Genomic DNA, 43,351 nt, shown 5'->3' with positions numbered 1-43,351 from the left:
CCCGCTCCTGGGCCGGCCCGTTGGGCGCGGTGAGCCCGTTGGACGCCCCGTCGGAGTTGACCGCGCTGGCGCGCAGCAGCGCCAGCACCGGGTGGCCGTGGCGGCGCGCGTCGCTGAGGCGTTCCAGCAGCAGCACGGCCACGCCCTCGGACCAGCCGGTGCCGTCGGCGGCGTCGGCGAACGCCTTGCACCGCCCGTCCGGCGCGAGGCCGCGCTGGCGGCTGAACTCGACGAACGCCTGCGGGGTGCCCATCACGGCGACGCCGCCGGCCACCGCGAGGGAGCAGTCCCCGGCGCGCAGCGCCTGCGCGGCCAGGTGCAGCGCCACCAGCGACGACGAGCAGGCGGTGTCCACGGTGACCGCGGGCCCCTCCAGGCCCAGCGCGTACGCGACCCGACCGGACACCACGCTGCCGGCGGTGCCGACGCCGAGATAGCCCTCGGTGCCGGGCGGCGGCTGCCCCACCTGGGCCGCGTAGTCGTGGTGCATCACGCCGGTGAACACACCGGTGGCGCTGCCGCGCAAGGCGGTCGGGTCGATCCCGGCGCGCTCGAACAGCTCCCAGGACGTCTCCAGCAGCAGCCGTTGCTGCGGGTCCATCGCCAGCGCCTCGCGCGGGCTGATCGCGAACAGGGTGGCGTCGAAGTCCCCGGCGCCGGCCAGGAACCCGCCGACCCGCACGTACGAGGTGCCGGGCCGGTCGGGGTCGTCGGAGAAGAGGTGGGTCAGGTCCCAGCCCCGGTCGGTGGGGAACCCGGTCAGTCCCTCCCGCCCGGACTCCAGCAGCTCCCACAGCTCCTCGGGGCCGGTGACGCCGCCGGGCAGCCGGCAGGCCATGGCGACGATCGCCACCGGGTCGTCGGTGACGACCGGCCCCGACCGGTTCCCGGCGTCCCGGGCGGCGGTGCCGCGCAGCAGCGTGGCCAGGTGCCGGGCGAGCGCGGCGGGCGTGGGGTGGTCGAACGCGGCGGTCGCGGACAGGCGCACCCCGGTGGCCCGGTTCAGCCGGTCCCGCAGCGCGACCGCGCGGACCGAGGTGAACCCGAGGTCGGTGAACGCCCGGTCCGGCCGGACCGCGCCCGGCCCGGGCAGCCCGGCGACCTCGGCGGTGCTAGCGCGGACCAGGTCGGCCAGGGGCGCGAGCCGGCGGCGCTCGCCGAACGCGGCGCAGCGGACCGAGAGCACCCGGGCGCCGCTGTGTGCCGCGTACCGCCCGGCGCCGACGTCGTAGCCGGCGGCGAGACGTTCGACCTCGGCCGCGAACCGGGACTTGCCGATGCCCGCCTCGGCGGTCATCAGCAGCACCCGGGGCTCGCCCCGGTCGATCACCTCGGCGAGTCGGCCCGCGACCCGGCCGATCTCGGTCTCCCGGCCCACGAACGGCGCCTCGTCACCGAGGCCGGAACGGGTGCCCGGCGCGTCCAGCAGGCCCAGCAGCTCGTACGCCTCGACCGGCTCGCGCTTGCCCTTGAGCCGCAGCGGGCGCAGCGCCCGCCAGGAGGCGACGTGCCGGGTGGCGGCGGAGGTCCGCGCCCCGGCGTAGACCGCGCCGACCGCGGCGGCGTCGGCGAGCCGGGCCGCGGTGTTCACGGTGTCGCCGATGACCGTGTATTCGATCGCCGCCTGGATCCCGGCGATCACGTCCCCGGTGTTGAGACCGACCCGCAGGCCCAGCGGCGCGCCGCCGCCCCGCTCGTCGTCGAGCACCCGGCGGACGGCCCGCTGCATGGACAGCGCCGCCCGCACGGCCCGCTCGGCGTCGTCCTCGTGCGCCACCGGCGCACCGAAGACCGCCATGATCCCGTCGCCGGTGAGCTTGTCGACGTGCCCGCCGAACGTCTTGACCGCGCCGGCCAGCGCGGCCAGCACCCGGTCGGTGACCGCGCCGACCCGCTCCGGGTCCAGGTCCTCCGACCAGGAGGTGAAGTCGGAGAGGTCGCCGAAGAGCACGGTGACCACCCGGCGCTCGGCGGCCGGCAGCGTGGCGGCGGCCGGCAACGCGGCCCCGCAGTTGTGGCAGAACCGCGCGCCGGGCACGGCGACGGTCCCGCACACCGGGCAGGTCACGGCTGTTCCACCCCGAGGTACTCCAGCTGGGCCCGGACCGACCACTCGGCGGCCCACCAGAGCGACCTGTCGACGTCGGCGTAGACCACCTCGACCACCTCGAACGCGGTGGTGGCGCCCGCGTCCACCGCGGCGCGCACCTGGTCGAGCCGGGCCCGCCGGTGGGCCAGGTAGAACTCGGCCGCCGCGCCGCAGTCGGCAAGCGCCGGGCCGTGGCCCGGCAGCGCCCGGACCCCGCGGTACGTGGAGAGCAGTTCCAGGCTGGACAGGTAGTCACCGAGGTGCCCGTCCGGGTGGGCCACCACGGTGGTGCCGCGGCCGAGGATGGTGTCGCCGGTCAGCACGACCCGCTCGTCGCCGTGCGCGACCAGGAGGCAGATCGAGTCGGCGGTGTGCCCGGGCGTGCTCAGCAGCCGGACGTCGAGGCCGGTGTCGAACGCGCTGTCGACGGTCAGCGGCGGGCCGCCGGCGGTGTGCGCCGGGGCGCCCCCTCGGTGTGGTCCGCGTGCCCGTGCGTGATCAGCACCAGCCCGACCGGCCCGTGCGCGGCGATCGCGGCCAGGTGCGCCTCGTCCGCCGGCCCCGGGTCGACCACCACGGCCGGCGCGTCCGGGCCGGCCCGCAGCACCCAGGTGTTCGTCCCGTCGAGCGTCATCGGCCCCGGGTTCGGCGCCCGCAGCAGCGAGACCCACCCGGGCAGCTCATCCGCGAGCGCCCCTGCGGCCCCGCTCACACGCCCACCCATGGCAGCGATCGTACGACTCCGCCCGCCACTCCCCGCGATCTTGCAGGTCCGGCCCCGGGTTTGTCCCCGTCTGGGGCTTGTGCCGGGGGCGGAACTGCAAGATCACGGGGACGGTGCGTTACGCGACCTCGACGATGACCTCAACCTCGACCGGGGCGTCGAGGGGGAGTTCGGCCACGCCGACCGCGCTGCGGGCGTGGCGGCCGGCCTCGCCGAAGACCGCGCCGAACAGGTCGGAGGCACCGTTGATCACGCCGGGCTGACCGGTGAAGCCGGAGGCGCTGGCCACGAAGCCGGTCAGCTTCACCACCTTGACCACGTTCTCCAGGCCGACAAGCGCGTCGATCGCGGCGAGCGCGTTCAGCGCGCACCGCTGCGCCAGGTCCTTCGCCTGCTCGGCGGAGACGCCGTTGCCGACCTTGCCGGTGGCGAGCAGCTTGCCGTCGGCCATCGGGAGCTGACCGGAGACGTAGACGTGCTGCCCGGACTGCACGGCCGGCACGTAGCTGGCCACCGGCGGCACCACCTCGGGCAGGTCGAGACCGAGCTCGGCGAGCTTCGCGTGGGGTCCGTTGCTCATGGTGCTCAGCCCTTCGGGCGCTTCAGGTACGCCACGAGCTGCTCCGGGTTCGGGCCGGGCACCACGGAGACCAGCTCCCAGCCGTCCTCGCCCCAGTTGTCGAGGATCTGCTTGGTCGCGTGGACCAGCAGCGGGACCGTGGCGTATTCCCACTTCTGCATCGGAGGAAGGCTCCCTTGCCTGACTTGGACTTCGGTCAGGCACAGCCTACGGTCCGCCGCCCTCAGCGGGACGCGGGACGCTGCTCCGGCGCGGGCGGCTCGCCGCAGGGGCCCTCGTGCTCGTAGCGCTGCGGGCAGCGGCTGCGGTCGGGCAGCAGCAGGTCGCAGAAGACGCGGTGCCTGTTGTTCTGGTCGTCTGCGGTGGAGACGGTGGTCTCCCCGGCGTCCAGCTCGACCAGGAAGCCCAGCGAGGTGGCCACCGTCCCGGCCAGCGCGGTGGCCGCCGCCAGGTCGGGCACCCGCACCGGCAGGTGGATGACGTAGCCGGGCTCCTCCTCGTCACGCCCCCGTCCGGCCGGCCGGACCAGCGTGCGGACCACCTCGACCGGGGGCCGGTACGACCGCTCGTTGAACGGCGTACCCGCGCCGGGACCCTCGGCGTCGCCGGGCCGCCCGGCCCGGTCGCCGGGGAACTGGGCTCGGGGAATGTTCTCCGCGTCGCGCATCCGCTGCCTCCGGGCGTCGTACCTGTTCACCACCACCGCCGTCCGGCTCAGAACGTCCCCGGTCCGGCCCCCCGCGTCGCGACGAACGTAGGACCTCCAGCCAGTCCCGGCAACGGGACGCGCACGACTGATCACGTCAAGTCACATATGCGACACAAGGCTGGTCCGGAACGCGACGGCGAGATCGGGCCCGGCACGCGCGTACGCGGGGCTGGCAAGCGGCCCGGCGACCGCTACCCTTCCGGACTGGGCGCGCGCCGTCGCGCGCCCGCACCTCGACCCCGTGCCCGTCGCCTGGGGCGGCGACGGGCGCGCCGCAACCCGGGGGAGACACATGACCCAACCGCCCGTCGGTGGCGCCACCGGCACGCCCGGCGACCCCATTCCGCAGCCGGGGTCCGCCGGCGTCACGCCACCGTCGTCCGGCCTTCCCGCGCCCGGAGCGACACCGCAGCCGGGGTCCGCTCCCCCGCCCGGCCATCCGGCGTACCCGGCGGGGCCGCCGCCACGCAAGCGTCCGACCCTGCTGATCGCCTCCCTCGTGCTGGCCGCGGCGGTGCTGCTCTGCGGCGGCGGCGGGACGGCCGCGTTCCTCGCCCTGCGCGACGGCGAGAACGGCCGGGGCGCCAAGGAGCCGCAGGTGGCGGTGGAGGGCTTCCTCAAGGCGGTCTACCAGGAGCGGGACGCCGAGAAGGCGGCCACGTTCGTCTGCTCCGCGGCGCGGGACGACCGGAAGATCGCGGCCAAGGTCGCCGAGGTGCAGAAGTACGCCGGGCAGTACCAGAACCCCCGGTTCCGCTGGACCAACCCGGTGGTCGACAACCAGACCGGTGACCGGGCCACGGTCTCCACCCGGGTCACCATGACCACGGCCGACGAGAAGGTGGCCGACCAGGAACTGCGCTTCACCGTGGTGCAGAAGACGGGTTGGTGGGTCTGCGAGGTCGCCTGATCCGCCGGGCTGGTTAGGCTCGACGGATGGCAGCGAGTGAGCAGCCGGCCGAGACCGCCGGCAGATGGCCGGCCCGCCTGCACGTGGTGACCGGCAAGGGCGGCACGGGGAAGACCAGCGTGGCCGCCGCGCTGGCCCTCGGGCTGGCCGCCGAGGGCCGGCGGACCCTCCTGGTCGAGGTGGAGGGGCGGCAGGGCATCGCCCAGCTCTTCGGCACCGAACCGCTGCCGTACGAGGAGCGGCACCTCACCGACGCGCCGGGCGGCGGTGAGGTGCGGGCCCTGGCCGTCGACGCCGAGGCGGCACTGCTCGAATACCTGGACATGTTCTACAAGCTGGGCGCCGCCGGCCGGGCGCTGCGCAAGCTCGGCGCGATCGACTTCGCCACCACGATCGCGCCGGGCCTGCGCGACGTGCTGCTCACCGGCAAGGTCAAGGAGGCGACCACCCGCACCAGCGGGTCCCGCCGGGCGTACGACGCGGTGGTGCTGGACGCCCCGCCGACCGGACGGATCGGGCGTTTCCTCAACGTCACGGCGGAGACCGCCCGGCTGGCCAAGGTCGGCCCGATCAAGACCCAGAGCGAGGGCGTGTCCGCGCTGCTGCGCTCGCCGATGACCGCCGTGCACGTGGTGACGCTGCTGGAGGAGATGCCGGTCCAGGAGACGCTCGACGCCGTCGCCGAGCTGACCCAGCTCGGCTTCCCGGTCGGCCGGGTGATCGTCAACGGCGTCCGCCCGCCGGTACCCGTCGGCCGCGCGGTGACCGCGGCGGAGCTGAAGCGGGGGTTGTCCGCCGCCGGCCTGCCGACCGACGCCCGGACCGTGGCCGGCCTCGCCGCCGAGGCGCGCGACCAGCGGGTACGCCGTGAGCTGGAGGACTCGCTCCGCGGTGACCTGGTGGAGCCGGGGCTGCCCCTGACCGAGCTGCCGCTGCTGCCCGACGGGGTCGACCGGGCCGGGCTGGAGACGCTGGCCGAGGTCCTCGTCCGGGCGGATTGACTCACACCTGCGGCCGGCACGGAGCAGAGACACCCTCGGGACCGATACGCTCGATTGGTGCCTTCCGAAGACGCGGCGCCTCCGCTGGACGTCGACCAGATCCTCGCCGACCCCGGCGTGCGGATCGTGGTCTGCTGCGGGGCGGGCGGCGTGGGCAAGACGACCACCGCGGCGGCGCTGGCGCTGCGCGCGGCCGAGCACCACGGCCGCCGGACGGTGGTGCTCACCATCGACCCGGCCCGCCGGCTGGCCCAGTCGCTCGGCCTGACCGAGCTGGACAACACGCCCCGGCAGGTCAAGGGCATCGACGTCGAATCAAGCGGCGGCGAGTTGCACGCCATGATGCTCGACATGAAGCGCACGTTCGACGACGTGGTGCTCCAGCACACCGACCCGGCCAAGGCCGCGGAGATCTTCGCGAACCCCTTCTACCAGGCCATGAGCTCCACCTTCGCCGGCACGCAGGAATACATGGCGATGGAGAAGCTGGGTCAGCTGCACGCCCGGGGCGAGTGGGACCTGATCGTGGTGGACACGCCGCCGTCCCGCTCCGCGCTCGACTTCCTCGACGCGCCGGCCCGGCTGTCCCGGTTCCTCGACGGCCGGATGCTGCGGCTGCTGCTGGCTCCGGCGCGCAGCGGCGGGCGGAGCATGTTCAGCCTGGTGACCGCGAGCTTCGGGATGTTCTCGAAGGTGGTGCAGAAGGTGCTCGGCGCGCAGCTGCTCACCGACCTGTCCGGCTTCGTCGCCGCGCTCGACTCGATGTTCGGCGGGTTCCGGCAGCGGGCCGAGCAGACGTACCGGATCCTGCAGGCCCGGGAGACGGCGTTCCTGCTGGTCGCGGCGCCGGAGCCGGACGCGGTCCGGGAGGCGGCCTACTTCGCGGGCCGGTTGCGTTCCGAGAGCATGCCGCTGGCGGGCCTGGTGCTCAACCGGGTGCACGAGCCGGCGGTGCCGGACCTGACCGCGGCGGAGAGCCTGGCCGCGGCGGAGCGGCTGGCGGCCGAGGGCGGGCACGAGGGCACCGTCGAGGTGCTGCGCGCGCACGCGGCGCTGGCCCAGCAGGCGGTACGCGAGCAGCAGGTGGCGGCCCGCTTCACCGAGGCGTTCCCGGCGGTGCCGGCGGTGTCGGTGACGGCGCAGCCCGCCGACGTGCACGACGTCGACGGGCTGCGGACGATCGGTGAGGCGATCAGCCGGCGGTGATCCCGCCGACCCGCGCGGCGGTCAGGTGGCGGTGGTGACCAGGACCTTGTCCTTGCCGGCCTTCTCCTTGGCGTTCTTCTTCATGGCCGCCTCGAACATCTTGCGCCAGCTGGTCACCTGCGGGTGTCGCCGCAGCAGCGCGCGCCGCTCGCGTTCGGTCATGCCGCCCCAGACACCGAACTCGATCCGGTTGTCGAGCGCGTCGGCCAGGCACTCGTACCGAACTGGGCAGCTCCGGCAGATCCTCTTCGCCACGTTCTGTTCGGCGCCCTGTACGAACAACGCGTCCGGGTCCCCGTTCTGACACGCCGCCAGTGACGGCCAGTCAGTGATCATGCCCATCTGTACACGTCCCCCCTTGCAGTACCTACCGACTTCGCGCGAGCAGCCAGCTCTTCGGACCCCCCGGTCGTCCGGCCGGCCTCCCCAGGGCGGCGCGGACGACGTGTGGCTGCGATCGCCGCCACCATCATGCTGGGTAGTCGTACGATTACGCAACGTTGTCGGCTAAATCCATCATTCCGGACGCTCCCGGCTTCCCGGGCCTTCGCCCGCCGTCTACCCGGCTCGGGTACGGGAAAACGCTGCGCCGCATCCGAAGTCCGGAGGACACTTCTGCGATCTCACGCAACCCCGCACCAGGGCTCGTGCGTTTAGCACAACGAGGCCGGCGCGTGCAGGAAATGGGGAAAGTTCCCCGCGCGCCCGCCGATCCCTGCTCGCGTACCCTGTCGAGGTGACCTGGATGCGGAAACGTGACCACAACGTGTTTACCAACGCCGCATCGCTACTGATCTGTGGCCTGCTGGCCGGCGTGGTGGTCGCCGCGGCGGCCTTCCCCGCAGTGGCGATGTCCGGACTTGCCGCCAAGGCGGGTGCCGAGACATTCGGCGCGCTGCCCAAGGAACTGACGGTGGCCCGGGCCCCGCAGATCACCTACCTGCTGGCCTCGGACGCCAAGACGCCGCTGGCCACCATGTACGACGAGAACCGCAAGGACGTCAAGCTCAAGGACATCTCGCCGTACATGCAGAAGGCCATCGTCGCGGCCGAGGACCACGACTTCTACAAGCACAACGGCGTGGACCTCAACGGCGTGGCCCGGGCGTTCGTCAACAACCAGTCCGCCGGCTCGTCCCGGCAGGGCGCCTCGACGCTCACCATGCAGTACGTCCGGCTGGCCATCTCCTACTCGGCCACCCACCCGGCCGACGTGGTCGCCGCCACCGAGGACACCAGCACCCGCAAGCTGCGCGAGATGAGCCTGGCGCTCCAGGTCGACAAGGAGCTCTCCAAGGACGAGATCCTGGAGCGCTACCTGAACATCGCCGCGTTCGGCAACGGCGCCTACGGCATCTACGCCGCCAGCCAGGTCTACTTCGGCAAGCCGCCGAGCAAGCTCGACATCCAGGAGTCGGCCATGCTCGCCGGCCTGGTGAAGGCGCCCACCGACTTCAACCCCACCACCAAGGCCGGCTACCCGGACGCGGTCGGCCGGCGTGACTACGTCATCGACAACATGGTGCAGATCGGCGCGATCACCCAGGCCGAGGCGGACGCCGCCAAGAAGGTCAAGCTCGAGGTCAGGGGCAAGCGCACGCCGAACGGCTGCGTCCAGACCACCACCCGCTCCTGGGGCTTCTTCTGCGACTACTTCTACCGCTGGTGGCTCCAGCAGGAGACGTTCGGCGGCACCTCGTACGACCGCGAGCGGCGGCTGAAGAGCGGCGGCTACAGCATCGTCACCAGCCTCGACGTGCAGGCCCAGAAGGCCGCCGACACGGCGGTGCGCAACCACCTGAGCGAGAACAGCAAGGCGGCCCGGATGGTGGCCGTGGTCGAGCCCGGCACCGGCCGGGTGCGGGCCGTGGCGGTGAACCGGAACTTCAAGCTCGACGATCCGACCAACCCGCAGAACAAGCTCTCCAGCGACCCGCGCAAGGCGAAGAAGAAAATCCGGGGCAACTACCCCAATACCGTGAACCCGCTGGTCACCGGCGGCCCCGGCATCGCCGGCTACCAGGCCGGCTCGACCTTCAAGATCTTCACGTTGGTGGCCGCGCTGGAGAAGGGCTACCCGCTCAGCTACACCATCAACGCGCCGGAGGAGTTCAAGTCCGACTACCCGGTCGAGTTCAACTCGCCGGCCGCCTGCAAGGGCACCAGCAAGTACTGCCCGAGAAACGCCAACAAGTCGATGGCCGGCCCGCACACCATGTGGAGCGGCTTCGGCTTCTCGGTGAACACGTTCTTCATCGACCTCCAGCAGCGGGTCGGCGCGGAGAACGCGGTCAAGGCGGCGCAGAAGATGGGCATCTCGTTCCGCTCGTCCAGCGACGCGCAGCTCGCCGCCAACGCGCACCAGTGGGGCGCGTTCAGCCTCGGCGTCTCGCAGACCACCCCGCTGGAGCTGGCCAACGCCTACGCCACGCTGGCCGCCGACGGTAAGTACTGCGAGCCGATCCCGGTGCAGGAGATCCGCGGGCCGGACGGCGAGAAGCTCGACATCGCCAAGCCGCGCTGCGAGCAGCGGATCAGCACCGAGGTGGCCCGCGCCGCCGTGGACGCCGCCCGCTGCCCGGTCGGCGACCGCTCCGAGACCTCCAAGTGCGGCACCGCCACCGCCGGCAACGTCCGCGGCATCGTGAAGGCGCCGGTGGCCGGCAAGTCCGGCACCACCGACGGCGAGAAGACCTCCTCGCTGGTCGCCATGACCAAGCAGTACGCGGTGGCCGGCATCATGGCCGACCCGGACTGGGCCCAGACCACCCAGCAGATGGGTCACGACGTCAAGAACGGCATCAACCCGGCGGTCTACGAGACCCTGCGGGACGCCATGAAGGGCAAGGAGCGCAAGAACTTCACCCCGCCGAGCGGCAAGATCGTCCTGGGCGACCAGCGCTCGATCCCGGGCGTGAAGTGCGAGTCCGTCGAGACCGCCAAGTCCCGACTGAAGGGTGCCGGCTTCGAGCCGGTGGTCTCCAGCAACAAGGTGCCGTCGGAGTGCCCGGCCGGCACCGCGGCCGGCACCAGCCCGGACGGGCGGACCATCAAGGGCGGCGTGGTCATGATCGAGGTCAGCTCCGGCCAGGGCACGCCCACGCCCGGCAACAGCGCCGGTCCGGGCGGGCCACCGGCTCCCCCGGGCAACGGCAACGGCCGGCCGGGACGCCCACGCGGCTGACCGGCGAGCGACGAAGACGGGCGGGCACCCCAGCGGGTGCCCGCCCGTTTCCGTCGGTCGGAGGCGGTCGGAGGCGGTCAGAGGCCGAGCTGGCGGCGCACCTCGGCGGCGACCCGGCCTCCCTCGGCCCGGCCGGCCACCGCGCCCTGGGCCGCCTTCATGGCCGGGCCCATCTGTGCCTTGCCGGTGAAGCCGCCCGCGGCGAGCGCCCCCGAGACCAGCTCGGCCAGCTCGTCGTCGGAGAGCTGCTTCGGCAGGTAGCGCTCCAGCACCTCACCCTCGGCGGTCTCCTTGCCGGCCTGCTCGGCGCGCCCGGCGTCGGCGAAGGCGGTGGCCGCCTCGCGCCGCTTCTTCGCTTCCTTGGTCAGCACCGCGAGCACCTCGTCGTCGCTGAGCTCGCGCTTTTCCCGGCCGGCGACCTCTGCGGTGCCGACGGCCGCGAGAGCCATCCGCAGCGTGGAGGTGGTCAGCTCGTCGCGCGCCTTCAGGGCGGCGCGCATGTCGGCGGTGAGACGGTCCTTCAGCGTGCTCATGGACGGTGAAACTACCCTGAACGCCATGCGAAAGCGCACACTATTCCGGCTAGCGGCCGGGACCGCCGCCGTCGGCGCGGCCACCCTGGCGTACGCGTCGCTCGTCGAGCGCAACCTGTTCACCCTCCGCCGGTACGACGTACCGGTGCTTCCGACCGACGCCGAACCACTTCGCGTGCTCCACCTGTCGGACCTGCACATGATGCCCGGCCAGCGCCGCAAGCAGGACTGGGTGGCCTCGCTTGTCGCGCTCGACCCGGACCTGGTGGTGGTCACCGGCGACAACATGGCCGACCCGGAGGCGGTACCCGGCGTGCTGCGCGCCCTGCAACCGCTGCTCGACCTGCCCGGCGCCTTCGTCTTCGGCTCCAACGACTACACCGGGCCGGTCCTGAAGAACCCGTTCACCTACTTCCTCCCCGACCGGGAGTACACCGAGGGCGTGCCGCTGCCGTACGAGGAGCTTCGTGACATCCTCACCACCGCCGGCTGGGCCGACCTGAACAACGCCCGCACCACGCTCAAGGCCGGCGGCCGGGAGATCGAACTGGTCGGCGTGGACGATCCGCACATCGAGCGGGACGACTACGACGCCGTGGCCGGTCCGGTCGGGGACTCCGCCGCACTGTCGATCGCCCTGGCGCACTCGCCGGAACCGGCGGTGCTGGACCGGATGGCCGCCGACGGCTTCGGGCTGCTGCTCGCCGGGCACACCCACGGCGGGCAGGTCTGCGTGCCCGGATACGGCGCGCTGGTGACCAACTGCGGGCTGCCCCGGTCGATGGCGCGCGGGCTGCACCGCTGGCCCGGCTCGGACTCCTGGCTGCACGTCTCCGCCGGCCTGGGCACCCACCCCACCGCCCCGATCCGCTTCGCCTGCCCGCCCGAGGCGAGCATCCTGACCCTGATCTCCCGCTGACGCATCGCTCGGCAGATCTTGGTACGCGCCCGCCCGTGGGAGGGCGACCGCGTACCAAGATCGGACGCCGGCGGCGGGGCGGGGGTACCGAGTTTGACCACGGAGGCGGGTGGGCTACTATTTGTCGGCACGCCTCGGGGTGTGGCGCAGCTTGGTAGCGCGCTTCGTTCGGGACGAAGAGGTCGTCGGTTCGAATCCGGCCACCCCGACCAGGTGAGAGGGCACATCCGATCCATGGATGTGCCCTCTCGTGCATCCTCCGCTCCTTACTTCCGGAAGATCCGCAGCTCGTCTCCCCAGCCTTCGACGACGGGGCGCAGCACCGGCGCGGAACGCTCGGCGTCGAAGGTCGCGCAGAGGCTCTCGACCCGGGCGAAGGTGGTCCGGATGGCGGCCGGATCGCCGTCCAGGGTGGCCTCCAGCAGGGAAAGGAGTTCGCCCGCCTCCCACCCGGGCACCGGGTGTTCGCGCAGTTCCCAAGGTAGGTACTTGTGGTAGGGGCGCACCCGTCCGGCCAGCGTGAAGACGACGTCCAGCAGCCAGGGCACCGACTCGGCGGCGTCGAGGCGGCGTTCCAGTCCGCGCCCGTCCCGGTCGCTCTTGAGGGCTCGGTAGGCGTAGTTCAGCCACCCGTCCAGGCGGTCGTACCCGACCAGGATCGCCTCTGCCTCGTCGGGCGTCACCGTGGCCGTCCGCCGGAGCGCGGCGGGCAACCGGCCCTCGGTGCGGTCGAGGAGGATCGGGACCCAGGCGAACGACCAGCGGAACCACCAGCCGCCGCTCCCGAACGGGGGCACCTGCTCCAACTGGGACAGCGGGACCGGAATCTCGTCGACGTCAGGGGACCGGGTCGTCCTGCGGCCACCCATGCCCTCGTCGGTGAGCACGACGTAGACGTCCAGGTCCGAGCGCTCGGTGGCGACACCCCGGCCCACCGAACCGGAGAGGACCAGACCCAGCAGGTCGTCGCCGTGATCGGCGTCGTTCCGGGCCGCCAGCTCGGTCAGCAGGCTACGGCGTCGGGGGGAGAGACCTGACGGGATGGTCAAGCCGTGGGGAGACCGGGTCACGCCCCGCACCCTTCCTCCACCGGGCCGCCCGCGGCAAGCGCGTTCCACGTCTCCGGAACACGCTGGGTGACGGCCGTCGTCGTCTCAGTAGGATGCCCGCATGGCCCGGCCGGTGATCTTCGATCTCTTCCACACCCTGGTCCACGGCGCCGACGCCGAACGTGACCGGGTGGTCGGCGAGATGGCGCTCGTCGTCGGGGTACCGCCGGACGCGCTGGTCGCCGCGTACCACGCGACCTGGCGGGACCGGCTGGTCCGCTGGGACGTCGAGGAGACGATCCGGATCCTCGCCGGCCGGCTCGGCGGCACGCCGACCGACGAGCAGGTGAGCCGCGCCGCCGACCACCGCCGGGCGCTGGCGCGCCGGGTGCTCGGCCGGGTGTCGCCCGCCGCCCTGGGTGTGCTCGACGCGCTGCGCGGCACCGGGCACCCGCTGGCCCTGATCAGCAACGCGACCGCCGAGACCGCCGAGGCGTGGGTCGAGACCCCGCTGGCCCGCCGCTTCGACGTCGCGGTCTTCTCCAGCGACGTCGGGCTGGCCAAGCCCGACCCGGCGATCTACCGCCACGCGGCCGAGCGGCTGGGCGTCGCTCCGGGCGACTGCGTCTACGTCGGTGACGGCGCGGACGGTGAGCTGGCCGGGGCCGCCGCCGTCGGGATGACCGTGCTGCGGACCACGGAGCACCAGGACACCGACCCGGGCTGGGACGGGCCCTCGTTCGCGCGCCTCACCGACCTGCCCGCCCTGCTCACCGGATCACCCGCAGGTCGAACACGACCAGTTCCGCCTCCGTCGTACGCAGGGTGAGCACCTCGGGTTCCCAGTCGAACAACTGTTGGAGCTGAGGGCCCGCCTCGCCGTCGTGGCCCTCGGGAAGGGCGTTCACCGTCGCCGCCGCCCGCCCGGTGGCCCGGTCCCAGACGACGGTGGCGACGCCGGCCGGCAGGCTCAGGCCGCCGACCACCACCCGGCCGCCGGCGGTCGCCTGCAACGTTCCCCGATACGGCAGCCGCACCAGGCCGGTCCCGTCCAGTTCCTGCAGGCCCAGCGAGCCGTCGGCGCCCCGCCCGCTGCACCAGGCCGGATTGCACTGCACGTACCGGAGATCGGGGTTCGCGCGCCAGTCCAGCCGCTCCCCGGTCGCCAGGTTGCGCAGCACACCCGCGTCGCGGGCCGTCAGCCCGGTGCCGATCCGCTGGTCGGTGATCCAGGGGCCCACGAACGCCAGGCTGAACCCGTCGCTGTCGGGTATCTGGGTCACGCGCCCCCCGGCCAGCGGCACCGATCGCACGTCGACCAGTAGGCCGCCGGGCCGCTCCGCGGTGCCCGGCACCTCGTACTCCCAGACGACCCGGTCCCCGGCCACGGTGAAACGCGGCGCCTGCACGGTGGTCAGCAGCCGCGCGGCCCCGCCGTCGAGCGGGGCCACCCACAGCTCCCGGCCCCAACGGTCCCTCCGGGTGCCTTCGAGCAGCCAGATCACCTGTCCGCCGACCCTGCGGGCCATCAGGACGCTCGGCCGCACCAGTCCGTCGGTCACCGCCGGGCCGCCGATCTCGGTCAGCGTGCCGCGCCGGGAGTCGAAGATCGAGGGGGTGGCCACGCCGACGAAGCCGTCGCGGGCCACCAGGTAGCGGTCGTCGCCGAGCAGTGCGGCGACCCCGTAGCGGTGGCCGTCCGGCAGGGTCGCCGGCAGCGTGTGCACCGCACCCGGCCACACCCGCCCGGGGTCGGGCAGCCGGGCGAAGTCGGGGATCCGGTCGGGCGAGAACGAGAGCCCGGGAGCGGGGCGGGGCTCGGGGCCGGACGGGTGGCGCACCGCCACGCCGGCCGCCCCGGTCAACACCAGAACCGCCGCCGCGACCGTGGCCACCCGCCGCCGCCGGTGGTGCCGGCGACGGACCTGGACCGCCCCGACCGGGTCGTACGCCGGCACCGGGGCGAACTCCGCCGCCCGCTCCAGGGTCGTGGTCAGCCGCTGCTCGAGTTCGTCGGTCATCCTCGCCTCCCCACCGTGGGCTGCTGGTGCAGGGCCGCGTTGGCGCGCAGCTTGTCGAGGGCACGGGCGGCCTGGCTGCGGACGGTGCCGCGGGAGACGCCCAGCAGCTCCGCGATCTCGTCGTCCGAACGATGCTCGTAGTACCGCAGCACCAGGACCGCCCGTTGCCGCGGCGGCAGCGCCGCCACGGCCGGCCACAGCTCTTCCGCCGCGCCGACCCGCTCGATCGCCGGGTCGTCCACCGGGCGATCGGGCACGTCCGACACCAGCCGCTCCCGACGGGTACGCCGCCACCGGCTGATGTGCAGCCGCGCCATCGTGGTCCGGACGTACGCCTCGGGGTTGTCCCGACGCTGCACCCGCGGCCACGCCGCCCCGAGCCGGGCGAGCGCCTCCTGTGCCAGGTCGGCCGCGTCGTGCGGGTTCGCGGTGAGCACGTACCCGTAGCGGACGAGCGCCGCCCAGCGTGCCCGGACGAACTCCTCGAACGCGGGTTCGACACCAGCCATCGGCCACCTCCTGCAACCGGGACGTCCGAGCGGTGTGGACCGTTGCATCGTCGGGGTGGGCAACCCGGGCGGCGGTCGTGACGTCGGGCGGGACCGGGCCAAAAACGGTGCGAAGGCGTCCGGCCACGGGCGGTTGATCGATTCACCTGGCATGGTTGACGGATGCCAGCGATGATCCGATCCCGCCTGACCGATTGGACCACTGTCGTACCCCTGGTCGCCGTGCTCCTGCTCGTGGTCACGTGGGGCCGGGAACTGCCCGCTGTGCTCATCTTCGTGGTGGCCGCTCTGCTCGCCGCCGCCGTGCTGGCGGCCGTGCACCACGCGGAGGTGGTGGCCCACAAGGTCGGTGAGCCGTACGGCTCACTGGTGCTGGCGGTCGCGGTCACCGTGATCGAGGTCGGTCTGATCGTCACCCTGATGATCAGCGGTGGGGACAAGACGCAGGCGCTGGCCCGGGACACCGTCTTCGCCGCCGTGATGATCACCTGCAACGGCATCCTCGGCCTGGCCCTGCTGCTCGGCGCGCTGCGCCGCCAGGTGGCGGTGTTCAACCCGGAGGGCACCGGCGGGGCCCTCGCGACGGTGGCCACCCTCGCCACGCTCAGCCTGGTGGTGCCGACGTTCACCACGAGCCGCCCCGGCCCGGAGTTCTCCCCGGCGCAGCTCGCCTTCGCGGCGGTCGCCTCGCTGGCCCTCTACCTGCTCTTCGTGATGGTGCAGACCGGCCGGCACCGCGACTACTTCCTCCCGGTCACCCAGGAGGGCAGCATCATGGCCGAGGACCGCGACGGCGACGGGCACGCCGAGCCGCCGTCCACGCGTACCGCCCTGGCCAGCCTGGCGCTGCTGGTCGTGGCGCTGGTCGCGGTGGTCGGCGACGCGAAGACCATCTCCCCGGCGATCGAGTCCGCCGTCCAGGCGGCCAACCTGCCGCAGGCGTTCGTCGGTGTGGTCATCGCCCTGCTGGTGCTGGCGCCGGAGACGCTTGCCGCCGCCCGGGCGGCCCGGCGGGACCGGGTGCAGATCAGCCTCAACCTCGCCCTCGGCTCGGCCATGGCCAGCATCGGCCTGACCATCCCGGCCATCGCGATCGCGTCGATCTGGCTGGACGGCCCGCTGCTGCTGGGCCTGGGCGGCACGCAGATGACGCTGCTCGCGCTGACCGCGGTGGCCGGCGTGCTGACCGTGGTGCCCGGCCGTGCCACCGTGCTCCAGGGCGGGGTGCACCTGGTGCTGCTCGCCGCCTTCGTGTTCCTGGCCGCCAGCCCGTGACCGGGCCGGCCGGTCAGTCGTGCAACTCGGTGCGGGCCACCTCGGCGAACGCCGCGCTCAAGTAGTCGGCGAACGGGCGCCCGGTGACCGCCAGCAGGTCGGCCACGAGCAGCGGGGCGTGCCGGGCGACCGCCGCCGGGTCGGGCGGGTTCTCGTCGTCGCCGGGGTCGTAGACGCCGAGCGCGCCGGCCAGCAGCACCAGCAGGACGTGCGGGTCGACCTCGGGCCACCACGTGGCGGCCGACCGGGCGCAGCGCTCCAGGATCTGGCGTACGTCGTCGCCGTCCAGCCCGTCCGGGTGCCCCTCCTCCAGCAGCAGGCGCACCGCGCCGCCGAGCACCAGCCCGGCCCGGTCGGCCGCGGCGAGCCGTTCGACGGCCGGACGGTACGCGGCCGCGTCCCGATCCCGGGCGGCGTCGACCGCGTCCGTGGCGGCCACGGCGATCTCGCGGGCCGGGGCGGGCAGATGACGCCAGCTCGTACTCATCGCGCCAGCATGGCAGACCGGAACGGGCCCCGGAGCGTCGCTCCGGGGCCCGTTCGGTGGTGCGGCGCCGTCAGGCGGCGGGAACCTCCGCGGTGGTCCGGATCCGGTCCAGCGCCGGCGCGGACACCGGCGACTTCTCGGTCAGGTACGCGGTGAAGGCGTCCAGGTCGATCTGGCCGGTCACCGCGTTGGTGCCACCGGTCAGGACGCTGAAGCCGTCGCCGCCACCGGCGAGGAAGTTGTTCACCGTGACGCGGTAGGTCGCGGTGTCGGTCACCGGGGTGCCGTTGATGGTGAGGCTGCCCCGGACCACCCGGGTGCCGGCGCACGGGGTGCCGGCCGGGGCGGTGGTGCCGTTGACGTCGACGACGTAGTTCACGGTCGAGGACGCGTAGAGCACCCGGGCCACGGTGAACTGCTGCTCCAGCATGCAGTAGAGCTGGGCGCCGGTCAGGTCCAGCGTCACCAGGTTGTTGGCGAACGGCTGGACGGTGAACGCCTCGGCGTAGGTGACCGGGCCGGCGTCGAGGTCGGCGCGGACACCACCGGGGTTCATGAACGCGGCGACCGCGTTCTGCTCGGTGTCGGTGGCGGCGAGCTGGGCGTCCGCGATCAGGTTGCCCAGCGGCGACTCACCGGTCTGGTACGTCGGCTTGCCGTTCGCGTCGACCCCGGTCTGGTACAGGTTCTCCTGGGTCTTGGTGATCGCCGTGGTGGTCTCGCCGACCACCCGGTCGGCCACCGGGCCGAGGGCGGTCTTGTACCTGTTGATCAGCTCGGTCGAGGCCGGGTCCTTGGCGACGTCCCGGGTGACCACGACGTTGTTGGCCGACGCGCTGACGACGTCCCGGGTACGCGGGTCGATCTTCAGGTTGATGTCGGTGACCAGGCGGCCGAACGAGCTGGCGCTGGTGACCAGCTTGCCGTTGATGTTGCAGTTGTACGCGGCGTGCGTGTGCCCGCTGACGATCACGTCGATGGACGGGTCCATCCGGTTGGCGATGTCGACGATCGGGCCGCTGAACCCGGTGCAGTCGTTGATGCCACCGCCGTTCTGCACCCCGCCCTCGTGCAGCAGCACGACGATGCTCTTGACGCCCAGCAGCCGCAGGATCCTGGCGTACTTGTTGGCGGTGTCGGCCTCGTCGGTGAAGCGCAGGCCGGCGACGCCCTGCTGGCTGACGATGTTCGGGGTGCCCTCCAGGGTCATCCCGATGAAGCCGATCGGCACACCCTTGACGATCTTGATGCCGAACGGCTGCATCAGCGGCAGGCCGGTCTTGGTCTTGAAGGCGTTCGCCGAGAGGTACTTGAACTCGGCGCCCTCGAACGGGGTGCCGTCGGCACAGCCGTCCACCGGGTGGCAGCCACCACGCTGCATCCGCAGCAGCTCGGCGGCGCCCTCGTCGAACTCGTGGTTACCGACGCTGGCGAACTCGAGCCCGGCGAGGTTCATCTCCTCGATGGTGGGCTCGTCGTGGAACGCGGCGGAGAGCAGCGGCGAGGCGCCGATCAGGTCGCCGGCGGCGACCGTGACCGTGCCCTTGCCCTGCTGCTGGGCGGCCGCCCGCATGGCCTTCAGGTGGCTGGCCAGGTATTCCGCGCCACCGGCGGGCTTGCCGTCGATGAGGCCGCTGGACCCGCTCGGCGGCTCCAGGTTGCCGTGGAAGTCGTTGATCGCGAGCAGCTGGACGTCGACCGGCTTCGAGTGGGCCTCGGCCTGGTCGGGGGTGACGGCGACCGCGGAGAATGCGGTCACGGCGAGTGCGGCCAGGCCGACGGCGGCCCGGCGGCGCATCCCGGGGACGGACATGGAACTCCTCGTGAGATACCGGCGCGTGGTGTCCGGACGATGGTTCGCCCGGCGACCCTGATCCGTGCCGTGACAGGGGGTCGATCGCGGAAGGCGGCCCTCGGGGGAACGCCGCCCCGCCGGGGGTAGCTTCTCATCCACCGGCCCGCAGGTCGACCGGGGCGGTATCGGGAATCCTCGACCCGCCGGGCGACCCGTACCGGTCTGCCCGACGAGTCCGACATGACGGTCAGGTGAATTCCCGCACGGGACACGCTGTCGTTCCGCGGTGGCACGCAGGGCGCCGACCCCCAGGGACCAGGGAGCCGGCGCCGTCGCTCATGTCACGCGGAAACCGTTGCGCTGGCAACCTTCCTTACCGGAAAAACTCCCGGCGGACCATCCGTCGCCGACCGAACGGTCGTTCACGCCCGACGGTCCGGCATCCGTAGCCAACTGTCCGAACTCGACTCACCGTCGGAGGGACGTTCCGCCCGGACGGTCACCCGCACCGCCACGTCATCGGCTGCTCCCCGCGGCGGCTCGCCGGATCCGGGTCGTCGAAGCTGGCCGTTCCGTGGATCGCACCCGTGTCGTCGACCATGACCGGCTGCGGGCCGTACTCGGGGTTCGCGCCCGGAGGCAGCGGCACCGCCCGGACCGTGCCGTCGCGCTCGACCAGCTTCCAGCCCGTGCCCGGCTCGCCGACCAGCAGCCGCCCGTCGGGGCCGACCACGACGGTGAAGTGGTTCCGGGTGTCGAGGCCACGGTAGACGACGAGCTGACCGGTGCGCAGGTTCAACACCGCCGGCGGCGACTTCTCGGTGGCACCGGGAATGATGCCGCCCAGCCAGTCGCCCCGCATCGACATACGGTCTCCCCACGAGGTCCCGGGAGCCCAGCCCGATGGCAGCGGCAACACGACGCGGGTGCCGTCGGCCCGCAGGAGAAGAAGTTCGCGGGACGCCGTCTGACCGGCCGGATCGGCGGGCCCGACGGTCACGACGGTGCCGTCGTCCCCCCAACCGATCACTCGGCCGGCCACTCCGTCGTTGAGCATCCGCGGAGTCCCGTCCGTGCCGGCGGGCCAGACCACCACCGCACTCGTCCGACTCGCCAGGATCTGGGCGAGCCCGAGGACGTCACCTCTCCGGTTGACCGCCCGGACGGTGGCCTCGTCGTATCCCGCAGGCACCGCCAGTTCCCGCACGCGTCCCTCGCGGTAGACCCACGGAACCGATCGCATCCTCCCGCTCCGACCGGCCTCCGGACTCGATGTCGTGCCGACGACCACGCCGTCGGGGTTGACGGCGACGACGTCGGCGAAGCCGCCTCCCTCGCTCGGGATGTCGGCCAGGACGGGCTGCCGACGATCCCAGAGCACCAGGCGGGAGGCAGAACGGCCCGCTGTCCCGCCGGCCACCGCGGTGCCGGCGACGAACCGGCCGGTCGGGTCGGCCGCCTGCACCCGCCCGAGCCGCACCCCGGCCGGAGCGGGCAGTTCCTGGTAGACGCAGGGCGCGGTGGCACCGGTCCGCCGCGTGGTGAGCGGCACGACGGTCGGAGTCGGCAGGATCTCGGGCGGCCGGTCGGTGACCCGGTCCATGCCCCGGCCGTGCCCGTCCCGGCCCAGCACCGCCGCTGACCCGAGCCCGACCGCGAGCACCGTCGCCGCCGCGAGCGTCACGGTCAGCCGGCGACGCCGCCGCTCGGCCCGACGGCCGGCGACCAGCACCGCGTCCAGGTCGACGCGGCTGGGCGGGACGTCCGTCCGGGGCAGCGTGCGGCGGACGACAGTGGCCGCCCGCTCCTCGTCCCAGGCCATGTCATCCTCCCGCTCGGTTGTCGGTGCAGGTCTCCAGGTCGAGCCGGTGGCGCAGCTTCGCCAGCCCGCGCGAGGTGTGGCTCTTCACGTTGCCGGTCGAGCAGTTGAGCAGGTCGGCCACCTCGGCGACCGGGAGGTCGCAGAGGAACCGCAGGGTCAGCACGGTCCGCTGGGCCGGCGGCAGGCCGGCGAGCAGGTCCCGGACGGTGTCCCGCTCCTCGACGTCGGGGCTCCGGGCGGCCGTCCGGTCCGGCGCCTGTGGCAGCAGCCGGATCCGGAACCAGCCGCGCCGGCGGTCGTCCAGGTAGGTGCGCAGCAGCATCCGCCGGACGTACGCGTCGGTGTCCTCCGCCGCGGCCGCGCGCCGCCAGTGCCGGTAGAGCTTGGTCAGCGTGGTCTGCACGATGTCGTCCGCCAGGTGGGCGTCACCACAGATCAGGTACGCGGTGCGGTGCAGCACGGGCAGCCGCGCCCGCACGTACGCCACGTACTCGGTTTCGTCCTCGGCCCGCATGCCGCTCCTTCCCGGGGACCCTACGGCTGGATGACGGGCTGGCCGGCGTCGCCGGTTGCACCGGGACAAATCGCCGCCGCGTTTCAGCCGGTGCCGACGAGCCCGCGCAGCGCCGGTCGGGTCCACCGCCCGGCGACCCCTGGCCGACCGGCCAGGTAGTCGACGGTCCGCGCGGCGTCCCAGCCGTGCGCCTCCCGCAGCCCGCGCGCCAGCATGCCGAGATAGACCGGCGCCGGCCGGCTCCACGGCACGTCCACCGCCCGGTGCGGCGCGGTGAACGTGAGCATCGGCAGGCCGTCGCGCTCGCCGACCCGCAGCAGCGTCTCGTAGCGGCCCGGCCCGAGCGTGGCCCGTCCGGTCGCGACCGCCGCCCGGATGCCGGCCAGGTCGGCGCCCGGCGGCCGGTACATCTCCTGCGCCGCGATGTCGGCGAACTGCTCGACGGTCACCAGATAGGCCCGCGCCGCCGCCCGACCCGGCAGCCCCGGGTCGTAGAACGCCATGCCGCCGGTCCAGGCCCGGGACTCGCCGGCGAAGTAGACGCCGCCGGGGATCAGCGCCGCGACCGTCCGCTCCGGTGGTCGGCAGTCCCGGCAGCCCGGGTACGTGCGCAGCCCGCCCGGCGGGCGCCCGCCCCGCAGGTACCAGTCGAGCCGCGCGGCGTGCAGGTTGGAGCCGTACGCGACGTACCAGAGCAGCGGCACCTGCGTCAGTACCAGCAGGTCCGCCCCGCGGCGTGGCTCACCTGGACGGTGTGCGTGACGCAGCCGCCGTCGGCCACCCGGTGCAGCAGGAACGCGGTCGGCTCGGCGACCAGGCCGATCTCCTCCTCGTCGGTCATGGTCAGGCTCGCCTGCACCCAGGTGCTCGGCGCGGTGGTCAGCACCGTACCGGCGAACGCGCTGGTCACCGGGCGGTGCAGGTGGCCCGCGGCGACGCGTACGACGTGGGGGTGCCGCGCGACCACGGCGGCGAGCGCGTCCCCGTCGGCGAGCCGGATCGCGTCGGCGGCCGGGACGCCCACCGCGATCGGCGGATGGTGCAGGCACACGACGGCGGGCGCCTCCGGGCGGCCGGCGAGCACCCCGTCGAGCCAGTCGAGCTGCTCGTCGCCGAGCCGCCCGCCGGAACTGCCCGCGGTGAGCGAGTCGAGCACCACGAGCGTCGCGTCCGGGTGGTCGACGTGGTAGTGCGCGGAGAACCCGCCGGCCAGGTAGGGGGTGCCGCCGAACGTGTCGAGCAACGACTCGCGGTCGTCGTGGTTGCCGGTGGCCAGGTGCACGGGCAACGGGAAGCGCCCGACGATCTCGCGGAGGGCGAGGTATTCGTCCGGCCGGCCGTTGTCGGTCAGGTCGCCGGTGATCACCACACAGTCCGGCCGGGGGCGCAGGGCGAGCACCGACCCGAGCGCCCGGTGCAGCCCGGAGGCCGGCTCGGCGGCGAGCGGGCCGGTGGTCACGTGCGGGTCGCTGAGCTGGGCGATGAGCATCGGCGCCTCCTCGGGGGCCCGGGGTCTCCACGCTATCGCCGCCGGGCCGCGCCGCGCAGGCCCGCAGATACCCACAGGCCGCGTCCACAGCCTGTGGATAGCACATGTGTACGAAGGTCGACAGCCTCCGCGCTGAGTACATTTGATCGCACCCGACCCCCTCCGAGCAGGAACGACGTGGATCACGAGCGAGTTCTCCGGGACGTCACGGCGCGCCTCCCCACGGCGTCGACCGTGCCGGAGGCGTGCCAGTGGACCGTCGCCGCGCTCGCCCGGCACACACCGGCGACCGCGACGATCCTGCTCCGGGTCCACGACCGGCTGCGGTGCGTCGCGGCGACCGGCGCCTGGCAGGTCTTCTCGCACGTCCCGGCCACCACCGACGGGACGCCGACCCGCCACCGGCCCGAGCCGTCCGTGGTGCGACGGGTCTACGCCTCCGGGCGGACCGCCGCCGTGCCCGACGTGTCCGCCGACCCGGACTACCTGCCCGTCCGGCCGGACGTCACCGCGGAACTCTGCGTGCCGGTACGCGACCCGGACGGTCACCCGATCGGCGTGCTCGACCTCCAGTGGAGCGAGCCGGTCGGGCTGACGCCGTGGCGGGAGACCGCCGAACGCCTGGCCGACCGGCTCGGCGCCCGGATCGCGGCGCTCGGCGGCCCGCCGGCCGAGAGCCGCAGCGAGAAGCTGCTCCGGCACGCGGCCACGTTCACCGCCGCGCCGACGGACTGGGACCTGACGACCGCCGCGATCGCCGCCGCCCGGGACGTGTCCGCGCTGACCGTGGCCGTGCTGGTGCTCACCGGCCGGCGCGGGCCCCGGCTGAACGCGCCCACCGACACCCCCGGCGAGCTGGAGGCGCGGATCCGGGCCGAGCTGGCGGAGGCCGGTCCGGTCGCGCTGGACCGGATGATCGACCGCGCCCACCGGTACGGTTCGGCGTACACGCTGGGCGAGGCGGGGCATCCGCCGACCGAGGAGTACCTGCCGCTGACCCGGGCCGGCGCGCGCACGCTGGTGGCGGTGCCGGTCGGCACGCCGACCGCCGGCGGGGTGCTGCTGGTCGCCGACGAGCGACTGCTACGCCCCGACCCGACCACCGTCAACCTGATCGAGTTGCTGGCCGGGCAGGCGTGGACCTGCCGGGACCGGCTGCGCACGCTGGCCCGGCTGCGCGAGCAGGCCGACTCCGACCCGCTGACCGGGCTCCGGCACACCGGGTCGTTCGGGCAGCGGATCGCCCGCGCCACGCCGGGGCGTACCGCCCTGCTGGCGATCGACGTGGACGGGTTCAAGGACGTCAACGACACGTACGGCCACCAGGCCGGCGACCGGCTGCTGGTGGGGCTGGCCCGGGCACTGGAGGGCGCGCTGCGGCAGGGCGACGAGCTGTACCGGACCGGGGGCGACGAGTTCGTCGCGGTGATCGAGGTGAGCCGCCCGGAGGAGGCGGTGCGGATCGCCGAGCGGCTGACCGAGGCGGCCCGGCGCACCGGCCGGACGATCAGCGTCGGCGTCGCGCTGCCCCGCCCCGGCGAGACACCCGAGCGCACCCTGCACCGCGCCGACCAGGCTCTCTACGCGGTGAAGCGCCACGGCCGAGACGGCATCCACCTCTCCGCCGCCTGACCGCGCCCGCGCTCCCCCCCATCGCCGATCTTGCACTTGCGGCCCCCGTTTCGCGGCTTACGTCCTCGATGTCCGGGCACAAAGTTCAAGATCGCGAAAGGCAAGGGGAGGGCAGGGGGTCAGGGGGTCAGGGCCTTGGCGAGGAGTTCGGCGATCTGGGCCGTGTTGAGGGCGGCGCCCTTGCGGAGGTTGTCGCCTGTGACGAAGAGGTCCAGGGCTCTGGGGTCGTCCACGGCGCGGCGGATGCGGCCCACCCAGGACGGATCGGTGCCGACCGCGTCGATGGGCATCGGAAACTCCCCGGCGGCCGGGTCGTCGACCAGGATCACGCCCGGCGCGTTGCGCAGCACCTCGCGGGCGCCCTCGGCGTCCACCTCGGTGGCGAAGACCGCGTGCACCGCGACCGAGTGACCGGTCACCACCGGCACCCGGACGCAGGTGGCGGAGACCTTCAGGTCGGGCAGGCCGAGGATCTTGCGCGACTCGTTGCGCAGCTTCAGCTCCTCGGAGGACCAGCCGCCGTCGGCCAGCGAGCCGGTCCACGGCACCACGTTCAGCGCCAGCGGCGCCGGGAACGGGCCCAGCTCGTCACCGACGGCCTGGCGCACGTCGCCGGCGCGGGAGCCGAGCACCCGGTCCCCGGCGATCTTGCCGAGCTGGAGGTGCAGCGCGTCCACCCCGGCCTGCCCCGCCCCGGAGACCGCCTGGTACGAGGCGAGCACCAGCTCACGCAGGCCGTACTCGCGGTGCAACGGGGCGATCGCCACGATCATCGCCAGGGTCGTGCAGTTGGCGTTGGCGATGATCCCCTTCGGCCGGTTGCGCACCTGCTCGGGGTTGATCTCGGGAACCACCAGCGGCACGTCCCGGTCCATCCGGAACGCGCCTGAGTTGTCCACCACCACGGCGCCGCGGGTCACCGCGACCGGCGCCCATTCGGCCGCGACGTCGTCCGGCACGTCGAACATCGCCACGTCGACACCGTCGAACGCGTCGGCGGTGAGGGCCTGGACGGTCAGCTCCTCGCCCCGGCACCGGATCCGGCGGCCGGCCGACCGCTCGGAGGCCAGCAACCGGATCTCACCCCACACGTTGCGGCGGGAGGAGAGGATCTGGCACATCACCGTGCCGACGGCACCTGTCGCCCCGACCACGGCGAGGGTGGGCAGCGACGCCATCCGCGCTACCTCCCGGTGCCGGCGTAGACGACGGCTTCGGTGTCACCACCCAGCTCGAAGGCGTCGTGGATGGCCCGGACCGCCTTGTCGAGGTCGGTGTCCCGGCAGACCACGGAGACCCGGATCTCCGAGGTGGAGATCATTTCGATGTTCACCCCGGCGGCGCCGAGCGCGGCGAAGAACCCGGCGGCGACACCCGGGTGCGAGCGCATGCCGGCGCCGATCAGCGAGACCTTGCCCACGTGGTCGTCGTAGAGCAGGCCCTTGAACTTGACCGACTCCTGGATCTTGCTGAGCGCGGTCATCGCGGTCGGGCCGTCCGCCTTGGGCAGCGTGAACGAGATGTCGGTGCGGCCGGTGCCCTCGGTGGACACGTTCTGCACGATCATGTCGATGTTGATCTCGGCGCCGGCCACGGTGTCGAAGATCGAGGCGGCGGCGCCCGGCTCGTCGGGCACGCCGACGATCGTGATCTTCGCTTCGCTGCGGTCGTGGGCGACCCCGGTGATCAGTGCCTGTTCCACAGGAAGGTCCTCCATCGATCCGGTGACCATCGTGCCGGTGTTGGTCGAGTATGACGAACGGACGTGGATCGGCAAGCCCGCGCGCCGGGCGTACTCGACGCTGCGCAGGTGCAGCACCTTCGCGCCGCAGGCGGCCAGCTCCAGCATCTCCTCGTAGGTGATCTGCTTGATGTGCCGGGCGTTCGGCACGATCCGCGGGTCGGCGGAGAAGATGCCGTCCACGTCGGTGTAGATCTCGCAGACGTCGGCGTGCAGCGCGGCGGCGAGCGCCACGGCGGTGGTGTCGGAGCCGCCCCGACCGAGCGTGGTGACGTCCTTGGTGTCCTGCGAGACGCCCTGGAAGCCGGCGACGATGACCACCGCGCCCTCGTCCAGCGCGCCCTTGAGCCGCCCCGGGGTGACGTCGATGATCCGGGCCCGGCCGTGCACCGAGGTGGTGATCACTCCGGCCTGGGAACCGGTGAACGAGCGGGCCTCGTACCCCAGGTTGTGGATGGCCATGGCGAGCAGCGCCATGGAGATCCGCTCCCCGGCGGTGAGCAGCATGTCCAGCTCGCGGCCCGGCGGCAGCGGGCTCACCTGGTTGGCCAGGTCGAGCAGCTCGTCGGTGGTGTCGCCCATGGCGGAGACCACCACGACCACGTCGTCGCCCGCCTTGCGGGCCGCCACGATGCGCTCGGCCACCCGCTTGATCCGCTCGGCGTTGGCGACGGAGGACCCGCCGTACTTCTGCACCACGAGTGCCACGACGGTGCGCTCCCTCCCAGCGACGACCCTGAGCGTGCCGACGCCGCCGGGCGTTTCCGTCCGGCGGCGTGTGTCAGACCTCCTCAGGGTATCGGTCGGGCCGCGACGCCGGGTCGGGTGATCCCACCATCCGGCCCCGGCGTGGGGCGGCTCACCGGCCCCGCGGACCACGGACACGCCAAGCGGTACAGCCGTACGGTGGGCTGACCCGGGCCACCACCAGCCAGCAGAATGACCAGGTGCACGCTCATCGACGCGCGGTCCCCGGACGTATCGGCGTACTCGCGCTCCTCCTGCCGACGCTGCTGGCCGGCTGCGGCGCCGACCCGCCGGCGGCGGCCCCGACGGGCGGGCCCGACCCGGTCCCGGTGCAGGTCGACGCCGCCCGCGACGAGCTGGCCGGGGTGGCCGCCGCCGCGCAGGACCGGCACTACACCGCCACGTACGCCTTCACGCCGACCGGGGGCACTCCCCGCACCGTCGCGGTGACCAGCGCCGACGACGGCAGCTGGCGGGTCGACGTGCCGCGCTGGGCACACGACGGCACGGTGGACGTCTCGCTGGCCGCCACCTCGGACGGGCTGTTCCAGTGCGCCCTGCCCTCCGCCGGCCGGGCGGAGCCGGCCTCCTGCGTACGCCTCGGCGACGCCGACGACGCGGTGCCCCGCCGGCTGGACCCCCGGGTGCAGCACCCGTTCACCGACTGGCTGGAGGTGCTCACCGACAGGCGCGCCCCCCTGTCGGTCTCCCCCGCCGACGCGCCGACCGGCGTCACCGGGAGGTGCTATGCCGTCGACTCGACCTCGGCCTCGATGAACGCACCGTTGGACGTCGGCATCTACTGCTACCGGGAGGACGGCACCCCGGTGGCGGTCCGCGCCGCCTTCGGCATGCTCACGCTGACCGGCGAGCCCGCTCCGGCCCCGGCGACGGTGGAGTTGGCCGGCGCGGTGGGCGACGGCGAACCGGTGGGTAGGGACGTGCCGGCACCGACAACGTCGTAGAGCTTTGTCCGTTACGGGTGCCCTTGACCACATCTGACCACCCCCGGCGGCCCGATGACACACCCCTCGGGAAGTCTGGGCCCATGGCCGACCTGACCCCGCTGCTCGCCTTCCGGTGGAGCCCTCGCGCGTTCGACCCGGAGGCGCGACTCGACGCCGACGAGGAGGCCACCCTGTTGGAGGCCGCCCGGTGGGCCCCCTCCGCGGGCAACGCCCAGCCGTGGCGGTTCGCCCTCGGGCACCGGCAGGACGAGACCTGGAAGCGCATCCTGGTCGGCCTGCCCGACGGCGACCAGAGCTGGGCCCGGCACGCCGCCGCCCTGCTGCTCGCCGCGCACGCCGGCCACGACCCCGAGCGGAGCGCGTACGACCTGGGCCAGGCGGTCGCCCACCTCACCGTCCAGGCCACCGCGCTCGGCCTGCACGTACGCCAGCTCACCCGGCTCGACCGGCCCCGCCTCGCCGCCGAGCTGGACCTGCCCGACGACGTCCACCCGCTGGCGGTGGTCGCCGTCGGACGCCTGGGCGACCCGGCCACGCTCCCGCCCGACCTGTACGCCCGGGAGACCGCGTTGCGCCGCCGCCGCCCCCTGCCCGCCCTGCTGCTGCGCTGAGCCTCCGAGGGTCGACCGTCGTGACGCCGGCGGCCGGCGACGCCGAGTCAGGCGCCGCGGGCGGCTCGCAGCAGAGCCGCCCCGACGTCGGTGTGGCGATAGAGCACGTGGCGCCCGGCCCGGCAGCGGGCGACCAGCCCGGCCGCGTGCAGCGCGGTGAGGTGCTGGGAGACGTTTCCCGCCGACATCCCGGTGAGCCGGGCCAGGTCGGTCGTGGTCACCGCCGAGTCGAGCAGGTGCAGCAGCGCGGCCCGGCCGCTGCCCAGCACCCTGGCCAGCGGGTCGCCGGCCGGCGGTGTGGCCACCTCCCAGAGCGTCCCGACCGCCCGGACCGGATACGCCCCGGCCGGCAACGAGTCTTCCAGCAGGTTCCACAGCACCCGCCGGCCGCCGAACACCGTCGGGTTCAGCGCCAACCCGCGACCGCGCAGGTCGAAGTCCCGCTCGAACGGATCGTCGCTGACCAACCGGTCGCCGAGCCAACGCAGGCTCGGGTGGAGCTGCTCGAAGAACCGGCCGGCGCCGCTCTCGGCGAGCTGGGCCGCGCGGTACGTCACGTCGGCGTCGAGCAGCGCGCGCATCCGCGGCCAGTCCGGGGCGATCGCCTCGTCGTACCAGACCCGCACCGCGTCGACGAGCTGCGGCAGCAGCCCACGGGGGTCGGCGAGCAGCGCCTGCCCGAACGGACTCAGCGGCCGGCGCGGGGTGGTCGCCACCAGGTCCTGGACCACCACGGCCGGCGGCGTCGCCGCGATCTGGTCGAGCTGCTCGGCCATCTCCGCGTTCGGGCGGGCCGCCGGGGTGAGGAAGTCGGGCAACGGGCAACCCCGCCAGGTCAGCTCCATCAGCGGTCGGACCCGGGTGGCGACCTCGGGACGGCGCAGGGACACCCGCGCGCGGTCGATCCAGGGCAGGTGCACCGGATAGCGGACCGGGTCGGCCAGCGCCCACATGCTCATGACCGTCTCGTTGACCGGCGACACGGCGAGCCGTACGCCCGCCACGTCCGCCAGGCTGAAACGCAACTCGGACACATGCACTCCCGGGGCAGGATTCGGCCCAGCCTAAAAGGCTCGACCGGTCTTGTGGGGGCACGGTTCACTTCCCGGCCATGGGGGCCAGAGACACCATCCGTACCGCCGTCCGAAACGTCGTACCGCCGGCCGGGCTGACCCGCGCGCTGGCCGCGCAGGCCATGGTCGGAGCCGTCGGCAGCGGCCTGTTCCACGCCGGCAGCGCCGTCTTCTTCACCCGGGCGCTCGGGCTCAGCGCCGCCCAGGTCGGGCTGGGCCTGTCCGTCGCGGCGGGCGTGTCGCTGCTCGGCACGGTGCCGCTGGGCGGGCTCACCGACCGGTACGGGCCGCAGCGGGTCTGGCTGGCCGGGCTGGTGCTGAACGCCGCGCTCTTCGCGACGTACCCGTTCGTGGGCGGCTTCGCGAGCTTCCTCGCCGTGGTGGTGGCGCTGGCGGCGGTGGACGCGTCGACCGGGGTGGCCCGTCAGGTCTACTCGATCAACGCGCTCCCGCCGGCCGAACGGGTCACCGCGATGGCGTACCAGCGGTCGTCGTTGAACGCCGGCTTCGGGCTGGGCGCGGTGATCAGCGGCCTGGTGCTGACGGTGGACACGATCGGGGCGTACCGAGGGATGGTCTGGTTCGTCGCGATGGTCTTCCTGGTCACGGCCCTGTTCGTACGACGGCTGCCCCGACTGCCGCAGGTGACCCGGCCGGTGGAGCCGATGGGTCGGCTCGCCGTACTGCGGGACCGGCCGTTCATGGCGGTGTCCCTGCTGTCCGGGCTGCTCACCGCGCACGGGGTGCTCTACCTGACGGTCCTGCCGCTCTGGATCCTGGCCCACACCGACGCCCCGAAGACCGTGATCGCCGCTCTGCTGCTGCTCAACACGGTCCTGGTCGTGCTGCTCCAGGTACGCGTCAGTCGAGGCGCCGACACCGCCGCGGGCGCGGCGCGGGCCTCCCGCCGCGGAGCCCTGCTGATCGCCCTGGCCTGCCTGGTCCTGCCGATCTCCGGGGTCACCCGTGGCCCGCTCACCGTGGTGGTGCTGGTGGCCGCCGCGACGCTGCTGATCCTGGCCGAGCTGATCGAGTCGGCGGGCACCTGGGGGCTCACCGCCACGCTTCCGCCGGACGACCAGCGCGGCGCGTACGTGGGGGCGCTGCGGCTCGGCGAGCAGGTGCAGTACATGATCGCCCCGGCGGGGCTGACCGCGCTCGGTGTGACGACCGGCGGCTGGGGCTGGTATCCGACGGCGGCGATCTTCGTGCTGGTCGGGTCGGCGATCGTGCCGGCGGTGGCCCGGGCGGAGCGGACGCCCCGGCTGGGCGCAGTGCCGGAGTCCACCGAAGCGGTGACTCCGGTCCCATAGTCCGGACCAGCCTTCCCACCGCCCGTCCCACCACGTAGGGTGACCCTGTCATGTGGCAGGCGTACCTTCTCCTTGGCTGCCGCGACGAGGCCTGACCGGCCGGCACCTCGTCGCGGAGTTGAACCGCGCCGTCCAGCACATCCGATCTTCTTCTCGGCATCGCCGCGCACCGTCGCCCGGCATCTCGCCGACACCGTCCGATCTGCTGACGCCACATGTTCCAGGGAGCACTCCGAGATGGCTCAACCTGTCACCGAGACCGATCCGTTCGCCCGCCAGCGGCCCAGTCGGATGCCGGTCCACCGTTACCTCCCGTACGACCGGCAGTTCTGGGTCGACCTGCCCGACCGCACCTGGCCCACCCGCCGCGTCGAGGCCGCGCCCCGCTGGTGCGCCGTCGACCTCCGCGACGGCAACCAGGCGCTGATCGACCCGATGTCGCCGGAGCGCAAGCGCCGGATGTTCCAGCTCCTGGTGCAGATGGGCTACAAGGAGATCGAGGTCGGCTTCCCGTCGGCCAGCCAGACCGACTACGACTTCGTACGGCAGCTGATCGAGCAGGACCTGATCCCGGAGGACGTCACCATCCAGGTGCTGACCCAGTGCCGGGAGCACCTGATCGAGCGGACCTTCTCCTCGCTGCGCGGCGCCCGCCGGGCCATCGTGCACTTCTACAACTCGACCTCGACGCTCCAGCGCCGGGTGGTCTTCGGCCTGGACCGCGACGGCATCACCGACATCGCCACCCAGGGCGCGCGGCTGTGCCAGAAGTACGCGGAGATCCACACCCCGGACACCGACATCCACTACGAGTACTCGCCGGAGTCCTACACCGGCACCGAGCTGGAGTACGCGGTGGAGGTCTGCGCGGCGGTGATCGAGGTGGTCGACCCGACCCCGGACCGGAAGCTGATCGTCAACCTGCCGGCCACCGTCGAGATGGCGATGCCCAACGTCTACGCCGACTCGATCGAGTGGATGCACCGGCACCTGCCCCGGCGGGACAGCCTGTCGCTGAGCCTGCACCCGCACAACGACCGGGGCACCGGCGTGGCCGCCGCCGAGCTGGGTCTGCTGGCCGGCGCCGACCGGATCGAGGGCTGCCTGTTCGGCAACGGTGAGCGCACCGGCAACGTCGACCTGGTGACGCTCGGCCTGAACCTCTTCTCGCAGGGCATCGACCCGATGATCGACTTCTCGAACATCGACGAGGTCAAGCGCGCCGTCGAGTACTGCAACCAGCTGCCGGTGCACGAGCGCCACCCGTACGCGGGCGACCTGGTCTACACGGCGTTCTCCGGCTCCCACCAGGACGCGATCAACAAGGGCTTCGCCGCGCTGCACGCCGACGCGGCGGCGGCCGGGGTGCCGGTGGACGAGTTCACCTGGGCCGTGCCCTACCTGCCGATCGACCCGAAGGACCTGGGCCGCACCTACGAGGCGGTCATCCGGGTCAACTCGCAGTCCGGCAAGGGCGGCGTCGCGTACATCATGAAGAGCGAGCACCAGCTCGACCTGCCGCGCCGCCTCCAGATCGAGTTCTCCGGCGTGGTCCAGGAGGTCACCGACCACGACGGCGGCGAGGTCGAGCCGGGCACCATGTGGGAGATCTTCGCCCGCAACTACCTGGTCGACCACCAGGTCGACCCGGCGGTCACGCTGGCCGGCTACACGATCGGCACCGTCGACGGCAAGGTCGAGATCGACGCCCGGGTCGGGTTCGGCGGCGAGACCCGGTCGCTCACCGCCGTCGGCAACGGCCCGATCGACGCGTACGTCAACGCGTTGCAGTCGCTGGGCGTGGCGGTGCGCGTGCTCGACTACCACGAGCACGCGCTCTCCTCCGGCGGTGACGCGCAGGCCGCCGCGTACGTGGAGTGCGAGGTGGACGGCCGCACGGTGTGGGGTGTCGGGGTGGACGCGAACATCGTCACCGCCTCGATCAAGGCGGTCACCAGCGCCGTGAACCGCACCCGCACCTGAGGTGCAAGGAAGGGCCCCTTCTTAACGCATTCTGCATAGGAGGGGGCCCTTCTTAACAGCCGCGCCGAATGGTCCGAGTGTTAATAAGGGGCCCTTCCTCTACCGGAGGCGTTAAGAAGGGGCCCTTCCTTCCCCCCGGGGGCGGTGGATGAGCACGACGGCGAGCACCGCGCCGGCCAGCAGCAGCCCGGCACACCATGCCATCGCCCCCCGGTACGCGTCGGCCAACGCGCCCTTCTGCTCGTACCCGGTGCCGGAGAGCCCGACCAGCAGCGGCAACGCGGCCACCGCGAGCAGGCCGCCGGCCCGGGAGGCGGCGTTGTTGAAGCCGCTCGCCACGCCGGCGAACCGGTCCGCCACGGCACCCAGCACCGACGTGGTCAGCGGGGCGACCACCAGGGTGAGCCCGGCCCCGAACAGCGCCACGCCGGGCAACACGTCCACCCAGTACGAGGCGCCCGGCCCGACCCGGCGCAGCAGCAGCAGGCCCGCCGCGGCGACCACCGGCCCGACGGTGAGCGGCAGCCGGGGGCCGATCCGGGCGGACAGCGCGCCGGCCCGGGGCGAGCCGACCAGCAGCAGCAGCGTCATCGGCACCGTGGCCAGGCCGGTGAGCAGCGCCGACCAGCCGACCACGTTCTGCAGGTAGACGGCGAGGAAGAAGGTGAACCCGCCGAGCGCCGCGTAGACCACCACGGTGAAGACGTTGAGCACCGAGAAGAGCCGGCTGGAGAACAGCCCGGTGGGCAGCATCGCGGTGTCCCCACGCCGCCGCTCGACCAGCACGAACACCACCACCGCGACCACCCCGACCACCGCGGCGGCCAGCACCGCCGGGGAGGCGCCCTGCGCCGGGGCGTCGATGAGCGCGTACGTGACGCCGCCGAGCGCCAACGCGCCGAGCAACGCGCCGGCCACGTCGAACCGCCGCCGTCCTCCCCCGGTACGCGAGACCGCCTCGTCGCGGCTCTCCGGCACCCAGCGCATCGCGGCGAGCACCACGCCCACGGCCAGCGGCAGGTTGACGAAGAAGATCCACCGCCAGGAGAGCGTGTCGATCAGCCAGCCGCCGAGCAGCGGCCCGAGGGCGGTGGACACTCCGGAGAGGCCGGACCAGGTGCCGATCGCCTTGCCCCGGTCGTCCGGATGGAAGCTGGCCTGGAGCACGGAGAGCGAGCCCGGGGTGAGCAGCGCCCCGCCCGCGCCCTGGAGGAAGCGGGCGGCGACGAGCCAGCCGGTGCCCTGGGCCAGCCCGCAGAGCACCGACGCGACCGCGAACCAGACCACCCCGATCAGGAAGACCCGCCGCCTGCCGAAGCGGTCGCCCAGCGCGCCGCCGAGCAGCACGAACGCGGCAAGCATCAGCAGGTAGCCGTTGACGGTCCACTGGAGACCGGCCACCGTGGCGTCCAGCTCCGCGCCGAGCCGCGGCAGCGCGACGTTGACCACGGTGCTGTCCAGGAACACCATGCCGGAGGCGAGGACCGCGGCGAGCAGGGTGCCACGTCCGGCGGCCGAGCCGGTACGCAGTGCGGGAGCGGGTGCCGTCACGGCTATCCACTCTGCCCCGCACTCCACCCTCGACGCCACGAATCACGGAAACCGCCGCCGGGTACTGTGCGGACTCGCCCGGAGCCCGCAAGCTGGAGAGGTGTCGTCTGTGCGTACGAGATCAGGAGTCCGAGCCGCGCTGACCGCCGCGGTCACCGCGGTGCTCGCCCTCGGCGCGGCCGGGTGTGACCCCTCCGTCACCGAGCCGGACGCGCCGCCGAGCGCCGCCGGGAACGTGAACCAGCAGCTCGGCGAGCTGACGGTGGCCACCGCGGGGTCGATGAAGGGCTACAGCCGCTCCCGCTTCCCGCACTGGCGGGACACCGGCAAGAACTGCGACGTCCGGGACACCGTGTTGCAGCGCGACGGCGAGGGGATCAAGCTCTCCGGCTGCAACGTGGTCGGCGGGCGGTGGGAGAGCGCCTACGACGGGATGGTGCTGACCGACCCGTCGGACGTGGACATCGACCACGTCGTGCCGTTGGCCAACGCGTGGCGCTCCGGCGCGGACGAGTGGGACGACTCGAAGCGCGGCGACTTCGCCAACGACCAGACCCGCCCGCAGCTCATCGCGGTTTCTCTGCGCTCCAACCGGGCAAAGGGTGACCAGGACCCGTCCCAGTGGAAGCCGGCGAACCGGTCGTACTGGTGCCAGTACGCGGCCGACTGGGTGACGGTCAAGCACTACTGGCGGCTGACGGTGACCAGTGCCGAGAAGGCCGCCCTCACCGACATGCTGGAGGGCTGCACATGGGCGAGCAAGCCGTGACCGGAGCGGGTGGCACACCGGCCCCGGAGAGGACACCGGACGCCACCGGCGAGGACGCCGCGGCGGCCGGCGACACCACCGCGACCGGCCCGGCCTCGGCCGGGATGACGGCGGACGGTCGGCAGCCGGAGCCCGTCGACGTCTCCGGAGCGGGCATGTCCGCCGACGCCGTGCCGGGCGCGCCGACCGGGGGTGCCCCGGCCGGACCGGCCGCCCGCACCGCCGACGTCACCGCCGGACCGGGAGGGGTGATGACCGACGAGGTCGGTGTGGTGACCGGCGAGCTGACCCTGCGCACCGAGCACGCCGACGGCCGGGTGACGCTGCGGGTGCAGTACAAGGACGCCGACGAGTGGTACGCGGTGACCGGTGGCAGCGCCCCGCTGGCCGACCCGGCCGCGGTGGACGCGGTGCACACGATCGCGGTGGGCCTGCTCAACCGCCCCGAGGGCTGAGCGGGCGGCGCGTCCCCGTCCGGATCCGGGTGGGGACGCGCCGCCGTGCGGTCAGACGTACGAGCCGGGCTCGCTCGGCGCGGAGACCACGCCCGGTTCCTCGCCCTCGTCCTCGGGCCGGGTGATCGTCGCGGTCACCTCGTGCGGGCGCAGCTCGCCGGCGGCGATCTGCTCGGCCCAGTGGCAGGCCACCCGGCTCTCACCGATCGGCCGCAGTTCGGGCCGCTCGTCGGCGCACCGGGTCGGCTGCGCCCACGGGCAGCGGGTGTGGAACCGGCAGCCCGACGGCGGGCTGGCCGGTGACGGCAGGTCTCCGGCGAGCAGGATGCGCTCGCGCCGGTCCTCGACGTCCGGGTCCGGGACCGGCACGGCCGACATCAACGCCCGGGTGTACGGGTGCAGCGGCTCGGTGTAGAGCCGCTCGCTCGGTGCCTCCTCGACCAGCGCGCCCAGGTACATCACCCCGACCATGTCGGAGATGTGCCGCACCACCGCCAGGTCGTGCGCGATCACCAGGTAGGTCAGGCCGAGGCTCTCCTGGAGTTCGTCCAGCAGGTTGACCACCTGCGCCTGGATCGAGACGTCCAGCGCGGAGACCGGCTCGTCGGCGACGATCAGCTCCGGCCCGAGGACCAGTGCCCGGGCGATGCCGATGCGTTGCCGCTGGCCGCCGGAGAACTCGTGCGGGTAGCGGGAGAGCGCCCACTTGGGCAGGCCCACCGCGTCCAGCGTCTCGCCGATGATCCGGCGCCGCTCGTTGCGGTCGGCACCGATGCCGTGGGTCTGGAGGCCCTCGGTGAGGATGGACTCGACGTTCTGCCGGGGGTCCAGGCTGGACATCGGGTCCTGGAAGATCATCTGCATCCGGCGCCGCATCGACCGCAGCTTGCCGGCGGGCAACGTGGTCAGCTCGACGCCGTCGAACGTCACCTCGCCGCCGGTGGGCGGGGTGAGCTGGAGCAGTGCCCGACCGAGCGTGGACTTGCCGCAGCCCGACTCGCCGACCAGGCCGTACGTCTTCCCGCGCGGGATGCTCAGGTCGACGCCGTCGACCGCCTTGACGTGCCCGACGGTGCGGTCGAACAGCAGCCCCCGCCGAATCGGGAAGTGCACCTTGAGGTCGCGGACCTCGACGAGGATCTCGTTGTCACTCATGGGGTGTCTCCTCCTCGCGCGCGGCCGGTCCGAAGCCCGGCACGGCCGGCGGGTCGGCGGGTTCGGCCTGGGCCGGCACCGCGCCGGGCTCGGCCACGGTCGGCACGGTGGCCGCCACGTCCGCGCCCGGGGTCAGGCCGGGGACCGGCACCGGGTTGACGCAGCGGTAGCCCCGCCCGTCGTGGGCGATCACCAGCTCCGGCGGCTCGCCCACGCAGTCGTCGACCCGGCGCGCGCAGCGCGGGGCGAACGCGCAGCCGTCCGGCCAGGGCAGCAGGTCCCGCACCGAGCCGGGGATGGGGTTCAGCCGCTCCCCCCGGCCGGCGTCCAGGCGGGGCACCGACGCGAGCAGACCCTCGGTGTACGGGTGCCGGGGCTGGCGGAACAGCGGACGGCGGGTGGCCGTCTCCACCACCCGGCCGGCGTAGAGCACGTTGATGGTGTCGCACATGCCGGCCACCACGCCGAGGTCGTGCGTGATCATCACCAGCGCGGTGCCGGAGTCGCGGACCAGGTCCTTGAGCAGTTCCAGGATCTGCGCCTGGATGGTGACGTCCAGCGCGGTGGTCGGCTCGTCGGCGATCAGCAGCCGGGGCTGGCAGGCCACCGCCATGGCGATCAGCGCGCGCTGCCGCATGCCGCCGGAGAGCTGGTGCGGGTACTCCTTGAGCCGCCGGCGCGGGTCCGGGATGCCGACCCGGTCGAGCAGGTCGGCGGCCTCCTTGGCGGCCGCCTCACCCTTCATCCCCCGGTGCCGGGCGAGCACCTCGGTCACCTGGAGCCCGATCGGGATCACCGGGTTCAGCGAGGAGAGCGGGTCCTGGAAGATCATCGCGACGTCCCGACCGCGGATGTCGCGGCGGGACCGGTCGTCGAGCTGGATCAGGTCGGTGCCGTCGAAGACCGCCTTGCCGCCGACCCGCAGGCCCGGCTGCTTGGGCAGCAGGCCCATGATGGCCAGCGACGTGACGCTCTTGCCGCAGCCGGACTCACCGACCAGGCCGACGACCTCACCGGCGTCGACCGAGAAGGACACCCCGTCGACCGCGTGCACGGTGCGCTGTCCGCGCCGGGCGAACGTGACGGAGAGGTCGTCCACTTCGAGTAGTGCCATGGCTGACTGACCTACTTCCGCAACTTCGGGTCGAGGGCCTCGCGCATCGCCTCACCGAGCAGGGTGAAGCCGAGCGCGGTGATGATGATGCCGAGCGCCGGGTAGACCGCCAGGCCCGGGCGGATGCCCAGGTAGGGCTGCGCGTCGGCGAGCATGACGCCCCACTCCGGGATGGCCGAGTCGGGGTTGCCGAGACCCAGGAAGGACAGCGCGGCCGCCTCGATGATCGCGGTGGCCAGGGTCAGCGTGGCCTGCACGATGACCGGGGCGATCGAGTTCGGCACCACGTGGGTGAGGGCGATCTTGGACCGCTTCACGCCGAGCGACGTCGCGGCCAGCACGTAGTCGCTGTTGGACTGCGCGATCATCGAGCCGCGCAGCAGCCGGGCGAAGATCGGCACCGACACCACACCGACCGCGATCATCACGGTGGTGAGGCTGGCGCCGAGCAGCGCCGCGATGCTCACCGCGAGCAGCAGGCTCGGCATGGCCAGCAGCATGTCGATGAAGCGCATCAGGGTGGTGTCGATCCAGCGGCCCCAGCGCCCGCCGAGGCCGGCAGCGGCGCCGGCGACGCCGCCGATCAGCGCGCCGACCGCGAGGCCGATCAACGTGGAGACCACGCCGACGAGCAATGTCTGCCGGGCGCCGACGATGAGCCGGCTGAACTCGTCCCGGCCCTGGTGGTCGAAGCCGAGCCAGTGGTCGCCGGAGGCGCCCGGGATGATGCCCTGGCCGGACTTGACCAGCCCTTCGCGGATGCCGATGGAGTCCGTCGGGCTGTACGGCACGAGGAACGGCCCGACGACGGCGACCAGGACGAAGACCGCCAGGATGACCACGCCGATGATGGCGGCCGGGTTGCGCCGGAGCCGGCGGAACGCCTCCTTCCAGAGGCTCACCCCCTGCTCGTCGTCGCGGGCCGCCAGCTCGGCGAGCCGGTCGATCTTCTCGCGCTTCTTGCCTGTGGTGATGGTCATCGCACCCTCACCCTCGGGTCGATCACGCTGTAGGAGAGGTCGACCAGGAGATTCACCAGCACGTACACCACCGCAATGATCATGATGAAGCCCATCAGCACCGGGTAGTCGCGCTGACTGATCGACTCGGCGACGAACGCGCCGATGCCGCTGAACGCGAACACGGTCTCGGTGAGCACCGCGCCGGAGAGCAGGAGACCGGTCTGGAGACCGATCGAGGTGGCCACCGGCAGCATGGCGTTGCGCAGCACGTGCCGGCGGCGGACGGTCCGCTCGGTCAGGCCCTTGGCCTCGGCGGTGCGGACGAAGTCCTCGTTGAGCACCTCCAGCACACTGGCCCGGGTGATCCGGACGATGATCGCGAGCGGGATGCTGGCCAGCGCGATGCCCGGCAGCACGAGGTGCCAGAGCGCGTCGGCGGCGGCGTCCCACTCGCGGGTCATGATCCCGTCGAGGACGAAGAAGTTGGTGACCCGGGTCGCCCCGATGGTCGGGTCCTGCCGGCCGCTGGACGGGAACCAGCCCAGGTTCTCGGCGAAGATCGCCTTGAGCACGTAGGCCAGGAAGAAGACCGGGATGCAGATGCCGATCAGCGATCCACCGACGGAGGCGTGGTCGAGGAACCGGCCGCGCCGGCGGGCGGCCAGGTAGCCGAGCGGGATGCCGAGGCCGACCGCGAGCACCATCGCCATGACGGTCAGCTCGACGGTGCCGGGGAACCGCTCCAGGAACTCGGTGGTGACCGCGCGCTTGGTGCCGGTCGAGGTGCCCAGGTCCAGCCGGATCATCCGCCGCAGGAAGCGCGCGTACTGGACCAGGATCGGCTCGTCGAGGCCGAGGTTGCGCCGGATGGCGGCGCGCGTCTCGGGCGTGCCCCGTTCACCGAGGATCGCGGTCTCGGGCCCGCCGGGAAGTCGGTGGAGCCAGATGAACAGCAGGACGGAGAGCCCGAACAGCGTGGGTATCAGCTGTAGCAGGCGTCTGACGATGAACCGGAACACGGGCGCCTCGAAGGGGGTGCGGAGGGGTGCGGGCGGGCGCTGTGCTCACAGCGCCCGCCCGCGTCAGTGCCTTCAGATCACTTGAACTCTGCGGTCGCGTACCGCTCGTCGGTGAGCGGGCTCGCCTTGATCCCGGTCACGTCCTTGCCGAACACGATCGCCGGCGGGGAGTGCGAGATCGGCACACCCGGCAGGAAGTCCATGATCGCCTTGTTGAGGGCCTTGTACTTCTCCGTCCGAGCCGCCGCGTCGGCGGTGGTGTCGGCGTCCTTGAACTGGGCGAAGAGCGCGGCGTTGTTGAAGCCCCACTCGTCCTTCGGCCGGTCGAAGAAGGTGCCGATGAAGTTGTACGCGTCGCCGTAGTCACCGGTCCAGCCGAGGAAGTGCAGGTCGTGCTTGCTGCCGGAGGTGGTGGCGTTGAGGTAGTCCGGGCTCCACTTGAGCGGGATGGCCTGGACGTTGATGCCGACCGCCTTGAGGTCCGCCGAGAGCAGCTCGAAGATGTCCTTCGGGTTCGGCATGTACGGCCGGGTGACCTCGGTCGGGTAGTGGAACTTCAGCGTCAGGTTCGTCGCGCCGGCCTCGGCCAGCAGCTGCTTGGCCTTCTCCGGGTTGTAGTCGTACTTGGTGACGTCGCCGTTCCAGCCCTCGACGGTGTCGGGCATGAAGTTCATCGCGACCTTGGCGCCCGGGGGCAGCTTCGAGTCGACGAGCGCCTGCCGGTTCACCGCGTACGCGATGGCCTGCCGGACCTTGAGGTCGGCCAGCTTCGGGTTCCCCTTCTGGTTGATCGCCAGGTAGAGGATGTTGAAGGCGGGGCGGGTGAGGACGTTGAAGCCCTCCTTCTTCAGCGGCTCGACGTCCGCCGGACCGACCAGGTCGTAGCCCTGGATGTCACCCGAGCGGAGCGCCTGCTTGCGGGCGTTCTCGTCGGAGATGGTCTTGAAGATGATGGTCTTCAGCTTGGCCTTGTCGCCGTAGTAGTCGTCGTTGCGCTCGATGGTGAGCGTCTTGTTGGCGACGTCCCACGCCTTGAACTTGAACGGCCCGGTGCCGGTCGGGTGCTCCATCGCGTACGACGGGTACTTGATGTCCTCGGCGGTGCCGGTGACGTTGCTGGCGTCGTACTGCTGCAGCGCCTTCGGGCTCTGCATCGAGAACGACGGCAGCATCAGCGCGGCCGGGATCTTGCTGGAGACCCGGTTGAACGCCAGGTCCACGGTGGTGGCGTCCTTGGCCGTGCAGGACTTGAAGAGGCTCGGCGGCAGGTCCGGGTTCTCGTTCTTGGCGAACCCGCCCATGACGTCCTGCCAGTACGCGGTCACGTCCGGGCTCTGCATGAGGCCCTTGGCGTTGTACCAGCGGTTGAAGTTGAAGCAGACGGCCTCCGCGTTGAAGTCGGAGCCGTCGTGGAACTTGACGCCCGAGCGGAGCTTGAAGGTCCAGGTCGTGCCCGCCGCGTCCGGGGTCCAGGACTCGGCGAGGCCCGGCGTGACCTTGGTGCCACCCTCCTCGGGGCGGACCAGGGTCTCGAAGACCTGGCGGGCCACGCGCAGCGACTCACCGTCGCTGGCGAAGCTGGGGTCGAGCACCTTCGGGTCTCCGGCGACGCCGAAGACGAGGGTGTCCTTCTTGCTACCTCCGGAGCCACTGTCGCGGTCGCTCTCGGCGCAGCCTGCTACCGCGAGGGCCGCGACCGCGACGGCCGCGATCGCGACCTTCGGCCTGGGTGCACGCATGGTGCTTCACCTCGTCCTTGGGGGTACGGACAACGTGGTGACAGGGGTCACCGATGTGCGGTGACCTTAGCCCCAGGGCGGAGCATGCGGAAACGCCAGGGGGGCGGGTTGGTATCGGATCGTGTCTTTTCCGCAGCGAGGCATTCGATTCGAAGGGGATCGCTTTCGTTCACCGAATGTTCGTCGGCCTGAGGGGCGAATTTGTTACGTCGATCCGGTCCCGGAGGCTCGTACGTGTCAGATCGACGACCGTCCCGCTCCGGTCCGGAGACACCTCCGGCGGGCACCCCGCAGGGCACCCGCCGGAGGCGACGCGGTGACTCTCAGACCGCCCGGCGGCCCTCGAAGGCACGACCCAGCGTGATCTCGTCGGCGTACTCCAGGTCGCCGCCGACCGGCAGGCCGCTGGCCAGCCGGGTGACCGAGATCCCCATCGGCTTGACCATCAGCGCCAGATAGGTGGCGGTCGCCTCGCCCTCGGTGTTCGGGTCGGTGGCGAGGATCAGCTCGCGCACCGTCCCGCTGCCGAGCCGGGTCATCAGCTCACGGATCCGCAGGTTGTCCGGGCCGATGCCCTCCAGCGGATTGATCGCCCCGCCGAGCACGTGGTAGCGGCCACGGAACTCGCCGGTCCGCTCGATCGCCACCACGTCCTTCGGCTCCTCGACCACGCAGAGCACCTCGTCGGTACGCCGGGGGTCGCGGCAGATCCGGCACTGCTCGGACTCGGCCACGTTGTAGCAGGTCGTGCAGAACCGGACCAGGTCCTTGACCTTGCGCAACGCGCCGGCCAGCCGGTTGACGTCGGCCGGATCCGCCGACAGCACGTGGAACGCGATCCGCTGGGCGCTCTTCGGGCCCACACCCGGCAGCCGGCCCAGCTCGTCGATCAGGTCCTGGATGGCACCCTCGTACATCTGCCGCTCAGAACCCGGGCAGGCCGAGGCCGCCCATCCCGCCCGCGACCGGGCCCATCTTCTTCTCGGTCAGCTCGCGGGCCGCCTCGGCGGCGTTGTGCACGGCCGCGACGACCAGGTCCTCCAGGGTCTCCACGTCCTCCGGGTCGACCGCCTTCGGGTCGATCTTGATCGCCTTCAGCTCACCGGTGCCGGCGACGGTGGCGGTGACCAGGCCACCGCCCGCGGTGCCCTCCAGCTCCGCCTCGGCCAGCTCGGCCTGGGCCTTGGCGATCTGCTGCTGCATCTTCTGCGCCTGCTTCAGCATCTGCTGCATGTTCGGCTGTCCACCTGGGCGCACGGACCGCTCCTTCTCGCACTCGTCTGCTCGGCCGCGCCCAGCCTAGTCGGGCCGCGGCACCCTGAATCGGGGTCGACCCGCGCTCAGCGCGCGTCCACCTCGTTGATCTTCTCGGCCCCGAACGTCTCGCGCAGCAGCTGCACCGCCTGCTCCTCGCTGGACTGCCGGGCGGTCCGCTCGTCGATCACCACGTCCAGCGGCTCGTCGCCCGGGTCGAAGCCCTCGTACGCCGGTGCCGCGGGCGTCGCCCGACCGCCGCCGCCCCGCACCGGCCCGTCGAAGTCCGGGTCGTAGGGCGGCTCACCGGCCCACTCCGCGTCCGCGGTCTTCCGCGCCGGCTGACCGGCCCGAGTCCCCTTGCCCGGACCACCGCCGGCCGCCGCGGCCGCCGCGGCCGCGCGGGCAGATCGGAAGAGCGTCGTGTAGGGAAAGAGTGTTCAGAGCGG

General features: G+C 72.7%; 41 protein-coding genes, 1 tRNA gene and 1 pseudogene. 15 read left to right on the top strand and 28 right to left on the bottom strand.

Going from position 1 to position 43,351, the window contains the following annotated elements; translation table 11 throughout:
- The 6 genes and pseudogenes from HUW36_RS34280 to HUW36_RS02290 all read right to left on the bottom strand — a co-directional run.
- Positions 1-2,068 (bottom strand): beta-ketoacyl synthase N-terminal-like domain-containing protein (locus HUW36_RS34280; protein ID WP_246247800.1); only part of this gene is annotated, 2,068 nt, incomplete at its 3' end.
- Positions 2,065-2,157: a hypothetical protein gene (locus HUW36_RS34275; protein ID WP_246247802.1), complete on the bottom strand. Its 93-nt coding sequence runs from the start codon at positions 2,155-2,157 to the stop codon at positions 2,065-2,067. The genes HUW36_RS34275 and HUW36_RS34280, both read right to left, overlap by 4 nt.
- Positions 2,158-2,340: 183 nt before the next feature.
- A pseudogene (locus tag HUW36_RS34270) lies at positions 2,341-2,723 on the bottom strand (MBL fold metallo-hydrolase); the annotation flags it as partial.
- A 208-nt stretch (positions 2,724-2,931) separates the two neighbouring features.
- A complete protein-coding gene (locus tag HUW36_RS02300) occupies positions 2,932-3,393 on the bottom strand; it encodes a RidA family protein (RefSeq protein ID WP_174526536.1) in 462 nt (153 codons plus the stop codon).
- 5 nt (positions 3,394-3,398) lie between these two features.
- A complete protein-coding gene (gene sp36, locus HUW36_RS02295) occupies positions 3,399-3,554 on the bottom strand; it encodes a Sp36 family protein (RefSeq protein WP_013289021.1) in 156 nt (51 codons plus the stop codon).
- A gap of 62 nt (positions 3,555-3,616) precedes the next feature.
- Positions 3,617-4,060: a hypothetical protein gene (locus tag HUW36_RS02290; protein ID WP_174526539.1), complete on the bottom strand. Its 444-nt coding sequence runs from the start codon at positions 4,058-4,060 to the stop codon at positions 3,617-3,619.
- A gap of 334 nt (positions 4,061-4,394) precedes the next feature.
- Between HUW36_RS02290 and HUW36_RS02285 the strand changes: the two genes are divergently transcribed.
- Genes HUW36_RS02285 through bagB form a run of 3 tightly spaced genes read left to right on the top strand, consistent with a single transcriptional unit; the run spans position 4,395 to position 7,219 of the window.
- Positions 4,395-5,012, top strand: coding sequence for an Rv0361 family membrane protein (locus tag HUW36_RS02285; RefSeq protein WP_174526535.1), 618 nt, complete (start codon positions 4,395-4,397; stop codon positions 5,010-5,012).
- A gap of 26 nt (positions 5,013-5,038) precedes the next feature.
- A complete protein-coding gene (gene bagA / locus HUW36_RS02280; protein WP_174526534.1) occupies positions 5,039-6,013 on the top strand; it encodes an ATPase BagA in 975 nt (324 codons plus the stop codon).
- A 54-nt stretch (positions 6,014-6,067) separates the two neighbouring features.
- Positions 6,068-7,219, top strand: coding sequence for an ArsA family ATPase (bagB, locus tag HUW36_RS02275; protein WP_174526533.1), 1,152 nt, complete (start codon positions 6,068-6,070; stop codon positions 7,217-7,219).
- Positions 7,220-7,240: 21 nt separating this feature from the next.
- Here bagB and HUW36_RS02270 read toward each other — a convergent pair whose 3' ends face one another.
- Positions 7,241-7,561, bottom strand: a complete 321-nt coding sequence (locus tag HUW36_RS02270; protein ID WP_043327856.1) for a WhiB family transcriptional regulator — start codon at positions 7,559-7,561, stop codon at positions 7,241-7,243.
- A gap of 403 nt (positions 7,562-7,964) precedes the next feature.
- On the opposite strand from HUW36_RS02270, the gene HUW36_RS02265 reads away from it, so the two are divergent.
- Positions 7,965-10,403 carry a transglycosylase domain-containing protein gene (locus tag HUW36_RS02265; protein ID WP_174526532.1) on the top strand — a complete coding sequence of 813 codons (2,439 nt, stop codon included), beginning with the start codon at positions 7,965-7,967 and terminating at the stop codon, positions 10,401-10,403.
- 77 nt (positions 10,404-10,480) lie between these two features.
- On the opposite strand, the gene HUW36_RS02260 is transcribed toward HUW36_RS02265, so the two are convergent.
- Entirely contained in the window at positions 10,481-10,936 is a 456-nt protein-coding gene (locus tag HUW36_RS02260) for a GatB/YqeY domain-containing protein (protein WP_174526531.1), read from the bottom strand.
- 25 nt (positions 10,937-10,961) lie between these two features.
- Here HUW36_RS02260 and HUW36_RS02255 point away from each other — a divergent pair, with 25 nt between their 5' ends.
- Positions 10,962-11,855 carry a metallophosphoesterase gene (locus HUW36_RS02255; RefSeq protein ID WP_174526530.1) on the top strand — a complete coding sequence of 298 codons (894 nt, stop codon included), beginning with the start codon at positions 10,962-10,964 and terminating at the stop codon, positions 11,853-11,855.
- A gap of 135 nt (positions 11,856-11,990) precedes the next feature.
- Positions 11,991-12,067: transfer RNA gene (locus HUW36_RS02250), tRNA-Pro, on the top strand.
- 54 nt (positions 12,068-12,121) lie between these two features.
- Here HUW36_RS02250 and HUW36_RS02245 read toward each other — a convergent pair.
- Positions 12,122-12,925: a nucleotidyltransferase domain-containing protein gene (locus HUW36_RS02245; protein WP_174526529.1), complete on the bottom strand. Its 804-nt coding sequence runs from the start codon at positions 12,923-12,925 to the stop codon at positions 12,122-12,124.
- Positions 12,926-13,025: 100 nt separating this feature from the next.
- On the opposite strand from HUW36_RS02245, the gene HUW36_RS02240 reads away from it, so the two are divergent.
- Positions 13,026-13,733, top strand: a complete 708-nt coding sequence (locus HUW36_RS02240; protein WP_174526528.1) for an HAD family hydrolase — start codon at positions 13,026-13,028, stop codon at positions 13,731-13,733.
- Here the strand turns inward: HUW36_RS02240 and HUW36_RS02235 are convergent.
- Both HUW36_RS02235 and HUW36_RS02230 read right to left on the bottom strand, forming a co-directional pair.
- Positions 13,675-14,925, bottom strand: a complete 1,251-nt coding sequence (locus HUW36_RS02235; protein ID WP_174526527.1) for a TolB-like translocation protein — start codon at positions 14,923-14,925, stop codon at positions 13,675-13,677. The two genes, HUW36_RS02240 and HUW36_RS02235, sit on opposite strands and share 59 nt — an antisense overlap.
- Entirely contained in the window at positions 14,922-15,434 is a 513-nt protein-coding gene (locus tag HUW36_RS02230) for a SigE family RNA polymerase sigma factor (protein WP_174526526.1), read from the bottom strand. The genes HUW36_RS02235 and HUW36_RS02230 overlap by 4 nt, the downstream gene beginning before the upstream one ends.
- A gap of 171 nt (positions 15,435-15,605) precedes the next feature.
- Here HUW36_RS02230 and HUW36_RS02225 point away from each other — a divergent pair, with 171 nt between their 5' ends.
- On the top strand, positions 15,606-16,709 hold the full coding sequence (locus HUW36_RS02225) for a calcium:cation antiporter (RefSeq protein WP_217428751.1): 1,104 nt from the start codon (positions 15,606-15,608) through the stop codon (positions 16,707-16,709).
- 13 nt (positions 16,710-16,722) lie between these two features.
- Here HUW36_RS02225 and HUW36_RS02220 read toward each other — a convergent pair whose 3' ends face one another.
- The 6 genes from HUW36_RS02220 to HUW36_RS02195 all read right to left on the bottom strand — a co-directional run bounded on the left by HUW36_RS02220 (position 16,723) and on the right by HUW36_RS02195 (position 22,816).
- A complete protein-coding gene (locus tag HUW36_RS02220; protein ID WP_174526524.1) occupies positions 16,723-17,196 on the bottom strand; it encodes a hypothetical protein in 474 nt (157 codons plus the stop codon).
- Positions 17,197-17,266: 70 nt separating this feature from the next.
- Complete coding sequence (locus HUW36_RS02215; RefSeq protein WP_174526523.1) at positions 17,267-19,009, bottom strand: bifunctional metallophosphatase/5'-nucleotidase; 1,743 nt, start codon at positions 19,007-19,009, stop codon at positions 17,267-17,269.
- Positions 19,010-19,490: 481 nt separating this feature from the next.
- Positions 19,491-20,813, bottom strand: coding sequence for a hypothetical protein (locus HUW36_RS02210; protein WP_174526522.1), 1,323 nt, complete (start codon positions 20,811-20,813; stop codon positions 19,491-19,493).
- 1 nt (position 20,814) lies between these two features.
- On the bottom strand, positions 20,815-21,327 hold the full coding sequence (locus tag HUW36_RS02205; protein WP_174526521.1) for a SigE family RNA polymerase sigma factor: 513 nt from the start codon (positions 21,325-21,327) through the stop codon (positions 20,815-20,817).
- Positions 21,328-21,410: 83 nt separating this feature from the next.
- On the bottom strand, positions 21,411-22,031 hold the full coding sequence (locus HUW36_RS02200; RefSeq protein ID WP_246247798.1) for a histone deacetylase: 621 nt from the start codon (positions 22,029-22,031) through the stop codon (positions 21,411-21,413).
- Between the two features lie 5 nt (positions 22,032-22,036).
- Positions 22,037-22,816, bottom strand: coding sequence for a phosphodiesterase (locus tag HUW36_RS02195; RefSeq protein ID WP_174526520.1), 780 nt, complete (start codon positions 22,814-22,816; stop codon positions 22,037-22,039).
- Positions 22,817-22,993: 177 nt separating this feature from the next.
- Here HUW36_RS02195 and HUW36_RS02190 point away from each other — a divergent pair, with 177 nt between their 5' ends.
- Entirely contained in the window at positions 22,994-24,448 is a 1,455-nt protein-coding gene (locus HUW36_RS02190) for a GGDEF domain-containing protein (RefSeq protein WP_174526519.1), read from the top strand.
- Positions 24,449-24,567: 119 nt separating this feature from the next.
- Here HUW36_RS02190 and HUW36_RS02185 read toward each other — a convergent pair whose 3' ends face one another.
- Together HUW36_RS02185 and HUW36_RS02180 are read right to left on the bottom strand one after the other, a co-directional pair.
- Entirely contained in the window at positions 24,568-25,626 is a 1,059-nt protein-coding gene (locus HUW36_RS02185) for an aspartate-semialdehyde dehydrogenase (RefSeq protein WP_174526518.1), read from the bottom strand.
- 5 nt (positions 25,627-25,631) lie between these two features.
- Entirely contained in the window at positions 25,632-26,897 is a 1,266-nt protein-coding gene (locus HUW36_RS02180; RefSeq protein ID WP_174526517.1) for an aspartate kinase, read from the bottom strand.
- Between the two features lie 239 nt (positions 26,898-27,136).
- Between HUW36_RS02180 and HUW36_RS02175 the strand changes: the two genes are divergently transcribed.
- Both HUW36_RS02175 and HUW36_RS02170 read left to right on the top strand, forming a co-directional pair.
- Complete coding sequence (locus HUW36_RS02175; RefSeq protein WP_246247796.1) at positions 27,137-27,901, top strand: hypothetical protein; 765 nt, start codon at positions 27,137-27,139, stop codon at positions 27,899-27,901.
- Positions 27,902-27,984: 83 nt separating this feature from the next.
- A complete protein-coding gene (locus tag HUW36_RS02170) occupies positions 27,985-28,515 on the top strand; it encodes a nitroreductase family protein (protein ID WP_174526516.1) in 531 nt (176 codons plus the stop codon).
- A gap of 47 nt (positions 28,516-28,562) precedes the next feature.
- Here HUW36_RS02170 and HUW36_RS02165 read toward each other — a convergent pair whose 3' ends face one another.
- Positions 28,563-29,549 carry an ArsR/SmtB family transcription factor gene (locus HUW36_RS02165; RefSeq protein ID WP_174526515.1) on the bottom strand — a complete coding sequence of 329 codons (987 nt, stop codon included), beginning with the start codon at positions 29,547-29,549 and terminating at the stop codon, positions 28,563-28,565.
- Between the two features lie 77 nt (positions 29,550-29,626).
- Between HUW36_RS02165 and HUW36_RS02160 the strand changes: the two genes are divergently transcribed.
- Positions 29,627-30,901: an MFS transporter gene (locus tag HUW36_RS02160; RefSeq protein WP_174526514.1), complete on the top strand. Its 1,275-nt coding sequence runs from the start codon at positions 29,627-29,629 to the stop codon at positions 30,899-30,901.
- Positions 30,902-31,138: 237 nt separating this feature from the next.
- A complete protein-coding gene (gene leuA / locus HUW36_RS02155) occupies positions 31,139-32,884 on the top strand; it encodes a 2-isopropylmalate synthase (protein WP_174526513.1) in 1,746 nt (581 codons plus the stop codon).
- A 111-nt stretch (positions 32,885-32,995) separates the two neighbouring features.
- Here leuA and HUW36_RS02150 read toward each other — a convergent pair whose 3' ends face one another.
- Complete coding sequence (locus HUW36_RS02150; RefSeq protein ID WP_174526512.1) at positions 32,996-34,435, bottom strand: MFS transporter; 1,440 nt, start codon at positions 34,433-34,435, stop codon at positions 32,996-32,998.
- 109 nt (positions 34,436-34,544) lie between these two features.
- On the opposite strand from HUW36_RS02150, the gene HUW36_RS02145 reads away from it, so the two are divergent.
- Both HUW36_RS02145 and HUW36_RS02140 read left to right on the top strand, forming a co-directional pair.
- Entirely contained in the window at positions 34,545-35,204 is a 660-nt protein-coding gene (locus HUW36_RS02145) for an HNH endonuclease family protein (protein WP_174526511.1), read from the top strand.
- Positions 35,186-35,659, top strand: coding sequence for a hypothetical protein (locus HUW36_RS02140; protein ID WP_174526510.1), 474 nt, complete (start codon positions 35,186-35,188; stop codon positions 35,657-35,659). The genes HUW36_RS02145 and HUW36_RS02140 overlap by 19 nt, the downstream gene beginning before the upstream one ends.
- A 51-nt stretch (positions 35,660-35,710) precedes the next feature.
- On the opposite strand, the gene HUW36_RS02135 is transcribed toward HUW36_RS02140, so the two are convergent.
- The 7 genes from HUW36_RS02135 to HUW36_RS02105 form a co-directional block, all read right to left on the bottom strand.
- A complete protein-coding gene (locus HUW36_RS02135; protein ID WP_174526509.1) occupies positions 35,711-36,814 on the bottom strand; it encodes an ABC transporter ATP-binding protein in 1,104 nt (367 codons plus the stop codon).
- Positions 36,807-37,928, bottom strand: a complete 1,122-nt coding sequence (locus HUW36_RS02130; protein ID WP_174526508.1) for an ABC transporter ATP-binding protein — start codon at positions 37,926-37,928, stop codon at positions 36,807-36,809. Before HUW36_RS02130 ends, HUW36_RS02135 begins: the two co-directional genes overlap by 8 nt.
- An 11-nt stretch (positions 37,929-37,939) precedes the next feature.
- A complete protein-coding gene (locus HUW36_RS02125) occupies positions 37,940-38,908 on the bottom strand; it encodes an ABC transporter permease (protein ID WP_174526507.1) in 969 nt (322 codons plus the stop codon).
- On the bottom strand, positions 38,905-39,909 hold the full coding sequence (locus HUW36_RS02120) for an ABC transporter permease (protein WP_174526506.1): 1,005 nt from the start codon (positions 39,907-39,909) through the stop codon (positions 38,905-38,907). Before HUW36_RS02120 ends, HUW36_RS02125 begins: the two co-directional genes overlap by 4 nt.
- Positions 39,910-39,986: 77 nt before the next feature.
- Positions 39,987-41,648: an ABC transporter substrate-binding protein gene (locus HUW36_RS02115; protein WP_174526505.1), complete on the bottom strand. Its 1,662-nt coding sequence runs from the start codon at positions 41,646-41,648 to the stop codon at positions 39,987-39,989.
- Between the two features lie 323 nt (positions 41,649-41,971).
- Entirely contained in the window at positions 41,972-42,565 is a 594-nt protein-coding gene (gene recR / locus HUW36_RS02110) for a recombination mediator RecR (protein ID WP_174526504.1), read from the bottom strand.
- Between the two features lie 7 nt (positions 42,566-42,572).
- On the bottom strand, positions 42,573-42,881 hold the full coding sequence (locus tag HUW36_RS02105) for a YbaB/EbfC family nucleoid-associated protein (RefSeq protein WP_216642399.1): 309 nt from the start codon (positions 42,879-42,881) through the stop codon (positions 42,573-42,575).
- Positions 42,882-43,351: the final 470 nt, after the last annotated feature.

Source organism: Micromonospora maritima (assembly GCF_902825405.1).
GTDB lineage: Bacteria > Actinomycetota > Actinomycetes > Mycobacteriales > Micromonosporaceae > Micromonospora > Micromonospora maritima.
The sequence above is the reverse complement of the archived record's forward strand: the minus strand, read 5'-3'. Positions and strand labels throughout refer to the sequence as shown.

Coding starts and splice junctions, on each gene's coding strand:
- HUW36_RS02300 (WP_174526536.1), bottom strand. CDS start 3,393: ATGAGCAACGGACCCCACGCGAAGCTCGCCGAGCTCGGTCTCGACCTG.
- sp36 (WP_013289021.1), bottom strand. CDS start 3,554: ATGCAGAAGTGGGAATACGCCACGGTCCCGCTGCTGGTCCACGCGACC.
- HUW36_RS02290 (WP_174526539.1), bottom strand. CDS start 4,060: ATGCGCGACGCGGAGAACATTCCCCGAGCCCAGTTCCCCGGCGACCGG.
- HUW36_RS02285 (WP_174526535.1), top strand. CDS start 4,395: ATGACCCAACCGCCCGTCGGTGGCGCCACCGGCACGCCCGGCGACCCC.
- bagA (WP_174526534.1), top strand. CDS start 5,039: ATGGCAGCGAGTGAGCAGCCGGCCGAGACCGCCGGCAGATGGCCGGCC.
- HUW36_RS02270 (WP_043327856.1), bottom strand. CDS start 7,561: ATGGGCATGATCACTGACTGGCCGTCACTGGCGGCGTGTCAGAACGGG.
- HUW36_RS02265 (WP_174526532.1), top strand. CDS start 7,965: ATGCGGAAACGTGACCACAACGTGTTTACCAACGCCGCATCGCTACTG.
- HUW36_RS02260 (WP_174526531.1), bottom strand. CDS start 10,936: ATGAGCACGCTGAAGGACCGTCTCACCGCCGACATGCGCGCCGCCCTG.
- HUW36_RS02255 (WP_174526530.1), top strand. CDS start 10,962: ATGCGAAAGCGCACACTATTCCGGCTAGCGGCCGGGACCGCCGCCGTC.
- HUW36_RS02240 (WP_174526528.1), top strand. CDS start 13,026: ATGGCCCGGCCGGTGATCTTCGATCTCTTCCACACCCTGGTCCACGGC.
- HUW36_RS02235 (WP_174526527.1), bottom strand. CDS start 14,925: ATGACCGACGAACTCGAGCAGCGGCTGACCACGACCCTGGAGCGGGCG.
- HUW36_RS02230 (WP_174526526.1), bottom strand. CDS start 15,434: ATGGCTGGTGTCGAACCCGCGTTCGAGGAGTTCGTCCGGGCACGCTGG.
- HUW36_RS02225 (WP_217428751.1), top strand. CDS start 15,606: ATGATCCGATCCCGCCTGACCGATTGGACCACTGTCGTACCCCTGGTC.
- HUW36_RS02220 (WP_174526524.1), bottom strand. CDS start 17,196: ATGAGTACGAGCTGGCGTCATCTGCCCGCCCCGGCCCGCGAGATCGCC.
- HUW36_RS02215 (WP_174526523.1), bottom strand. CDS start 19,009: ATGTCCGTCCCCGGGATGCGCCGCCGGGCCGCCGTCGGCCTGGCCGCA.
- HUW36_RS02210 (WP_174526522.1), bottom strand. CDS start 20,813: ATGGCCTGGGACGAGGAGCGGGCGGCCACTGTCGTCCGCCGCACGCTG.
- HUW36_RS02205 (WP_174526521.1), bottom strand. CDS start 21,327: ATGCGGGCCGAGGACGAAACCGAGTACGTGGCGTACGTGCGGGCGCGG.
- HUW36_RS02195 (WP_174526520.1), bottom strand. CDS start 22,816: ATGCTCATCGCCCAGCTCAGCGACCCGCACGTGACCACCGGCCCGCTC.
- HUW36_RS02185 (WP_174526518.1), bottom strand. CDS start 25,626: ATGGCGTCGCTGCCCACCCTCGCCGTGGTCGGGGCGACAGGTGCCGTC.
- HUW36_RS02170 (WP_174526516.1), top strand. CDS start 27,985: ATGGCCGACCTGACCCCGCTGCTCGCCTTCCGGTGGAGCCCTCGCGCG.
- HUW36_RS02160 (WP_174526514.1), top strand. CDS start 29,627: ATGGGGGCCAGAGACACCATCCGTACCGCCGTCCGAAACGTCGTACCG.
- leuA (WP_174526513.1), top strand. CDS start 31,139: ATGGCTCAACCTGTCACCGAGACCGATCCGTTCGCCCGCCAGCGGCCC.
- HUW36_RS02140 (WP_174526510.1), top strand. CDS start 35,186: ATGGGCGAGCAAGCCGTGACCGGAGCGGGTGGCACACCGGCCCCGGAG.
- HUW36_RS02135 (WP_174526509.1), bottom strand. CDS start 36,814: ATGAGTGACAACGAGATCCTCGTCGAGGTCCGCGACCTCAAGGTGCAC.
- HUW36_RS02130 (WP_174526508.1), bottom strand. CDS start 37,928: ATGGCACTACTCGAAGTGGACGACCTCTCCGTCACGTTCGCCCGGCGC.
- HUW36_RS02125 (WP_174526507.1), bottom strand. CDS start 38,908: ATGACCATCACCACAGGCAAGAAGCGCGAGAAGATCGACCGGCTCGCC.
- HUW36_RS02115 (WP_174526505.1), bottom strand. CDS start 41,648: ATGCGTGCACCCAGGCCGAAGGTCGCGATCGCGGCCGTCGCGGTCGCG.
- recR (WP_174526504.1), bottom strand. CDS start 42,565: ATGTACGAGGGTGCCATCCAGGACCTGATCGACGAGCTGGGCCGGCTG.
- HUW36_RS02105 (WP_216642399.1), bottom strand. CDS start 42,881: ATGCAGCAGATGCTGAAGCAGGCGCAGAAGATGCAGCAGCAGATCGCC.